The sequence below is a fragment of the Microvirga terrae genome (assembly GCF_013307435.2).
GTDB classification, from domain to species: Bacteria; Pseudomonadota; Alphaproteobacteria; order Rhizobiales; family Beijerinckiaceae; genus Microvirga; species Microvirga terrae.
Genome location: NZ_CP102845.1, coordinates 5,212,332 through 5,270,002, shown reverse-complemented (window position 1 = coordinate 5,270,002; position 57,671 = coordinate 5,212,332). Strand labels below are relative to the sequence as shown.

General features: G+C 66.3%; 48 protein-coding genes (2 of these 48 cut by a window edge). 31 read left to right on the top strand and 17 right to left on the bottom strand.

Annotated features, from left to right (window positions below; translation table 11 throughout):
* From HPT29_RS24630 to HPT29_RS24580, 11 genes are all read left to right on the top strand, one after another.
* Positions 1–1,079 carry the 3' portion of an SMP-30/gluconolactonase/LRE family protein gene (locus HPT29_RS24630; RefSeq protein ID WP_432807312.1) on the top strand. 73 nt of this gene lie to the left of the window's left edge, so the window shows 1,079 of its 1,152 coding nt (coding positions 74–1,152); the start codon falls outside the window, past its left edge; the stop codon is at positions 1,077–1,079.
* A 325-nt stretch (positions 1,080–1,404) separates the two neighbouring features.
* On the top strand, positions 1,405–3,105 hold the full coding sequence (rpsA, locus tag HPT29_RS24625) for a 30S ribosomal protein S1 (RefSeq protein WP_173945446.1): 1,701 nt from the start codon (positions 1,405–1,407) through the stop codon (positions 3,103–3,105).
* Positions 3,106–3,349: 244 nt separating this feature from the next.
* Positions 3,350–4,315, top strand: a complete 966-nt coding sequence (gene sppA / locus HPT29_RS24620; protein WP_173945445.1) for a signal peptide peptidase SppA — start codon at positions 3,350–3,352, stop codon at positions 4,313–4,315.
* 26 nt (positions 4,316–4,341) lie between these two features.
* A complete protein-coding gene (gene ihfB / locus HPT29_RS24615) occupies positions 4,342–4,656 on the top strand; it encodes an integration host factor subunit beta (protein WP_173945444.1) in 315 nt (104 codons plus the stop codon).
* A gap of 54 nt (positions 4,657–4,710) precedes the next feature.
* The gene (locus HPT29_RS24610; protein ID WP_173945443.1) at positions 4,711–5,064 is read left to right on the top strand and encodes a lipopolysaccharide assembly protein LapA domain-containing protein; all 354 of its coding nucleotides are present in this window, start codon (positions 4,711–4,713) and stop codon (positions 5,062–5,064) included.
* 9 nt (positions 5,065–5,073) lie between these two features.
* Entirely contained in the window at positions 5,074–6,024 is a 951-nt protein-coding gene (gene lhpI / locus HPT29_RS24605; RefSeq protein WP_173945442.1) for a bifunctional Delta(1)-pyrroline-2-carboxylate/Delta(1)-piperideine-2-carboxylate reductase, read from the top strand.
* 5 nt (positions 6,025–6,029) lie between these two features.
* Complete coding sequence (locus HPT29_RS24600) at positions 6,030–6,692, top strand: phosphoribosylanthranilate isomerase (RefSeq protein WP_173945441.1); 663 nt, start codon at positions 6,030–6,032, stop codon at positions 6,690–6,692.
* Between the two features lie 55 nt (positions 6,693–6,747).
* Positions 6,748–7,998, top strand: a complete 1,251-nt coding sequence (gene trpB / locus HPT29_RS24595; protein ID WP_173945440.1) for a tryptophan synthase subunit beta — start codon at positions 6,748–6,750, stop codon at positions 7,996–7,998.
* A gap of 148 nt (positions 7,999–8,146) precedes the next feature.
* Entirely contained in the window at positions 8,147–8,986 is an 840-nt protein-coding gene (gene trpA / locus HPT29_RS24590) for a tryptophan synthase subunit alpha (RefSeq protein WP_173945439.1), read from the top strand.
* Between the two features lie 158 nt (positions 8,987–9,144).
* A complete protein-coding gene (accD, locus tag HPT29_RS24585; protein WP_210808234.1) occupies positions 9,145–10,035 on the top strand; it encodes an acetyl-CoA carboxylase, carboxyltransferase subunit beta in 891 nt (296 codons plus the stop codon).
* Positions 10,036–10,049: 14 nt separating this feature from the next.
* A complete protein-coding gene (locus HPT29_RS24580) occupies positions 10,050–11,375 on the top strand; it encodes a bifunctional folylpolyglutamate synthase/dihydrofolate synthase (protein ID WP_173946796.1) in 1,326 nt (441 codons plus the stop codon).
* Between the two features lie 103 nt (positions 11,376–11,478).
* Here HPT29_RS24580 and trxA read toward each other — a convergent pair whose 3' ends face one another.
* From trxA to HPT29_RS24520, 12 genes are all read right to left on the bottom strand, one after another.
* On the bottom strand, positions 11,479–11,799 hold the full coding sequence (trxA, locus tag HPT29_RS24575) for a thioredoxin (protein WP_173946795.1): 321 nt from the start codon (positions 11,797–11,799) through the stop codon (positions 11,479–11,481).
* Positions 11,800–11,901: 102 nt separating this feature from the next.
* Positions 11,902–15,336 (bottom strand): double-strand break repair helicase AddA, encoded by a 3,435-nt coding sequence (addA, locus tag HPT29_RS24570; protein WP_173946794.1) that lies wholly within the window; start codon positions 15,334–15,336, stop codon positions 11,902–11,904.
* On the bottom strand, positions 15,333–18,509 hold the full coding sequence (gene addB / locus HPT29_RS24565) for a double-strand break repair protein AddB (RefSeq protein ID WP_173946793.1): 3,177 nt from the start codon (positions 18,507–18,509) through the stop codon (positions 15,333–15,335). Before addB ends, addA begins: the two co-directional genes overlap by 4 nt.
* A gap of 57 nt (positions 18,510–18,566) precedes the next feature.
* Complete coding sequence (locus HPT29_RS24560) at positions 18,567–19,304, bottom strand: nucleotidyltransferase family protein (protein WP_371823171.1); 738 nt, start codon at positions 19,302–19,304, stop codon at positions 18,567–18,569.
* Between the two features lie 3 nt (positions 19,305–19,307).
* Positions 19,308–20,894 carry a tRNA (adenosine(37)-N6)-threonylcarbamoyltransferase complex ATPase subunit type 1 TsaE gene (gene tsaE / locus HPT29_RS24555; protein ID WP_173946791.1) on the bottom strand — a complete coding sequence of 529 codons (1,587 nt, stop codon included), beginning with the start codon at positions 20,892–20,894 and terminating at the stop codon, positions 19,308–19,310.
* 8 nt (positions 20,895–20,902) lie between these two features.
* A complete protein-coding gene (locus HPT29_RS24550) occupies positions 20,903–23,473 on the bottom strand; it encodes a sensor histidine kinase (protein WP_173946790.1) in 2,571 nt (856 codons plus the stop codon).
* A 361-nt stretch (positions 23,474–23,834) separates the two neighbouring features.
* Positions 23,835–25,235, bottom strand: a complete 1,401-nt coding sequence (gene ahcY / locus HPT29_RS24545; RefSeq protein ID WP_173946789.1) for an adenosylhomocysteinase — start codon at positions 25,233–25,235, stop codon at positions 23,835–23,837.
* Between the two features lie 106 nt (positions 25,236–25,341).
* Positions 25,342–25,662: an HPr family phosphocarrier protein gene (locus HPT29_RS24540; protein WP_173946788.1), complete on the bottom strand. Its 321-nt coding sequence runs from the start codon at positions 25,660–25,662 to the stop codon at positions 25,342–25,344.
* 5 nt (positions 25,663–25,667) lie between these two features.
* A complete protein-coding gene (locus HPT29_RS24535; RefSeq protein ID WP_036360951.1) occupies positions 25,668–26,069 on the bottom strand; it encodes a PTS sugar transporter subunit IIA in 402 nt (133 codons plus the stop codon).
* A gap of 88 nt (positions 26,070–26,157) precedes the next feature.
* Positions 26,158–26,613: an HPr kinase/phosphorylase gene (locus tag HPT29_RS24530; RefSeq protein ID WP_173946787.1), complete on the bottom strand. Its 456-nt coding sequence runs from the start codon at positions 26,611–26,613 to the stop codon at positions 26,158–26,160.
* Positions 26,610–28,457 carry a stimulus-sensing domain-containing protein gene (locus HPT29_RS24525; protein WP_173946786.1) on the bottom strand — a complete coding sequence of 616 codons (1,848 nt, stop codon included), beginning with the start codon at positions 28,455–28,457 and terminating at the stop codon, positions 26,610–26,612. The genes HPT29_RS24530 and HPT29_RS24525 overlap by 4 nt, the downstream gene beginning before the upstream one ends.
* Before the next feature lie 79 nt (positions 28,458–28,536).
* Entirely contained in the window at positions 28,537–29,235 is a 699-nt protein-coding gene (locus tag HPT29_RS24520; RefSeq protein ID WP_099509738.1) for a response regulator transcription factor, read from the bottom strand.
* 514 nt (positions 29,236–29,749) lie between these two features.
* Between HPT29_RS24520 and HPT29_RS24515 the strand changes: the two genes are divergently transcribed.
* The 3 genes from HPT29_RS24515 to HPT29_RS24505 all read left to right on the top strand — a co-directional run bounded on the left by HPT29_RS24515 (position 29,750) and on the right by HPT29_RS24505 (position 33,362).
* Positions 29,750–31,360 (top strand): phosphoenolpyruvate carboxykinase, encoded by a 1,611-nt coding sequence (locus HPT29_RS24515; RefSeq protein WP_173946785.1) that lies wholly within the window; start codon positions 29,750–29,752, stop codon positions 31,358–31,360.
* Positions 31,361–31,639: 279 nt separating this feature from the next.
* On the top strand, positions 31,640–32,575 hold the full coding sequence (locus HPT29_RS24510; RefSeq protein ID WP_173946784.1) for a DMT family transporter: 936 nt from the start codon (positions 31,640–31,642) through the stop codon (positions 32,573–32,575).
* A complete protein-coding gene (locus HPT29_RS24505; protein WP_173946783.1) occupies positions 32,568–33,362 on the top strand; it encodes an SDR family NAD(P)-dependent oxidoreductase in 795 nt (264 codons plus the stop codon). Before HPT29_RS24510 ends, HPT29_RS24505 begins: the two co-directional genes overlap by 8 nt.
* A 6-nt stretch (positions 33,363–33,368) precedes the next feature.
* On the opposite strand, the gene HPT29_RS24500 is transcribed toward HPT29_RS24505, so the two are convergent.
* From HPT29_RS24500 to HPT29_RS24490, 3 genes are all read right to left on the bottom strand, one after another.
* Positions 33,369–34,412 (bottom strand): aldose epimerase family protein, encoded by a 1,044-nt coding sequence (locus HPT29_RS24500; protein ID WP_173946782.1) that lies wholly within the window; start codon positions 34,410–34,412, stop codon positions 33,369–33,371.
* A gap of 60 nt (positions 34,413–34,472) precedes the next feature.
* A complete protein-coding gene (gene araD / locus HPT29_RS24495; RefSeq protein WP_173946781.1) occupies positions 34,473–36,194 on the bottom strand; it encodes an L-arabinonate dehydratase in 1,722 nt (573 codons plus the stop codon).
* A 116-nt stretch (positions 36,195–36,310) separates the two neighbouring features.
* Positions 36,311–37,099: a FadR/GntR family transcriptional regulator gene (locus HPT29_RS24490; protein ID WP_173946780.1), complete on the bottom strand. Its 789-nt coding sequence runs from the start codon at positions 37,097–37,099 to the stop codon at positions 36,311–36,313.
* Positions 37,100–37,453: 354 nt separating this feature from the next.
* Between HPT29_RS24490 and HPT29_RS24485 the strand changes: the two genes are divergently transcribed.
* The 11 genes from HPT29_RS24485 (at position 37,454) to HPT29_RS24435 (ending at position 49,156) form a co-directional block, all read left to right on the top strand.
* Positions 37,454–38,422, top strand: coding sequence for a Bug family tripartite tricarboxylate transporter substrate binding protein (locus tag HPT29_RS24485; RefSeq protein WP_173946779.1), 969 nt, complete (start codon positions 37,454–37,456; stop codon positions 38,420–38,422).
* Between the two features lie 76 nt (positions 38,423–38,498).
* The gene (locus tag HPT29_RS24480) at positions 38,499–39,437 is read left to right on the top strand and encodes a dihydrodipicolinate synthase family protein (RefSeq protein WP_173946778.1); all 939 of its coding nucleotides are present in this window, start codon (positions 38,499–38,501) and stop codon (positions 39,435–39,437) included.
* A 62-nt stretch (positions 39,438–39,499) separates the two neighbouring features.
* Positions 39,500–40,957 carry an FAD-binding oxidoreductase gene (locus tag HPT29_RS24475; RefSeq protein ID WP_173946777.1) on the top strand — a complete coding sequence of 486 codons (1,458 nt, stop codon included), beginning with the start codon at positions 39,500–39,502 and terminating at the stop codon, positions 40,955–40,957.
* Positions 40,958–41,061: 104 nt separating this feature from the next.
* Positions 41,062–41,703: a TetR family transcriptional regulator gene (locus tag HPT29_RS24470; RefSeq protein WP_173946776.1), complete on the top strand. Its 642-nt coding sequence runs from the start codon at positions 41,062–41,064 to the stop codon at positions 41,701–41,703.
* A 121-nt stretch (positions 41,704–41,824) separates the two neighbouring features.
* Positions 41,825–42,631 carry an ABC transporter permease gene (locus tag HPT29_RS24465; protein WP_173946775.1) on the top strand — a complete coding sequence of 269 codons (807 nt, stop codon included), beginning with the start codon at positions 41,825–41,827 and terminating at the stop codon, positions 42,629–42,631.
* 34 nt (positions 42,632–42,665) lie between these two features.
* The gene (locus HPT29_RS24460; protein ID WP_173946774.1) at positions 42,666–43,673 is read left to right on the top strand and encodes an ABC transporter substrate-binding protein; all 1,008 of its coding nucleotides are present in this window, start codon (positions 42,666–42,668) and stop codon (positions 43,671–43,673) included.
* 17 nt (positions 43,674–43,690) lie between these two features.
* Positions 43,691–44,515, top strand: coding sequence for an ABC transporter ATP-binding protein (locus HPT29_RS24455; RefSeq protein WP_173946773.1), 825 nt, complete (start codon positions 43,691–43,693; stop codon positions 44,513–44,515).
* 5 nt (positions 44,516–44,520) lie between these two features.
* The gene (locus tag HPT29_RS24450) at positions 44,521–45,909 is read left to right on the top strand and encodes an enolase-like domain-containing protein (RefSeq protein ID WP_173946772.1); all 1,389 of its coding nucleotides are present in this window, start codon (positions 44,521–44,523) and stop codon (positions 45,907–45,909) included.
* Between the two features lie 12 nt (positions 45,910–45,921).
* The gene (locus HPT29_RS24445) at positions 45,922–47,109 is read left to right on the top strand and encodes a Gfo/Idh/MocA family protein (RefSeq protein ID WP_173946771.1); all 1,188 of its coding nucleotides are present in this window, start codon (positions 45,922–45,924) and stop codon (positions 47,107–47,109) included.
* Positions 47,096–48,286, top strand: coding sequence for a dihydrodipicolinate synthase family protein (locus HPT29_RS24440; RefSeq protein ID WP_173946770.1), 1,191 nt, complete (start codon positions 47,096–47,098; stop codon positions 48,284–48,286). Before HPT29_RS24445 ends, HPT29_RS24440 begins: the two co-directional genes overlap by 14 nt.
* A gap of 3 nt (positions 48,287–48,289) precedes the next feature.
* On the top strand, positions 48,290–49,156 hold the full coding sequence (locus HPT29_RS24435) for a sugar phosphate isomerase/epimerase family protein (RefSeq protein WP_173946769.1): 867 nt from the start codon (positions 48,290–48,292) through the stop codon (positions 49,154–49,156).
* Positions 49,157–49,229: 73 nt separating this feature from the next.
* Here HPT29_RS24435 and HPT29_RS24430 read toward each other — a convergent pair whose 3' ends face one another.
* Together HPT29_RS24430 and HPT29_RS24425 are read right to left on the bottom strand one after the other, a co-directional pair.
* Positions 49,230–50,342, bottom strand: coding sequence for an Ldh family oxidoreductase (locus HPT29_RS24430; protein ID WP_173946768.1), 1,113 nt, complete (start codon positions 50,340–50,342; stop codon positions 49,230–49,232).
* 84 nt (positions 50,343–50,426) lie between these two features.
* Positions 50,427–51,677: a Gfo/Idh/MocA family protein gene (locus HPT29_RS24425; RefSeq protein WP_173946767.1), complete on the bottom strand. Its 1,251-nt coding sequence runs from the start codon at positions 51,675–51,677 to the stop codon at positions 50,427–50,429.
* Between the two features lie 362 nt (positions 51,678–52,039).
* Here HPT29_RS24425 and HPT29_RS24420 point away from each other — a divergent pair, with 362 nt between their 5' ends.
* From HPT29_RS24420 to HPT29_RS24395, 6 genes are all read left to right on the top strand, one after another.
* The gene (locus tag HPT29_RS24420; RefSeq protein WP_173946766.1) at positions 52,040–53,320 is read left to right on the top strand and encodes an ABC transporter substrate-binding protein; all 1,281 of its coding nucleotides are present in this window, start codon (positions 52,040–52,042) and stop codon (positions 53,318–53,320) included.
* Positions 53,321–53,408: 88 nt separating this feature from the next.
* The gene (locus HPT29_RS24415) at positions 53,409–54,350 is read left to right on the top strand and encodes a carbohydrate ABC transporter permease (protein WP_247654314.1); all 942 of its coding nucleotides are present in this window, start codon (positions 53,409–53,411) and stop codon (positions 54,348–54,350) included.
* A complete protein-coding gene (locus HPT29_RS24410; RefSeq protein ID WP_173946765.1) occupies positions 54,343–55,209 on the top strand; it encodes a carbohydrate ABC transporter permease in 867 nt (288 codons plus the stop codon). Before HPT29_RS24415 ends, HPT29_RS24410 begins: the two co-directional genes overlap by 8 nt.
* A gap of 4 nt (positions 55,210–55,213) precedes the next feature.
* Positions 55,214–56,245, top strand: coding sequence for a Gfo/Idh/MocA family protein (locus tag HPT29_RS24405; protein WP_173946764.1), 1,032 nt, complete (start codon positions 55,214–55,216; stop codon positions 56,243–56,245).
* Positions 56,245–57,123 (top strand): SMP-30/gluconolactonase/LRE family protein, encoded by an 879-nt coding sequence (locus HPT29_RS24400; RefSeq protein WP_173946763.1) that lies wholly within the window; start codon positions 56,245–56,247, stop codon positions 57,121–57,123. The genes HPT29_RS24405 and HPT29_RS24400 overlap by 1 nt, the downstream gene beginning before the upstream one ends.
* A 111-nt stretch (positions 57,124–57,234) precedes the next feature.
* On the top strand, positions 57,235–57,671 hold the 5' portion of the coding sequence (locus tag HPT29_RS24395; protein ID WP_173946762.1) for an NAD-dependent epimerase/dehydratase family protein. 367 nt of this gene lie beyond the right edge of the window; 437 of the gene's 804 nt are visible here — the first part of the coding sequence; its start codon is at positions 57,235–57,237; its stop codon lies beyond the right edge, outside the window.

The following is a 57,671-nucleotide window of genomic DNA, read 5'->3' as shown; positions in this document are numbered from 1 at the left end:
TGACCAATCCCCCGCGCGATTTCAGCCCCAGGGGCGCGCCGACGACCTATTTCACCGACCCGGACGTGATCACGGTCGATCCGCTCTTCAACCAATATGCCCAGCCCAACAGCGCCATCACCCGCCTGTGGACGGGAACGCTCTGGGCCGAAGGGCCGGCCTGGAACGCCCAGGGGCGCTATCTCGTCTGGAGCGACATTCCCAACAACCGCCAGATGCGCTGGCTGGAGGACGACGGCCGCGTGAGCGTGTTCCGCATGCCGTCGAACAACTCCAACGGCAACAGCTTCGACTTCCAGGGCCGCCAGCTCTCCTGCGAGCATCTCACCCGGCGGGTCGTCCGCTACGAGCTCGACGGCTCCATCACGGTGCTGGCCGATTCCTTCGAGGGCAAGCGCCTCAACTCGCCCAACGACGTGGTGGCCCATCCCGACGGCAGCTACTGGTTCACGGACCCGCCCTATGGCGGACAGCTCTACGAGGGCGCACCCGACGTGCAGGGCGGGCCGAGCAATGCGGGCGGGCGGCTCAATCCCAAGCTCGGCCAGCCTGTCGGCATCGGCACGGTGCGGCGCGAGCTGCCGACGAACTGCTACCGGGTCGACCCGAGCGGCCGCGTCGACCTCGTGGTCACGGAGGACCAGGTGCCCGACCCGAACGGGCTGTGCTTCTCGCCCGACTACAAGAGGCTCTACGTGGCGAGCACCGGCAAGGGCCCGGGCGACACGGGGCCGGGCGGCAAGGGCGACATCCATGTCTTCGACGTGGGCACCGACAACCGGCTCTCCAACCGCCGGCTGTTCTCCGACTGCATGATCGACGGGGTGAAATGCGGGCCGGACGGCCTGCGCTGCGACGTGGACGGGAATCTCTGGGCCTCGAGCAATGCCGGCCGGGCGGTCGGCTACAACGGAGTCACCGTCTGGACGCCGGAGGGCAAGCTCATCGGTCGCATCCGCCTGCCCGAGGTCTGCGGCAACATCTGCTTCGGCGGGCCCAAGCGCAACCGGCTGTTCATGGCGGCGAGCCAGTCGCTCTACGCGGTCTACGTGAACACGCAGGGGGCCGGGCCGGGCTGAGGGCCGGGCCGCTGCCGCGGGGATTCTCGCAAATCCTTGAAAGCCTTGTGATCCGGGGCCACATGGGATAAAAGAACCCCCATCCGACAGGACATTGACGGTTTATCAAGCGTAGGGCGCGTGTTCCGCGCCCTTGTGGCGTCCCGAAAAGTCTTGCCGGACCAAGCGTTTCCATCCGTCGATGATACGCCGGCCCGCTCAGGAGAGCGGCATGCCCTGGACATGGCCCTAAAAGGGGCGTCCTCGGGCAGCGGCGGCTGGAAACGGCCCGTTAACACGAGCCGCCGGCGTTGCCCCTTTGAACGAGGGCCATTCAGGAGAACCTATGTCTGCAGCTTTGCAACAGCCGAGCCGTGAAGATTTCGCGGCCCTGCTCGAAGAATCCTTCCGCACCTCCGAGATCAGCGAAGGCTCGGTCGTGAAGGGCAAGGTGGTCGCGATCGAAAAGGACGTCGCGGTCATCGATATCGGGGCCAAGACCGAAGGTCGCGTCGCCCTGAAAGAATTTGCCGGCCCGAACCGCGACCAGACGGTCGTCGTCGGTGACGAGGTCGAGGTCTATGTCGAGCGCATCGAGAATGCGCTGGGCGAGGCCGTCATCTCCCGTGACAAGGCCCGCCGCGAAGAGTCGTGGGTGAAGCTCGAGAAGGCCTTCGAGGCCGGCGAGCGCGTCAACGGCACGATCTTCAACCAGGTGAAGGGCGGCTACACGGTCGACCTCGACGGCGCCGTGGCGTTCCTGCCCCGCTCGCAGGTCGACATCCGCCCGGTGCGCGACGTCACCCCGCTCATGGGCGTGGCCCAGCCGTTCCAGATCCTCAAGATGGATCGCCGCCGCGGCAACATCGTCGTGTCGCGCCGTACGGTTCTCGAGGAGAGCCGCGCCGAGCAGCGTTCCGAGCTCGTGGCTAACCTCGAAGAGGGTCAGGTCATCGACGGCGTGGTCAAGAACATCACCGAGTACGGTGCGTTCGTTGACCTCGGCGGCATCGACGGCCTGCTGCACGTCACCGACATGGCATGGCGCCGCGTCAATCATCCGTCCGAGGTCGTAACCATCGGCCAGACGGTGAAGGTGAAGATCATCAAGATCAACCACGAGACGCACCGCATCTCGCTGGGCATCAAGCAGCTGCTGGCCGATCCGTGGGAGGGCATCGCCGCCCGCTATCCGGTCGGCGCCAAGCTGAAGGGCCGCGTCACGAACATCACCGACTACGGTGCGTTCGTCGAGCTCGAGCCTGGCATCGAAGGCCTGATCCACGTGTCGGAGATGTCCTGGACGAAGAAGAACGTCCACCCGGGCAAGATCATCTCCACCTCCCAGGAGGTCGAGGTCGTGATCCTCGAGGTCGACCAGGTGAAGCGCCGCATCTCGCTGGGCCTGAAGCAGACGCTCCAGAACCCGTGGGAGGCCTTCGCCGAGAAGCACCCGGTCGGCACCGAAGTCGAAGGCGAGGTCAAGAACAAGACCGAGTTCGGTCTGTTCATCGGTCTCGAGAACGACGTCGACGGCATGGTCCACCTTTCGGATCTCGACTGGAACCGTCCGGGCGAGCAGGTCATCGACGACTTCAAGAAGGGCGACGTCGTGCGCGCTCAGGTTCTCGACGTGGACGTCGAGAAGGAGCGCATCTCGCTCGGCATCAAGCAGCTTGCGGGCGATCCCTTCGCCGAAGCCGGCGAGATCAAGAAGGGCCAGATCGTCACCTGCGAGGTTCTCGAGGTGAAGGACGGTGGCCTGGAGGTGAAGATCGTCGACACCGACCTCACCACCTTCATCAAGCGCAACGAGCTCGCTCGTGACCGCGCCGACCAGCGCCCCGAGCGCTTCGCCGCCGGCGAGAAGCTCGATGCCCGTGTCACGCAGTTCGACCGCAAGGCCCGCCGCGTCACCGTCTCCATCAAGGCCCTCGAGGTCGCCGAGGAGAAGGAGGCCATGGCCCAGTACGGCTCGACCGATTCGGGCGCGTCGCTCGGCGACATCCTGGGTGCCGCCCTCAAGGCCCGCACCGACAAGAAGTAATCGGGCTCCGCACGTCGGAGACTGATGGATCCCCGGGCTCCGGCCCGGGGATTTTCATTTCCGCAAGCCCGCGCGAGTCATCGCGCGGGTTTTTTGTTGGCCATCTCCCTTTCCGCCCTATCTGCTTGCGCGCGGGCGCATTTTCGGCTGCAGCGGATTCGGGCTAGCCACCTGGAAATTGCGTCCAAACCGCTCTAGGGTGCTGCCCTTCTCATCCGACTTGGAACCAGCAAGAGACCAATCGATGTCCATCGATGCCGAAGCCATCGCCGACCGCCGCCGTCTGCGCCGCAAGCTGTCCTTCTGGCGCGTCGCCGGCTTTTCCGGCCTGATCGCCGCCGTGGCCGCCCTCGGCTACGCTGCCGCCGACCGGGCGGGATACGGGGCGATCCAGAACCAGATCGCGCGGATCTCCGTCGACGGCGTGATCACCGGCAACCAGCGCCTGGCCGACCTCATGCAGCGCGTGGGCGATTCGAGCGCGGTCTCCGGCGTCGTGATCTCCATCAACAGCCCCGGCGGCACCACGACGGGCTCCGAGGAGCTCTACCGCAACATCCGCCGGCTCAGCGAGAAGAAGCCCGTCGTCACCTTCGTGGACGGCACGGCCGCGTCGGGCGGCTACATCACGGCGATCGCCACCGACTACATCGTCGCCCGCGAGACATCGCTCGTCGGCTCCATCGGGGTGCTGTTCCAGTATCCCGACCTGTCAGGCCTCATGGGCCAAGTCGGCGTGAAGCTCGAGGAGGTGAAATCCTCGCCGCTCAAGGCGGAGCCGAGCCCGTTCAAGCCGACCTCGCCCGAGGCCCGCGCGGCCATGCAGGCGGTGGTCAACGACACCTACGACTGGTTCAAGGCCTTGGTGCGCGAGCGCCGCCGGCTCAACGAGGGCGAGCTCGCTGCAGCCTCCACCGGCCAGGTCTTCAGCGGCCGTCAGGGCGTGCCCATGAAGCTCGTCGACAGGATCGGCGGCGAGCGCGATGCTGTCGTCTGGATGGAGCAGAACAAGGGCGTGGCCAAGGATCTGCCGATTCGCGACTGGAAGCCGAGCAGCGACCGGGATCTGTCCTTCTTCGCCATGAGCGCAACGGTAGCCGACCTCTTCGGATTCGAGCGCGTGGCCGATGCGCTCCGCCGGACATCGTCCCATGCCGAGATTGCGCAACTTGACGGCCTTCTGGCTGTCTGGCAACCTTCGGAAAAATAAAGCAACGTCAAAGATATAGCCACTCCATGATCAAATCCGAACTGGTGCTCAAGATCGCCGAGCAGAACCCGCATCTCTATCAGCGCGACGTCGAGAAGATCGTGAACGCCATCCTCGATACGATCGGCGACGCCCTCGCCAGGGGCGACCGGGTCGAGCTGCGCGGCTTCGGCGCGTTCTCGGTGAAGAAGCGCGATGCCCGCACGGGCCGCAACCCGCGCACGGGTGCAGCCGTTTCCATCTCCGAAAAGGTCGTTCCCGTCTTCAAGACGGGCAAGGAAATGCGGCAGCGGCTCAATGCTCCGGCCCCGAAGGTGCTCAAGGCCGCGGCCGCGCAGTGAGTTCTGCCCACGGTCCTTGCCCATGATTCTTGAAGTCATTCCTGAGAGGTGTTCGTGATTCGCTTCCTGAAGGCGCTCATTCTCCTGCCGGTGGCCATCCTGGTCGTTCTGCTCGCGGTCGCAAACCGCGCGCCGGTCACGCTGTCGCTCGATCCATTCTCGCAGGAGGCGCCTGAATTCGCCACGCAGCTGCCCCTGTTCGCCGTGATCTTCGCGGCCGTCATGCTGGGCGTGGTCATCGGCGGCACCGCGAGCTGGCTTGCCCAGGGCAAGAACCGTCGCAAGGGACGTCAGTCGCGCCGCGAAGCGCGCCAGCTGCGCTATGAGACCGAGCGGCTCAAGTCGCAGGGCGCTTCGGGCAACACGCTGCCGGCCACGGTGTCCTCGTCCCCCAGCCCCAGGTTCTAAGACAATTCCATGCGCGTCGTATCCTCCGCCGAGATCGATCGGGTCCTGTCCTTTCCTGCCCTGATCGAGGCCCTCGCCGAGGCCTTTCGCGGCGACATGGTCACGCCCGTGCGCCATCACCACGAGATCGAGCGTCCCGGCGCCCACGGTACGCTCCTGCTCATGCCGTCCTGGACCGGACCTGCCATGCAGGACGGGTTCGTTGGCGTGAAGATCGTATCGGTCTTTCCCGAGAACGGCGCCCGGGGCCTGCCCAGCGTGATGGGCTCCTATCTCCTGATGGACGGCGCCACCGGCGAGCCTGTCTCCGTGCTCGACGGAGCCCGCCTGACGGTCTGGCGCACCGCCGCCGCCTCGGCGCTGGCGGCCCGCCACCTGGCGCGCGAGGATGCCAGCCGCATGGTGATGGTCGGGGCAGGCGCCCTGGCGCCGTTCCTGATCCGCGCCCATATGAGCCAGCGCCCCATCCGCGAGGTGGCGCTCTGGAACCACAACGGCGCCAAGGCCAGGAGCCTTGCCGACGAGCTCGCCCGCGAGGGACTGCCCGTCACCGCCGTGACGGATCTGGAAGCCGCCGTGCGGCAGGCCGACCTCGTCTCCTGCGCGACGCTCTCGACCGCCCCTATCGTCAAGGGAGCCTGGCTGAAGGAGGGCGCGCATCTCGATCTCGTGGGCGCGTTCAATCTGAAGATGCGGGAGGCGGACGACGAGGCCCTGCGTCGCGCGCAGGTCTATATCGACACGCCGGCCGCCAAGGTCGAGGGCGGCGACGTGGCCGTGTCGCTTCAGGGCGGCACCATCCCTGACAGCCATATCCGCGGCACCCTGACGGATCTGTGCCGGAGCGCGCCTCCTCGCGACCGCGAGGCCGTCACGGCCTTCAAGTCGGTGGGTGCGGCGCTGGAGGATCTGGCTGCGGCGATGCTGGTGTGGCGCTCGCTGAAAAGCGTTGTAAAATAGCCCTTATGGATAACCTGATCAAAATCTGCGGGCTCTCGACGCCCGAAACCCTCGATGTCGCCCTCGGAGCAGGCGCCGACATGGTCGGCTTCGTGCGCTTCCCGAAGAGCCCCCGCCATGTCAGCCTGGACCTCGGTCACCGTCTCTCCCTTCAGGCCCGGGGCCGCGCCCAGCGCGTGGTGCTGCTGGTCGATCCGACCGACGAGGCCATCGCGCAGGCCATCGAGGCGATCAATCCCGACCTGATCCAGCTGCATGGCGGCGAGAGTCCGGAGCGCGTGGCCGAGATCCGCTCGATGGTCAAGCGGCCGGTCATGAAGGCGGTCGGGATCGCGGAGGCGTCGGATCTGCGGGCGCTTCATCCCTATGCCGGGGGCGTCGACCACATCCTTCTCGACGCCAAGCCGCCCCGCACGGCCGAGGCCTTGCCCGGCGGCAACGGGATCTCCTTCGACTGGCGGCTCCTGAACGGGCTTGACCCGAGACTTTCCTTCATGCTGTCAGGAGGGCTCAACCCCGACAACGTGGCGGAGGCGATCCGGCTCACGAAGCCGCAGGCCGTCGACGTGTCGTCTGGGGTGGAAAGCGGTCCGGGCCTCAAGGATCCGGCCAGGATCGAGGCCTTCATCAGGGCCGCCCGGACAGCCTTCGCCGCTGCCCACCCCTAATTCAGGCGGCACGTCCTTCCGGCGTGCCTTCAAGACCTTCAAGGCAGGACAGGCCGTGTCAGCTCAAGCCCAACCCAACTCCTTCCGCACCGGTCCCGACGAGCGCGGGCATTTCGGCCAGTTCGGCGGCCGCTTCGTGGCCGAGACCCTGATGCCGAACATTCTCGAACTGGAGAAGGCCTACGAGGAGGCCCGGAACGACCCGGCCTTCCACGCCGACATGGCGAGCTACTCGACCCATTATATCGGCCGCCCGAGCCCGCTCTATTTCGCCGAGCGCATGACCGAGCATCTTCGCGAGGTTTCTGCGGCCTCCGGCCGCTCGGGCGGGGCGAAGATCTACTTCAAGCGCGAGGAGCTCAACCACACCGGCGCCCACAAGGTGAACAACGTGCTGGGCCAGATCCTTCTCGCCCGCCGCATGGGCAAGAAGCGCATCATCGCCGAGACCGGCGCCGGCCAGCACGGGGTCGCCACCGCGACGCTGTGCGCGCGCTTCGGCCTCGACTGCGTGGTCTATATGGGCGCCGTCGACGTGGAGCGGCAGAAGCCCAACGTGTTCCGCATGAACATGCTCGGCGCCAAGGTGGTGCCCGTGCAGTCCGGCACCCGTACCCTCAAGGACGCCATGAACGAGGCGCTGCGCGACTGGGTCACCAATGTGTCCGACACCTTCTACTGCATCGGCACGGTGGCGGGTCCGCATCCCTATCCGGCCATGGTACGGGACTTCCAGTGCGTCATCGGCAACGAGACCCGCGAGCAGATGATGGAGGCGGAGGGGCGCCTGCCGGATTCGCTCGTGGCCTGCATCGGCGGCGGCTCCAACGCCATCGGGCTGTTCCACCCGTTCCTCGACGACAAGGACATCGAGATCTACGGCGTCGAGGCGGCGGGCCACGGCCTCGACAAGCTGCACGCGGCCTCGCTCTCCGGCGGCCGCCCGGGCGTTCTCCACGGCAACCGCACCTACCTGCTCATGGATCACGACGGACAGATCCAGGACGCCCATTCCATCTCGGCCGGCCTCGACTATCCCGGCATCGGCCCGGAGCACGCCTGGCTCCACGAAATGGGCCGGGTGAAATACATTTCCGCCACGGACGAGGAGGCCCTGGAGGCCTTCCAGCTCTGCTCGCGGCTCGAGGGCATCCTGCCCGCGCTCGAGCCCAGCCATGCGCTTGCCAAGGTCGCGGAGCTGGCGCCGCAGAAGCCCAAGGATCACCTGATGGTGGTCAACATCAGCGGCCGCGGCGACAAGGACCTGTTCCAGATCGCCGAGCATCTGGGCAACCAGATCGTCTGAGCGGAACCTCAGTGTCGCCCTTGTCGGCCCCAGGGCCCGGAAGGTGATCCATGACGGAGCGTTGGGTGGATTTCCTTTCCTCCATGACGCTTCGGCCGGGAATGACACGCGTGTTCATTCTCATCGCACCATGCTAAAGACCCCACCCATGACCCAACGCATCGAAGCCCGTTTCGAACAATGCCGCCAGGAGGGCCGCGCCGCCCTCGTCACCTATGTGATGGCCGGCGATCCGGATCCGGAAACCTCGCTTCAGATCCTGAAGAGCCTGCCCAAGGCCGGGGCCGACATCGTCGAGTTCGGGCTGCCCTTCACCGATCCGATGGCCGACGGCCCGGCCATCCAGGCGGCGGGCCTGCGGGCCCTGAAGGTGGGCCAGGACACGGTCAAGACCCTCGACCTGATCCGGCGCTTCCGGGCCGAAGATCAGGACACGCCGGTGATCCTCATGGGCTATTTCAACCCGATCTTCGTCTACGGTGTCGACCGCTTCCTGGCCGACGCCAGGGCAGCGGGCGTCGACGGCTTGATCGTCGTCGACCTGCCGCCGGAGGAGGACGACGAGCTGTGCCTGCCGGCGCTCGAGGCCGGGCTCGCCTTCATCCGTCTGGCCACCCCGACGACCGACGACAGGCGCCTGCCGGCGGTTCTCCAGAACACGGCGGGCTTCGTCTATTACGTGTCGATTACCGGCATCACCGGCGCGGCGACCCCGGATTTCGGCAAGGTCGCCACGGCCGTGGAGCGGATCAAGCGCCATACGCCCCTGCCGGTGGTGGTGGGCTTCGGGGTCAAGAGCGGCGCGCATGCGGCGGCGGTCGCCCAGGGGGCGGACGGCGTCGTGGTGGGCTCGGCCCTCATCGACGCGCTGAAGGGCACCCTGGATTCCGAGGGTCGCGCTACGGCAGGCAGCATCGACGCGGTCACGAAGCTGGTGAAGGAACTGAGCGACGGTGTGCGCTCGGTGGCAAAGCGCGCGGCGGCCTAATACATAGAGAGACGGCCCCGCCCCGAGGAGCAGCGCAGCTGCCTCCCGAAGCAGGGGCCGGAGAGCTCCGGAGATGCTCCGATCCTGCGAGACGGTCACCGTCGTGGCCTCATCGGGGTGAGGGCGTTCAGGAAGCTCCTGACAGAGAAGGATCAGCAATGAACTGGATTTCCGAAGTCGTCCGTCCGAAGATCAAGACGCTCTTCAAGCGCGAGACGCCGGACAATCTCTGGATCAAGTGCCCGGAGACCGGGCAGGTGGTGTTCCACAAGGACGTGGAGGCGAACCAGTGGGTGATCCCGGGCTCCAACCACCACATGCGCATCTCGGCCACCCAGCGCCTGCAGCTCATGTTCGACGGGGCCACCTGGCTCGACGTGGCCGTTCCGGAAGTGCCGGTCGATCCGCTCAAGTTCCGTGACGAGAAGCGCTACATCGACCGCCTGAAGGACGCCCGCACCAAGACCGGCCAGCAGGACGCGTTCAAGGTCGGCTTCGGCCGGGTCGAGGAACTGCCGATGACCATCGCGGTGCAGGATTTCGGCTTCATGGGTGGTTCGCTCGGCATGGCGGCCGGCGAGGCCTTCATCAAAGGTGCCGAGACGGCCCTCGACAAGAAGACCCCTTTCGTGCTCTTCGCCGGCTCCGGCGGCGCGCGCATGCAGGAGGGCATCCTGTCCCTCATGCAGATGCCCCGCACCACGGTGGCGATCCGCCGCCTGCGCGACGCGAAGCTGCCCTACATCGTCGTTCTCACCAACCCGACCACGGGCGGCGTGACGGCCTCCTACGCGATGCTCGGCGACGTGCACCTGGCCGAGCCGGGCGCCCTTATCGGCTTCGCCGGCCCGCGCGTGATCGAGCAGACCATCCGCGAGAAGCTGCCCGACGGCTTCCAGCGCTCCGAATACCTGAAGGAGCACGGCATGGTGGATGCGGTCGTGCACCGGCACGACCTGAAGGCGACGGTCGCACGCCTGTCGCGCCTCTTCACCAAGGCGCCGGCTTCCGCGCCCGAGACCGTGACCGTTGCGGCTGCCGCCGAATAAGTGAGACCAGGGCGATGGAATCCTCCGATGCGCTGATCGCGCGCTTTCTCGCCCTGCACCCGAAGACCATCGATCTCTCGCTCGGGCGCATCCAGCGGCTCCTGGCCCAGCTCGGCCATCCGGAGCGCCGCCTGCCGCCGGTGATCCATGTGGCGGGCACCAACGGCAAGGGCTCGACCATCGCGTTCATGCGGGCGATCCTGGAGAGCGCCGGGCTCGCCGTCCATGTCTACACCTCGCCCCATCTCGTGCGCTTCCACGAGCGCATCCGGCTCGGACGCTTTGGGGGCGGGCGCTATGTGAGCGAGGAGCGGCTCGTCGAAGCCTTCCGGCGCTGCGAGGCGGTGAATGCGGGCGAGCCGATCACGGTGTTCGAGATCACGACCGCGGCGGCCCTGCTGATCTTCTCCGAGGAGCCGGCCGACGTGCTCCTGCTGGAGGTCGGCCTGGGTGGCCGGTTCGATGCCACCAATGTCGTCGACCGGCCGGCGGCCGCCGTGGTCACGCCCATCGGGCACGACCATGCGGAATATCTCGGCACGACACTCCAGGCCATCGCCGGTGAGAAGGCCGGCATCTTCAAGCGCGGCTGCCCGGCCGTCATCGCCCCTCAGGATTATCTGGAAGCCGACCAGACCCTGCGCGACGCGGCCGAGCGCATCGGAGCTTCCCCGCTTCTCGTCGGCCAGCAGGATTTTTCCGTGCACGAGGAGGGTGGCCGGCTCGTCTACCAGGACGAGAAGGGCCTTCTGGACCTGCCGCGTCCGAAACTCATCGGACGCCACCAGTTCACCAATGCCGGCACGGCCGTTGCGGCTCTGCGGGCGGCCGGCTTCGAGCAGTTCGAAACGCAGGCCTTCGAGGCGGGGCTCACCCGGGCGGAATGGCCGGGCCGCCTGCAGCGCCTCAACCGGGGCCGCCTGCCGGCGATCGCCCCGGAAGGCTGCGAGCTCTGGCTCGACGGCGGGCACAACCCCGACGGCGGCCGGGTGCTCGCCGCCGCCATGGCGGACCGGAGCGAGCGCTCGGACGCGCCGCTCGTGCTGATCACCGGCATGCTCGGCACGAAGGATTCCCAGGCCTTCTTCAAGAATTTCTCCGGGCTCGCCCGCGAGGTGATCGCCGTGCCGATCGCCGGCCAGATCGCCGCGCGCCCGGCCGACGAGGTCGCGGCCATCGCGGGAAGCGTCGGGCTCACCACCTCGACGGCACCGAGCGTCGAATCGGCGCTCGCCTCGCTGCACAACTACGTCTGGGATCACCCGCCCCGGGTGCTGATCTGCGGCTCGCTGTATCTGGCCGGCGAGGTGCTGGCGGCGAACGGGACGCTGCCGGAATAGATCTCACGTCGACATCGGCCGCCGTGCGTCCTCCGGGGAGGACAGGTGCAACAAAGAAAAAGGGGCCTCTCGGCCCCTTCCATTCCTCAAAACCTCAATGGTCTTAGGCCGAAGCCTGGATCCAGCGGGAGAGCTCGCCCTTGGGGGCGGCGCCGACCTTCTGGGCGACGACCTTGCCGTCCTTGAACACCATCAGGGCCGGGATCGACCGGATGCCGAGCTGGGAGGAGATCTGCGGGTTCTCGTCCACGTTGAGCTTGGCGATCTTCACCTTGCCGGCCATCTCGTCGGAAATCTCCTCCAGGGCCGGACCGATCATGCGGCAGGGACCGCACCATTCCGCCCAGAAATCGACCACCACGGGCTCGGAGGATTGCAGGACATCCTGCGCGAAGCTTGAGTCGGTCACCTTTACGGTCGCCATACCATCACCTTTGACGTTGAACGCGACTCGGGATCCGAGCCGCTCGACTATAGGGCCAAGGTAGGAACCCGGCCTGAGGGAATCAAGCAAGGGCCACGGCCCTCACGCCGCTTTGATGAGGGTAAGTGCCGATTCCAGGTCGGGTTCCATGAGCTCATGGACGACCGGACCTGCGGTCCAGACCAGGAACGTGCGGATGCGCCGGCCCGGATAGATGGCGGCGAGCAGCGTCCGATAGAGGGCAAGCTGCGCCACGTAGGATCGCGGCGGCGGCTGGCCGGCCTTGGGCGGCCGCGCCGTGGTCTTGAAATCGGCCACCAGCACCTCCGTGTCGAGGACGGCCAGACGGTCGATCTGGCCCGACACCAGGATGTCGCCCCCGGGCGTCGCCACCCGCCCGGCAATCGGCGCCTCGGCGCGGGAGCCCTTGCCGAACAGGGGCTTGAGATCCGGATGGTCAAGCACCGCCAGGGCATTGGCCAGGATCGAGTCCCGCAGGTCGGACGAAAGGCGCGGGGCGCGCGCCTTCACGTAAGCCCGCGCCATGCTCTCCCGGTGCTCCAGCGCGAGGCCCGGCAGGCGTTCCAGCAGGGCATGCACCAGGGTGCCGCGCAGGCGTGCTTCGGGCGCATAGGGGCCGTCGCCCGGCCGCGTCATGCGGTCGGCGGCGCCGAGCGCGCTGGAGGGGCGGATCGGCGGCAGCGCCTCCGGCTCCGGCACGGCCCTGGTGGTCAGCCAGTCGGGCACGGCGATGGGGTCGAGCGGCGCGACGTCCGTCTCGGCCGCCAGGGTGCGGGCCAGCGGCGAGCCCTCCCGCCACACGGAGATCGGCCCGTAGGGCGCCTCGTCCAGCTCCAGGCCGCCGGCCTTTTCGACGAGCCCGTGGCGGATCATCTCGCACCAGGCTTCCTGGGGCGATTCTTTCTTGCCCGTCAGATACGGGGCGATCACCAGCCGGTCCTTGGCGCGGGTCATGGCCACGTAGAGCAGGCGGTTATGCTCCTCGCGACCTTTGGCGTGCAGCAATTCGCGCGCCTGCGCCATCGTGGTCGAATCGGAGTTCTTGCCCGGCGACCAGACCGGAATCCTGTCGCCCGACGGGGTCTGCAGCTGCAGCAGCGCCGGATCCCGACCCAGGACCTCGCAGCCGTCGATGAGCACCACGATGGGGGCTTCCAGCCCCTTCGCACCGTGCACGGTCATGACGCGCACTTCGTTGTTCACGGAATCCAGATCGCGCTTGATGGTGTGGGAGGCGGATTCGAACCGGTTGAGGAACACGGTGAGCGAGGGCGTTTCCGTCATCTCGGACTGATGCGCGAAGCACAGGAAGGCATCGATGGCGTCGCCCGCCTCGCTGCCCAGGCGCGCCACGAGGAGCGAGCGGCCGCCACGCGGACCGAGCAGGGTGGCGAAGAAGCCGAACGGGCCGTGGATGCGCGCGAGTTCACGCCATGCGGTGAGCGCCTCACAGCCTCGCCTTGCCCTCCCGTCGCCGGCCTCCGCGTGGCGTTCCAGGGCGGCGTGAAGCGACTCCTCGTCGGCGCGATCGGCCGCGATGCGAATGAGGTCGTCGTCGGTCAGACCGACGAGCGGTGATTTCAGCGCGGTGGCGAGCGTGAGGTCGTCGTCGGGCAGGAGCGCGGCGCGCCCCGCGGCCACGAGATCGAGCACGGCGATGTGCTCGCCGATGTTGAGCCGGTCCGCGCCCGCCACTGGCACGCCCGCTTCTTTCAGGGCGCGGATCACGGCCTCGAAGGCGGCGCCGCGCTTCCTCACCAGCACGAGAACGTCGCCGGCCGTCCAGACGCGGCCCATCTCGTCACCCTTGGTGGTCCAGCACTTCACCGCCTGTGCGATGCGGCGCGCCACCACCACGGGCGGGGATTGCTGCTCGGGTTCGTCGATGGGCAGCACCCAGGCCTCGGGTTCCTCCTCTTCGGCCGGCGTTTCGACCGGCCACAGCTCCACGAGACCCGGCGCATGCGGCCGCGCGCTCTCGTGCACGGTGCCGACGGCCCGGTCCTCGAAGGACAGGCCCTTGAAATGCCTCTCGACCGCGAAGGTGGCGTCGACCGCCGAGAGCACGGCCCTGGCCGAGCGGAACGACATGGTGAGCGACACGTCCTCGAAGTGGAGCTCGGCCTGCTTCACCTTCTGCGACCAGCTCCGGCGAGTGGTTTCGAATTCCTGCGGGGCGGCGCCCTGAAAACCGTAGATCGACTGCTTCGGATCACCCACGGCGAAGAGCGTGCGCACGCGGTGGCCCGCGGCGCCCGCGCCTGCGGTGAAATCCTCGGTGATCCGGCGCAGGATCTCCCATTGCTCCGGGTTCGTGTCCTGCGCCTCGTCGATCAGCACGTGGTCGATGCCGCGATCGAGCTTGTAGAGCACCCAGGCGGTGTCGCCGCGGGAAAGCAGTGCCAGCGTCTTGTCGATGAGATCCTGGAAGTCGAGGGCGCCGAGCCGCATCTTCGCCTGCTCGACGCGCGCGTGGATCTCGGCCGCGAGCGTGAACAGGGCGGCGGTCCGCTCGACCGCGCGTGCGGCCTTGCGCTTGTCGATCAGCGAGCACACCCGCTCCTGCTCGCGCAGCAGCGCGTCCTTCAAGCTCTCGCCGACGTCCTTGGTGAGGAAGGCCGAGCCCTTGCGCGGCGTTCCCTCGTTGGTGAGGAAGACCGACAGATACTTCTCGAGCTTTTCCGAGACATCCTTCGCCTCGGCGGCCGCAATGAGGGCGTCGGCCCGCTTCTGGTCGGTCGCCTTGCCGGCGCGCAGTTCCTGTGCGATGGCCGGCCAGTCCTCGGGCTTCAGGCCGCCTTCGAGCATCGTGCGCTCGATGGATGCGAGCGTCTCGTCCGGACTCACATCGAGCGCGTGGCGCAGCCGCATCGGTCCTGTCTGATCGTGCAGGAAGGTCTTGCACTTCAGGGCCGCGTTGATCGCCGAGGCGAGCGCGTCGCCGACCGCATCGACACTGATGATGTCGAGCGCTTCGGCGAGTTCCGGGAAATTGCCGCTCGCCGCGTCGGCCATCACGTTGGCGGTGGCCTGCGCCAGCATCTCGTCGGTCTGGCTCTCGTCGAGCACGGCGAAGCGCGCCGGCACGTTGGCCTCGAAGGGCACGAGATGCAGGAGCCGCTCGCAGAAGGCGTGGATGGTGTCGATCTTGAGGCCGCCCGGCGTTTCGACCGCGCGGGCGAAGAGCGTGCGCGCGAGCCTGATCTGCTGACGCGTCGGCTTCTCGCCCTCCAGTTCCGTCAGCTCCCGGACGAGGCTCTCCTCGTCGAGCGTCACCCAGCGCCCGAGGCGTTCGAACACGCGGATCGCCATGTTGGCGGCCGCCGCCTTGGTGAAGGTGAGGCACAGGATACGGCCCGGCAGGGAGCCGGCGAGCAGCAGGCGCACGACGCGATCGGTGAGCACCTTGGTCTTGCCCGCGCCCGCATTGGCCGACACCCAGGCCGAGGCGCGCGGGTTGGCGGCGCGGCGCTGCGCGTCCTTGGTGTAGTCCGGAATGACGAGATCGGTGCTCATTCGGATCCCTCTCCGCCGCCCGCGCTCGCCAGCGACCATTCCTTCACGCGTGCCAGATGGTCGTAGTCCGAGAAGCGGCGCGCATATTTCGGGAACGGCCGCGAGACGTAAGCCGCCTCGCCCTTGGCGTAGCGCACGATCATGCCCTCGAACCGGCGGCGATGCTCCTCGACGATCTCCGCAACCGGTCGCGTTTCCTTGCCCGAGGGGCCGATCTCACGCGGCTTGATCGGCTCGCGTCCGCCGGTGGTGTGGATGTAGACGAGATCGGGCGTTTCCTTGGCCATGGGCAGGCCCTTGAACGCCCCCTTCATCAGCATCATGGCCTCGAGCGTCAGCTGCGGCGAGAAGCCGGCATAGACCTCCTTCACGCCGGGCGGCTGGCCGGTCTTGAAGTCGACGATGGTGAAGCCGCCGTCACGGCGATGCTCGATGCGGTCGGCGCGGGCGCGCAGGCTGAAGATCGTGCCGTCCGGCAGCCCGATCGACAACCGGCCCGAGCGCTCCGCATAGACGTCGACGAGGCCCGGGCGGCGCGCCTGCTCCCACACCACGAACTCCGTGGCGAGCCGCGTGAAGCGCGGCCACCATTCCGCATAGAGCTCCGGGTAGGCCTCGGCGATGCCGGCGAACGCATCCGACCCGAGGGCGAGCAGATCCTCCAGCGCGTGCGCGGGAACGGCCTTCGGATATCTCTCGGCGAATTGACCGAGCACGTCGTGAATGATCGTGCCGCGCTCCGCCGCGCTCGGCGTGACGGCGATCGCCTCGAGGGCGTCGAGCTTGAGGATGTGGCGCGCGAAGATCGAATAGGGGTCGCGCACCAGGGTCTCGATCTCGGTGACGCTCAAGGCGCGCGGGAACAGGGCCGGGTCGGGCCTGGGCCGCGGGCGCGGCAGGGGCGGGGCGGGCTCCGGCGTATCGAGGGTCCGCGCGAGGCGGCGGTAGGACTCGCCTGCCTTGATCATGCGCTCCCACACGTCCTTGCCGCTGAACGCCTTGAGCCGTTGCAGGAAGCGCGAGGGCACCATGGGCGAGCCGTCGCGCTTGTGTGCGCGCGTGATCACAACGTCGCGCGTGCCGAGCGCCTGCACGAAATCGTGCGCGGTCTGGCCGATGCGCCGCTCCGGCGGCATCAGGCCGACGCGCGAGCGCATGGGACGGTTGAGAAACGCATCGGTCACCGTGCGCGGCGGCCAGGAGCCCTCGTCCAATCCGCCGAGCACCACGCGGTCGACGGAGAGAAGGCGCGCTTCGAGAAGGCCTAAAATCTTCAGGCGGCGATGGGTGGCGCGGGGCGAGGGGCTCAAGGAGCGCTGCTTGGCGAGCGCCGTGAAGAAGGTCGGATAATCCACGAAGCGCCCGCTCAGCGGATGGCCCTCCTCGGCGCGGATGTCGGAATGCTCCAGATCGTCGAAGAGCGCCGCGAGCGCCTCGTTCGAGGTTTCGTCGTCCTGCTCGTCGGGCGCATCGTCGGGGCCGGTCCAGAGCAGATCGACGGCCCGCCGGTGATGCTCCACCAGGGACATGAGGTCGAGCCGACCCTCGCCGTGCGCGGCGGGCGTGAAGGTGGCGAAGGCGACGCCGAGGCGCTGTAGCAGGTCGTCGGCGAGCTCCCAATCGGCATCCGTGAGGCGCTGGCGCGGACGTGGTGTGCGATGACCGCTCTCGGCGCGGCGGGTGGCGAGGGCTGCGCGCATGCCCTCGATGCCGAGCGCCGGGGCGGGCCCGCGCAGCACGCCAATCTCGAGCACGCTCGCGGCCCGCTCGACCGTCTCGCGCGCCAGACCGAGACGCACCATCGGATGGGCGAGCAGCGCCAGGAGGCGCACGGGCCGCAGGTCGTCGGAGGCCGCTTCCGCGGCCAGACGGGCGAGCCGTCCTGCCGGCGTGTCGGACAGCGGAATGCCGGCGGAATCCTCCACGCTCAGGCCCCAGCGGGCGAGCTCGGCGGTGACGCGCGCCGCGAGCGCGCGATCGGGCGTCACGAGGGCGGCGGTCCTGTGCGGATGGGCCATGGTCTCGCGCAGCGCGATGGCGATGGCGAGCGCTTCCTCGCGCTCGTCCATGGCCTCGATGATGGCGAGGCCCTCGCAGCCGCCCGCGCTCAGGGCGACACGGGCCTCGGGGGCGATCAGCGACCAGCGGTCGGTGGTGTCGGCCGGGCGCAGGGCCTCCGAGAGCAGATGGTTGCGGGCTCTCGCAGCCTCCGGCACATCGCCGAGGACCGTGACGTCGGCGCGCGGAACGCGCAGATGCCGGTCGAGGAGGCGGCGGAGCGACGCCTGCGGGTGTCCATGGACCGGATCGGTCTCGTCGTCGCCGGTGCCTCCGATGGTGGACCAGCTCTCCCCGTCGAGATCGGTGTCGAGGCCGGGCAGCACGATGGCTCCCCGGGGCAGGCGCGCGATCACGCCCATCAGATGCGCGGTCGCCGGCACCGATCCCGTCGATCCGGCCACGATGATGGGATGCGCCGGCCGCTCGCGGGTGAGGCGCCGCGCCTCGGCGTCGAGCAGCGCGTTGCGCCGCTGCGCCGGATCGCTTGCCTGGCGCTCGGCGAGGATCCTGGGCCAGTTCTCGCTGGCGATCTGCACGAAATGGCGGGTGATCTCGAAATACTTCGAATAGTCGGAATCCACCGCCAGTTCGAGAGCATGCCAGTCAATGCCCTCGGTGGTGAAGGCATCCATGAGGGTCTCGAGGTCGCCCGCGAGGTTCACCGCATCGGCCGGCGAGGCCGGCACCATGAAGGGCACCTCGGGGCCGAGCTGCAGCAGCGCGCGGTCCACCTCCGCCGACCAGCGCTGCACGAGGCGCGTGAGGATGAGCCGGCGCTCCAGGGGCGGGATCGGCGGCTTGAGGCTCGCGGCCTCCTGCAGGGGCGTGCCCTCGAGGCCCGTCAGCTCGAACTCGGCCTCATCCGTTTCGCCCAAGGGGACGATGTGCGGCAGAAGCTGCGCCGTGCCGTCGCCGCGCTCGGCGAGCAGCGCGATCAGCGCCCGGGTGGCGCGGCGGTTGGGAACGTAGATCGTGATGTCCGCAAGGGCGGCAGGATCGTCGGCGAGAGGCCCGACGAGGCGCCCGTCGACCAGTGCATCCACCAGGGTCGGCAGGAAGGCGCAACCCGGAGGGATGGAAAAGACGCGCGGCGAAGTCCTCGAATCATGCATACCCGGGTCGGAAAACCGGATCCCACTTTTCCGGGTCATACGCGACACTTCAGAACCTCATCGCTTGCTGGCGGCAAGGCACCTTTCGGCCTCGATAATCGCCTGAGGCTCCCCAACATGCAGCCATTGCCCCTCCATGCACAAGCCGTAGAGGCGGTCCTTGGCGATGGCGCGGTCGTAGAAGGCATTGGCCGAGAACGCCCCTTCGGGCGTTCCGTGGACGAGTTCGGGCTTCACGATGGCCACGCCCGCATAGGCGAAAGGCGCGCCCGGATCCGTCCCGCGGCGGCGCAGACGACCGTCCTCATCCATGTGGAAATCGCCCGGGCCGTCGAATCCAATGCTTGTGGATAACGGCGCCACGAGCATGAGGATGTCCATCCTGTCCGGATCCCAGGCCTTCACGAGGCGCTTCAGATTCGGCTCGTCCCCCTCGATCCAGAGCGAATCGGAATTGAACGTGATGAACGGCCCGTCGCCCAGAAGCGGCAGGGCCTTCTTCACGCCGCCGCCGGTTTCCAGCAGGGCCGCGCGCTCGTCCGAGATGAGGATGCGCGGCACCGTGCGGGTGCCGACATGCGCCTCGAGCATGTCGGCGAAATGGTGCACGTTCACCACCACCGTGTCCATTCCCGCCTCGTGCAGCCGGTCGAGGGCGAAGTCGATCAGGCTCTGTCCCGCCACCTTCACGAGGGGCTTGGGCAGGGTGGCGGTGATCGGCAGCATGCGCTTGCCCAGGCCTGCGGCGAGGACGATGGCTGTGTGCGGCGCGCGGACGGTCTGGGGCAAGGAAATGACTCAGGCTTCGGGAGGGACGTCATCCCCATAGGGGACGAGCCGCGGCAGATAGTTTTCATACCAGCCCTTGAGCTTCCCCAGGGCCGGATGGGCGAGGTTGCGGATGAGGTAGGCCTCGATCCGCGGCAGGTGCTTGAGGTAATGCGGCTTGCCGTCGCGCCGGTCGAGGCGGGCGAAGATGCCGAGGATCTTGGTCGCGCGCTGGCCCGCCATGATGGCATAGGCCCGGGCGAAGGCGGACACGTCGAAGGCCGGGTCGGCGGCCTTCCGGTCGCGGGCATAGAGGCCGATGAGCTTCAGCTCCAGTTCCGGCGGCACCGTCACGCGCGCATCCTGCAGGAGCGACGCCACATCGTAGGCGGGCGAGCCCAGGACCGCGTCCTGGAAGTCGATCAGCCCGACGCGCTGGAGGCCTGCGCGGTCGGGAAGCCAGATCAGGTTGGGCGAATGGTAGTCGCGCAGGGTCCAGGTGACCGGGGCGGAGAGAACCTCGCCCAGGGTCTCGGTCCAGAGATTGACGAACTCGGCCCGCGCCGAACCCGAGAGCTGCGTGCCGATGATGTGCGGCACGTACCAGTCGAGCAGCAGCTCCACTTCGATCAGGAGCGCTTCGAGATCGTAGGGCGGGATCGGGTGATCGATGCCGCCCGCCACAGGCAGCACCTGTGGCAGGGTCTGGCCATGGAGCTGCGCCAGAATCCGCGTCGCCTCCGCGTAGCGCTCCGGAATCGGCCCGCTCTCGTTCGTGACGGGCTCGGAGCCGAGATCCTCGATGAGGAGCAGGCCCGCCTCCAGATCCTCGCCGTAGATGTAAGGCGCGCTGAAGCCCAGGGCTCGCAGGCCCTTGTCGACGGCCACGAAGGCGTTCACGCTCTCGGCAAGCTTCGCGATGGTCGTGTAGGGCTTGCCGCGCCGCACGGCCGGTCCGACCGGGCGCGGGGGAGAGATCATCAGCAGCGCCGTCTCGCCGGAGGGCTTCACCAGGCGCTCGTAGGATCGGATCACCGAGGCGTCGCCCGTCATGGGATGGCGTGCGGCATCGCTCCAGCCGCAACGCTCCACCAGGTTGCGATAGGCCTTCATGCGCTGAAGCCGGGACGCGAAGGCGCCCGTTCCGGTCAGCATGGCGAGCCTGCCCCGGCCCTGGCCTCCCGGGGCGAAATCGAGACGGATGTCGAGATGCTCGGGCTTGAGCGCATCGTCGGCGCGCTCCGGCCATTCCACGAGCGCGATGGCGTTCTCCGTCATCTCGTCCCAGCCCAGCTCCGTCAATTCGTAGCCGCCGGAGAGACGGTAGAAATCCGCATGGACGATGGGGCAGCGCGGGCCGTCATAGACCTGCATCAGGGTGAAGGTGGGGCTCGGGACCTCGAGTTCCGGCTCGTCCGCGAGGGTCCGCACCAGGGCGCGCGCCAACGTGGTCTTGCCGGCGCCGAGCCCTCCCGAGAGGGTCACCAGATCGCCGGGCTTGAGCTCTTCGGCCAGGATCCGCGCGAAGCGCTCCGTCGACTCGTGGTCGGGGAGCGTCACCATCCAGGCGGCCTGCAAAACATCCTGTTCGGGCATCAGGGCCAGTCCATTCGCCATCGCTGTTCCTACTCGGCTGCGATCGGTGTTAGCGCAGATTGCGCGGAACGGCCATCGGACGGCGTCTCGTGCCGGTCGTTCGGGAAGATGCACGTGATGGTGGTGCCGACGCCCGGGGCGGACGATACCTCGATGCGCCCGCCATGCAGCTCCACGAAGGAGCGCACGATCGACAGGCCCAGGCCCACGCCGCGGTGGCGCGTTCCCAGCGTGTGGCTCTCGAACCGCTCAAAGATGCGCGCCTTGATCTCGGGCGGGATGCCGCGGCCCTGATCCTTCACGTCGAAGATCACCTCGCCGCCACGCTTGCGCGCCGAGACCCGGATGGTCTGACCGGGCGACGAGAAGCCGACTGCGTTGGACAGAAGGTTGAACAGGATCTGCCGCACGCGCTTGCCGTCGGCCACGAAGGTGCCGATGTCATCGGGCGTATCGACCATCACCGTGAGAGAGGATTCCGCGAGCCGGTCCTCCAGTCCGCGCATGGCGGCCTCGATGGTGGAGCGGATGTCGACGATCTCAGGGCTGAGCTCCAGGGAGCCCGTGTCGATGGACGCGAGATCGAGAATGTCGTTGAGGATTGCGAGCAGCGCCGCCGACGAGCGCATGATGTGGTCGGCATAATCGCGCTGACGCGGATTGAGCGCGCCCACCGTCTCGTCGCCGAGAAGCTGCGTGAAGCCGATGATGTTGGTGAGCGGCGAACGCAGCTCGTAGGACACGTGATGCACGAACTCGTCGCGCAGGCGCGAGGCGCGTTCGAGCGCGTCGTTGCGCTCGGTCAGCGCACGCTCCACGTTCACGCTCGCCGTCACGTCGGTGAAGCTGAGCAACGTCGCGCCGTCGGGCAGGGGCTGCGCGGTGCAGTCGAGAGCCGAGCCGTCATGGCGCTCGATGCGGCAGGTGAGGCCCATGCGCATGTCCGCGAGGCCCGCCACGGCGCCACGGATGTCGATCCACGGCTCGTCCTGCGAGGTCAGCATGCGGCAGGTCTTGATGATCGTATCGATATGCGGATTCTCGCCCGTCATCTCGGGCGGCAGGTTCCACATCTCGGCGAAGGCGCGGTTGTGCAGCTTGAGGCGCCCGTCGGAACCGAACACGGCGACGCCTTCCTTGAGCGTGTCGAGGGTTTCGGACTGGACGCGGGTCAGCGAATGCACCTGAGAGGCCAGCTCGAAGCGCTCGCTGACGTCGTCGAAGAGATAGGTCACGCCGCCCTGCGGATTGGGGTTGATGACCACGCGCAGGGTGCGCCTGTCGGGCAGGTGCCACCAGGTCTCCTGCTGCTCGACCGAGCGGTAGCCCTGCAGAAAATCGGCCTTCCAGGCGCGGAAATCCGCCTGCTCGGGCAGCTTGCGGCCGGCGCGCAGGCGGTCGAGAACCTCGCCGTCCGTCGGCCGCGACGCGAGAAAGGCCTGATCGAGGCCCCAGAGCTGCTGATAGGCCGCGTTGCTGAAGATCAGGGTCTGCGTTCCGTCGAAGATCGCGACGGCCGTCGGCAGCTGATCCAGGGTTCGCACATGGGCATCCATCTGGCGCTGCAGATCCGTGCGGACCGCTTCGAGTTCCGACACGTCCACGGCGATGCCCGCGCTGCCGCCGGACGTGGGGCGCTCGATCACGTCGAGAACGGCCCGGTGGCCTGCCACCACGGCGGTCACGCGGCCCGAGAAGGTGGTGCCCGACTGGCGCTGGCGCCGCGCCTCATCCCGGGTGATCGCTCCAAGAAGCTCGAGGGAGCGCGCGATGGCGTCGTCGAGGTCCTTGGCCTCCACCGACCGCAGATAGGCCTGGTTGGCCCAGAGGAGCTTGTCGTGCTGATCGCGGATCCAGAGCGGGTAGGCGACGTCGTCGAGAAGCATCGTCATGGCGCGCAGGTCGCTGCGTGCGGTCGCCAGTTGGTTCTGGGCCGTCATGAGTTCGGCCCGGTCGCCCGTCACGTCCCGCAGGCGCAGGATCGCCCGTCCGCCGATGGTGCGGCCTTCCACGTCGACGAAGCGGCGGCCCGCCGTGCACCGGCCGGTGAGGCGGAAGCCCTGGCCGCGCTGCTTGAGCTGCTCGAGGGCGATGTCCACGGCGGCCGCATCGGCAGGCGCGAGCCAGGTGCCGAACGCCAGGGCGCGCTGGGCCGGGGCATTGTCGCCCACGATGGAGGGATCGCCCTGGAAGCGCGGTTCGCCGTCGCGGCCGTGCCAGCTCACCAGGAGCTGACGTTCCGACCCCATGAGAAGGGCCGCGAGATCGTCCGCACCCCGGAGGGCGTCGAGCTCGTTGCGCAGACGGCGCTCCATCCGGGCGGAGCGCTTCTGCTCGCGCATGAGCAGGAGGGCGGTGGTGGTCGAGAAGGCGACAAGGCCCATGAAGAGGCCGAAATAGGCCGCGTTGTGAAGGTCGAAGCTGTGCAGGAAGCCCAGAAGGTCCGAGGCGCCTTCCGCGATGGGGAGCAGCAGGCCGTTGGCGAGGGCCGCCGGGGCGGTGCCTGCGAAGAGTATCAGGGACAGGGGAACGCGGGCGGCGCCGACGAGAGAGCCCCTCCCGTCCTTCACACCGTCGTGACGCTCCCTTTGGCCGGCCATGCCGCGCTGCCCTTTCTTCATTGGCGGCCCGACATTCAGGCCAAGTTGGATCGAGCCCCGGCTGCGCTTTTCTGCGCCGCAGAGGTCAACCGTCTACGCATGAACGGAACTGCCGGCGCAGGTTCGAAGCCACAGCACAGCCGGTCGATTCGCGTTCACTCTAGACTACCCCTGACTCCGCCAGGAAGGGGGTTAACACCGGCTTAAACTTCCTTTGGAGAACCTGTGCGCAATTCGTCGAACCATATTGCATTTGAGACACACACATGCCGGTGCGACACTCTGTCGATTCGTCAGCCGTCGACAAAAGAAAAAGCCCGGCCGAAGCCGGGCTTTCGATTGTGGGCCGGAAGACGGCCGATCAGTAGCGGTAGTGATCCGGCTTGAACGGGCCCTTCTCGGAGACGCCGATATAGGACGCCTGGTCGGGGCGAAGCTTGGTGAGCTTCACGCCGATCTTCTCCAGGTGCAGCGACGCGACCTTCTCGTCCAGGTGCTTCGGCAGGGTGTAGACCTTCTTCTCGTACTTGCCCTGCTGGCCGAAGAGCTCGATCTGGGCCAGCGTCTGGTTGGTGAAGGAGGCCGACATCACGAAGGACGGATGTCCCATAGCGTTGCCGAGGTTCACGAGGCGGCCTTCCGAGAGCAGGATGATGCGGTGTCCGTCGGGGAACGTGATCTCGTCGACCTGCGGCTTGATGTTGGTCCAGGTGAGGTTCTTCAGGCCGGCGACCTGGATCTCGTTGTCGAAGTGGCCGATGTTGCAGACGATCGCCCGGTCCTTCATCGCCCTCATGTGATCAAGGGTGATGACGTCCTTGTTGCCGGTGGCGGTGACGAAGATGTCGGCGCGCGGAGCCGCGTCCTCCATGGTCGTGACCTCGTAGCCCTCCATGGCGGCCTGGAGAGCGCAGATCGGGTCGACTTCCGACACGAGCACGCGGCAGCCGGCCTGGCGCAGGGAGGCGGCGGAGCCCTTGCCCACGTCGCCGAAGCCCGCCACCATGGCGACCTTGCCGGCCATCATCACGTCCGTGCCGCGGCGGATGCCGTCGACCAGCGACTCGCGGCAGCCGTAAAGGTTGTCGAACTTGGACTTGGTCACCGAGTCGTTGACGTTGATCGCCGGGAAGAGGAGCTTGCCCTCCTTCTCCATGATGTAGAGGCGGTGAACGCCCGTGGTGGTCTCCTCCGACACGCCCTTGATCGCATTGGCGATCTCGGCGAACCAGCCCTTCGGCTTCTCGGCGAGGAGACGCCGGATGAGCGCGAAGAACACCTCTTCCTCTTCCGAGCCCGGCTTGTCCAGGAAGGTGGTGTCGCCCTGCTCGGCGCGCAGGCCGAGATGGACCAGCATGGTGGCATCGCCGCCGTCGTCGAGGATCATGTTCGGGACGCCGCCGCCGTGCCAGTCGAACAGCTTGGCGGTGTAGTCCCAGTACTCCTTCAGGCTCTCGCCCTTGTAGGCGAAGACCGGGATGCCGGCGGCCGCGATGGCGGCGGCGGCGTGGTCCTGGGTCGAATAGATGTTGCAGGACACCCAGCGGATATCCGCGCCGAGAGCCTTCAGGGTCTCGATCAGCACGGCGGTCTGAATGGTCATGTGGAGCGAACCGGCGATGCGCGCGCCCTTCAGGGGCTGCTTCGGGCCGTATTCCTCGCGAATGGCCATCAGGCCCGGCATCTCGGTCTCGGCGATCGAGATCTCCTTGCGGCCGAAATCGGCAAGGCTGATGTCTTTGACGATGTAATCCTGTGCCATGATGGCCTTTCTCTTGCGCCTGTTCGGTTGAATTGGCGCAGTCTCTAGCAGAGCTCGCGGGGAGAGGCAATCAAGATATAAAGATGTCTTTATATGTCTGCTTCGATCACTCGTCTTCGCCGAACCGGTTGGCGAGCAGGTCGTCGATGGCCTGGAGGCAGAGGGCGGCGTCCTCGCCCTTGGCCGTGACGGTGATCGAGGTGCCCTGGGCGGCCGCCAGGGTCAGCAGTCCCATGATCGAGCGCCCGCCCACGGTCTCGCCGCAGCGGGTCACGGTGACGTCGGAATTGAAGCGCTCGACGGTCTGAACGAACTTGGCAGAGGCGCGGGCGTGCAGGCCCCGGCGGTTGATGATGGGAAGCTCCCGGACCTCGGCTCCATCCGGCACGGCGGCAGGCGGGCAGTCCTGATCGAAGGGCCGGTCCATGAAGCTTACTTTCCGGAGAGGACGCGCGAGGCGATGTTGATGTACTTGCGCCCCGCCTCCTGGGCATGGGAGACCGCGTCGGACAGGGGCTCCTCATCCCGGACGGAAGCCAGCTTGATCAGCATGGGCAGATTGATGCCCGCGACCACCTCGACGGAGCCCCCGTTCATGCAGGAGAGGGCCAGGTTCGACGGCGTGCCGCCGAACATGTCCGTCAGAACCACGACTCCCTGTCCCGAGTTGACCCGGCACACGGCGGCCATGATGTCCTTGCGCCGTGTCTCCATGTCGTCGTCGGGGCCGATCGTGATCGTTTCGAGCTGCTCTTGGGGCCCCACGACATGCTCAAGCGCCGCTTTGAATTCCGTCGCGAGCTGCCCGTGGGTGACGAGCACCATTCCAATCATAATGTTACAAGTCCGAACGCTCCGAGAGCGGAGCCGCTATTTTGTGCACCGCGAAGCCAAGCGCAAGAGCATTGAGAGGAAAAGTTCATCACAGTGTCACGACCGTGTCGCGCAGACCACTCAGGCAGCCCATGGCGACGTCTGCGGAGATTGCCCCGGCCTGCATCCGGATGCGAGGGACCATGACGCCGCACAGGACGACATGCCCGTCCTCCACGTCGGGATAGCGGGCCGGATCCTCTGAGAGATCGACCACCAGGCGAATGACGGCCGCGGGCTCGAAGGCCTGCCGGACGATGCCCAGACCGAAGACCTCGATGCTGCCGCCGAGTGGATCCACGGGCCGCGCCAGCAGGCGGCCATGGAGTGCCTCAAGGCGCGTACGGTCGTCGCTGACCAGCCGGCCGAACCGGCCGGCCCTGAGGGCGAGCGACACCACCTCGCGGGCGAGCGTCGACTTGCCCGATCCCGACGGGCCCCGGATCAGGAGCCCGGCCTCGCCGACCAGCACGCAGCCGGCGTGGATCGTCTGCGCCTCGCTCACGGGGCTTTCTTCCCGGGATCGCGCCTGGCCCTGTCCTTCCTCTCCTGCTCCTTCTTGGCCTTCACGCCTTCGACCGGAAGACGGATCACGAAGCGGGCGCCCAGGCGCTCGGGCTCGCCGTCCTCGTCGGGAGGACCGAGCCGGTTCTCGGCCCGGATCGTTCCGCGATGGGCCTCGATGATCTGGCGCGAGATGGACAGGCCGAGGCCGGAATTCTGGCCGAAGCCCTGCTCGGGGCGGTCCGTGTAGAAGCGCTCGAAGATCCGGTCGAGAGCATCGGGCTCGATGCCGGGGCCGCTGTCCTCCACCAGGATTTCCACCTGGTTTCTGCGGCGGCGCATGGAGACCTTCACGGGCTCGTCGGGCGGCGAGAAGGAGCGGGCGTTGTCGATCAGGTTGTTGAAGACCTGACCCAGGCGGCTGTCGTGGCCGAGGACGAGGAACGCGTCGCGGCCCTGTGCCTGCCGGTCGATGCTCAGGGTGATGAGCGGGTCGTGCCCCTGGCGCCGCTCGTTGGCGACCGACACCACCGCGTCCAGAAGGCGGACCATATCCACGGGCTCCGCGTCGGCGCGGGCGAGCTCCGCATCAAGGCGCGAGGCATCCGAGATGTCGCTGATCAGCCGGTCGAGGCGCTTCACGTCGTGCTGGATGATCGACAGGAGACGCTGACGCGACTCGTCGTTGCGGGCGAGCGGCAGGGTCTCGACGGCGCTGCGCAGGGAGGTCAGCGGGTTCTTCAGCTCGTGGGCCACGTCCGCCGCGAAGCTCTCGATGGCGTCGATGCGGTTGTAGAGCGCCTTGGTCATGTCCCGCAGGGCGCCCGAGAGGTGGCCGATTTCGTCCGCGCGGCCGGTGAAGTCGGGGATCTCCTGGCGGGACTTCGTGCCCCAGCGCACCCGCTCGGCGGCTTCCGCCAGCCGCCGGACCGGACCGGCGATCGCGCCGGCGAGGAAGAGCGACAGGACGATCATCACCACGGCCGCCACCAGGAACACCTGGAGCAGCGCGAAGCGCTCGGACGCGATGATGGCGTCGATGTCGCCTTCCTGGGTCGACAGTAGGAGCGCGCCCTGGATCGTGCGGAAGCGCTGGATCGGCACGGCCACCGACACGATGGTCTCGCCGCGGTTGTTGACGCGCACCACGCTCGATTGCTGGCCGGCGAAGGCCTGCTGGACTTCCGGAAGGGACTTGCCGTTGGCGGGGCCGACTTCCTCCAGAACGGGCCGCACGGTGCGCCGGAACATCTTGCGGAGGCTGTTCCACGTCCGCTCGATGAAGCTTGTCGTGTTCTCCACATTGGCGACCGGCGGCAGATCCATGCGCAGGATGTCGCCGCGGGAATAGAACGACCTGGAATCGAGCAGGAGCGCGCCTTCGCGGTCGAAGATGCGGGCGCGGGTCTTGGTCGGCGTCACCAGCCGGCGCAGCAGGGGGGCGACGCGCTCCGGATTGATGGAGAATTCCAGGGCCGAGAAGGATTCGTCGGTGAAGCGTTCGGTCTCGCCGGCCTGCATCTGCAGGAGTTGATCCGGATCGATGGTGATGGTGTTGGTCTCCACCGTCGCGGAGCTTGCGATCGCCCCGGCGATGATCTCGCCCTGGGTGAGAAGGCTCTGGACCCGGGCTTCGATCAGGCCCTCGCGGAACTGGTTGAGATACAGGAAGCCGATCAGCAGGGCCACGAGCCCGGCCAGATTGAGCACGACGATCCGGCGCGTCAGGCTCGACGAGCCGCGCTGCACGATCATGCGGCCGAAATGCTTCAGCCGGGCCAGGGCCCCCTGGGGAGCGGGCGGATCGTCGAACGCCGCCTCGGCGTGGATGGGGTCAGCCTTCATGCCACTCGTTCAAGGCACGGTCCGGGTTTGCGTCCACCGGACCATGGCCGTCTTTCCAGGTTGCTTGCGCGTCAAGGCGTCAGGCTTCCTTGAAGCGGTAGCCCACGCCGTAGAGGGTCTCGATCATTTCGAAACTCTGGTCAACCGACTTGAACTTCTTGCGCAGGCGCTTGATGTGGCTGTCGATGGTGCGGTCGTCCACATAGACCTGATCGTCATAGGCCGCATCCATCAGGGCGTTGCGGCTTTTCACCACTCCGGGGCGCGTGGCGAGCGCCTGCAGGATCAGGAATTCCGTCACCGTGAGGGTGACCGGCTCGCCCTTCCAGGTGCAGGCGTGGCGCTCGGGATCCATCTTGAGCTGGCCCCGCTCGAGAGCCTTCGGATCGGCCTCCTTGGGGGCAGTCTGGTCCTTGGGCGCGAAACGCCGCAGAACGGCCTTCACGCGCTCGACGAGAAGGCGCTGGGAGAAAGGCTTCCGGATGAAGTCGTCGGCGCCCATCTTGAGGCCGAACAGCTCGTCGATTTCCTCGTCCTTGGAGGTCAGGAAGATCACCGGCAGGTCCGATTTCTGCCGCAGGCGGCGCAGGAGCTCCATTCCGTCCATGCGCGGCATCTTGATGTCGAAGATCGCCAGGTCCGGCGGCGCATGCTTGAGCCCGTCGAGGGCCGAGGCCCCATCCGTATAGGTCTGAATGCGATAGCCCTCCGCTTCGAGGGCGATGGAAACAGAGGTCAGGATGTTGCGATCGTCATCGACAAGGGCGATCGTTGGCATGAACTCTTCCTTAGCTTGGCACGGACGATTGTCAGCGTTCTGACTCGTCTGACAACGCAGAGGGTCCTAAAACGTCCCAACTGCGCCTTTCTCGTGGCATAAATATGGTTTCGCCCCGTCTGTGACCAGGGGCGGTCCAGATAGTGGTGCTTAAGGGCGGTGGGTTCAACCGTCGATGAATGGGCGGTTACGATTTGGACAGGTTGGCCAAGCGGCCACCGTGCCGTAGCGGCAAGGGCCTGGAGCCCGGCGGGAAATCTCCCTCATCATACGAAAGAATTCCAAAAGTGCTTTGAAATTCGAGGGATTACGACGGATGGAGGTCTGGTTCCTGGGAAAATAGAATGCGATGAAACAACCTGAGTTGACGGCACCGTCAGCTGACCTAAAGAAGGTTCCATGTTCAAGCGAGACGGCAAAGTTTTGCCTGGATTGTTTGGCCCACCCCATGTGACGGTCATCGGACGGCGGCTGTTCCGGCTGCGCGGCGACCGCCAACCAGGAGAAGTCTTCCGTGGAAAATATCGGCGTGTTCAACAGCGCACAGGGGGCTGAGGTCTCCGGCCTCCGCAACCTCAAACGGGTCTACTGGAACCTCGAGGCGCCCGCGCTCTACGAGCAGTCCCTGACCCGCGGCGAGACCCGGCTCGTGCAGGGCGGGGCGCTCTTGGCGGACACCGGCGTGCATACGGGCCGCTCGCCCAAGGACAAGTTCGTGGTGCGCGACGAGACCACGGAAAGCACCGTCTGGTGGGACAACAACGGCGCCATCACGCCGGGCCATTTCGACACCCTGCTGGCCGACTTCCTGGCCCATGCGGAAGGCAAGGAGCTGTTCGCCCAGGATCTCTACGGCGGCGCCGATCCGGCCTATCGGGTCAAGGCCCGCGTGTTCACGGAATTCGCCTGGCACTCGCTCTTCATCCGCAACCTGCTGATCCGTCCGGATCGCGGCGAGCTCGCCGACTACGTGCCCGGGCTGACCATCATCGACCTGCCGTCCTTCAAGGCGGACCCCGCCCGTCACGGCTGCCGCACCGAAACGGTCATCGCCTGCGACTTCAAGCGCAAGATCGTGCTCATCGGCGGCACGTCCTATGCGGGCGAGATGAAGAAGTCGGTCTTCACCTATCTCAACTACGTGCTGCCCGCCCAGAAGATCATGCCCATGCACTGCTCGGCCAATGTGGGCGACCGGGGCGACGTGGCCGTGTTCTTCGGCCTCTCCGGCACGGGCAAGACAACGCTCTCCAACGATCCCGACCGCGTCCTGCTCGGCGACGACGAGCATGGCTGGACCCCGAACGGCGTGTTCAACTTCGAGGGCGGCTGCTACGCCAAGACCATTCGCCTGTCGCGCGAGGCCGAGCCGGAGATCTTCTCGACCACCGAGCGCTTCGGCACGGTGCTGGAGAACGTGACCATCGACCCGATCACCCGCATTCCCGATTTCGACGACGCGTCGAAGACGGAGAATACGCGCTGCGCCTATCCGCTCGACTTCATTCCCAATGCGAGCGCCACGGGCCGCGCGGGCATCCCGAAGAACATCGTGATGCTCACCTGCGATGCCTTCGGCGTGCTGCCCCCCATCGCGAAGCTGACCCCGGCCGAGGCGATGTACCACTTCCTGTCCGGCTACACGGCCAAGGTGGCCGGCACGGAGAAGGGCGTGAAGGACCCGGAGGCGACCTTCTCGACCTGCTTCGGCGCGCCCTTCATGCCGCGGCACCCGTCCGAATACGGCAACCTGCTGCGCGATCTCATCGCCAAGCACCACGTGGATTGCTGGCTCGTCAACACCGGCTGGACCGGCGGCAAGTACGGCGTCGGCCGGCGCATGCCGATCCGCGTCACCCGCCGCCTCCTCACGGCGGCGCTCGACGGCTCGCTCTCCCGGGCCGATTTCCGCCGCGATCCCTATTTCGGCTTCGCGGTCCCGACCTCGGTGCCGGGCGTCGAGCCGCACATCCTCTATCCGGTGAAGACCTGGCAGAACAAGGCGGAGTTCGCCGAGACCGCCAAGCGCCTGATCGACATGTTCAACGAGAACTTCAAGCGCTTCGAGAGCCACGTGGACTCGGACGTTCGCTCCGCCGGACCGCAGACCTCGATCGCGGCCTGACGGGTTTCGATCCCATCCCTCCAGAAGGCGGCCCCCGGGCCGCCTTTTTCATGGGCCGCCGACGGACACCGAACTGGCATGTGGCTGACGCTTCGCCGTGCCAAGATGCTCCGGCACCGAACGATGCTCCGTGCCAGGATCATCCAACACCCACCGATGCGCCGGCAGCGCTTCCCACCCATGCGTCCGGCGAATTCCAGCGCATCCGAAAACATGTATGATGACATGCAAATAACGTGAGCCTGCTGTCGGCGGGCCTGAACCCGGTGGGATACGCCCTTGCTCCGTCTGACAGGTGTGCTCTTCGCGATCGCCGCAAATGGTCTGTTTGCGACCAGCGACACCCTGGTGAAGCTTCTCTCCCTGCGTTACCCCATCTTCCAGATCATCGCCATGCAGGCAGGCGTCGCCTGCATCGTGGTGGGCATCGTCATCTGGCGCGACAAAGCCTGCCGGCTCTCGGCCGTTCGGAACCCCAAGATGCTGATCGGCCGAGGATTCCTGGCCGGAATCGGCACGGTCTCCGGCTTCTATGCCTTCTCGCTCCTGCCGCTCGCCGACGTCTACGCCATCACCTTCGGCTCGCCCCTCGTCGTCACGGTGGCGGCCGCGTGGCTTCTCGGCGAGCGCACGGGGCCGGCGCGATGGGGCGCGATCCTCGTGGGCTTTTCCGGCATCCTGATCATGGTGCAGCCGGGCTATACGGCCCTGTCCCTCGGGCATCTGGCGGCGTTCCTCAATGTCTTCGTCGGTGCCGGCGTCATTCTGATCATGCGCACGATCGGCTCGCAGGAAAACCGCGCCATCATGGTGGCCGCCGTGATGGCCGGACAGCTGACTGCGAGCCTGCCCGGCATGTACCTGAGCCATGCGCCCGCATGGAGCGATCTGGGATTGGTGACTTTGTCCGGATTCGTGATGGTGTCGGCGCAGTTCCTCATGCTGGAGGCCCTGCGCCGGGCGCCTGCGTCCAGCGTCGCTCCCATGCAGTACACCAAGCTCGTCTGGGCCCTGCCGATCGGCCTGTTCGTGTTCGGCGACGAGCCGAAGCCGCATGTGCTCGCCGGCGCCTTCGTGGTGATCGGATCGGTCTTGTACCTGCTCGCTCACGGGCGGCGGGCCGAGAACAGGATGGCGCAACTGCGCAGGAGCGGGGCCGAACGAGTGGAGCCTTCCGTGCAGCCGCAATGTCTCGAGGGGAAGAAGCTTGGTTGAGCATCAAAACACCGTGCTGCCGACAGGATCGACGCTATCGTTGCAAGGCAAGACGGCCGTCATCGTCGGAGGGTCGAGCGGGATCGGCAACGCCATCGCGCATGGCTTCCAGGCCGGCGGTGCCAGGGTGGCGATTGCAGCGCGAACGTCGGCAAAACTGGAGGAGGCGACACAGCGCCTGCAGGAAACTGATCCGGCAGCGCGCGGCTACGTGGTCGACGCGGCGCACCCGGAGGAGATCGACGGCCTCGTCGCGTCCGTCCTGACCGATTTCGGGTCTGTGGACATTCTGGTCGCGTGCCAGGGCACGACCATCCTCAAGCCTGCCGAGGAGGTCACGCCGGACGAGTATGACGGGATCATGCAGACGAACCTGCGCAGCGTGTTCTTCACCTGTACGCGCTTCGGCCGGCACATGCTGGAGCGCAGGTCGGGCTCGATCATCACCATCGCGTCGCTTGCCGCCCATCGCGGCTGGCCGCTCGCCTCGGTCTACGCCGCGAGCAAGCACGGCGTCGTCGGGGTGACGAAGACTCTGGCCGCCGAATGGGCCGACCGGGGCGTGCGCGTCAACGCGATCTCGCCGGGATTTTTCATGACCGAGCTGAACCAGGCCAAGATGAGTCAAAAGCGCAAGGGCAATGCGCTCCTGAGAACGCCCGCGGGCCGCTTCGGGCAGCTCGACGAACTCGTGGGCGCGGCGATCTATCTGGCCTCTCCGTCCGCGGGATTCGTCACCGGAACCGTGCTCAACGTCGACGGAGGCTATCTCGCGTCCGGGATCTGATCAGACTCACGCGACGAAGAACGGAATGCGCATCACGTGGCGATAGGTCTCGCCGGGGCGCAGCACCGCCGAGGGGAAATGCGGGATGTTCGGAGCGTTCGGGAAGTTCTGCGTCTCGAGCGCGAAGCCCGCATGCTTCTCGTAAACGGCGCCGCCTTTGCCGACGGCCGGCACCTTGCCGAAATGGTTGGCCGTGTAGAACTGAACACCGGGCTGATTGGTCCAGATCTCCAAGCCCCGGCGTGAGACGGGATCCACTGCACGGGCCGCGCGGCGCAGGGGCTCCCCCCGGTCGTCGAGACAGAAATTGTGGTCGTAGCCGGCCTCGGGGAGCTGGGTCGTGTCGTCGATCATCGCGCCGATGGGACGTAACGATCTGAAATCGAATGCCGTTCCGGCCACGGGCGCGAACGCGCCGGTGGGAATCTTGCCGGGCCCGACCGGTGTATAGCGGTCGGCGTCGATCAGCAGGTGCTGGTCGCGGACATGGCCGGAACCGTGGCCGGCGAGGTTCCAATAGCCGTGATAGGCCAGGTTCACCACCGTCGGGCGGTCCGTCGTCGCCTCCATGACGATCTCGAGTGCCGGGTCACCGGTCAGACGATAGGTCACTGACGTGGTCACGGCGCCGGGATAGCCCTCGTCGCCGTCGGGCCGGTGCAACGTCAGCCGGACGGCGTTGTCGGCCGTATCGGGCTCACCTGTCCAGATCCGCTTGCTGAAGCCGCCGAAGCCGCCATGGATGTGGTTCGGCGGCTCGTTCGGCGACAGGGTATAGGTCTCGCCATCGAGCGTGAAGCGCGCATCCGCGATGCGGTTGGCGAAACGGCCGCAGATCGCGCCCGCCGAGCCGCGGTTTTGCACGTAGGAAGCCGGATCGTCATAGCCCAGAACGATATCGGCGGCTTGTCCCTCGCCGTCCGGAACGAACAGGCGGCTCAAGGCGGCCGCATAGGTGATGATCGTCGCACGGACAGGGCCGGTTTCGATCTCGAAGGCCTCGACCGGCTGACCGTCGATGGCCCCGAAGGCGGTTTTTTGAATGCTCATGAGCGGACACGAAAAAGCCGGCGGCGCCACCGGGAGGCAGGGCCGTCGGCAGGGGGAGGATCAGTGGATCTCGGGCTCCGGCACGCCGCCGGATCCTTCGAGGAAGTCGAAGTCGCAGCCCTCGTCCGCCTGGCGGATGTGCTGCGCGAAGAGCTTGTTGTAGCCGCGCGGGTAGTCGCGCGGCGGCGGCGACCAGGTGCGCAGGCGGTCCTTGATCTGCTCGTCGCTCACATGAAGATGGATCGAACGGTTCGGCACGTCGACGGTAATGAGGTCGCCCGTGCGCACGGCCGCGAGCGGGCCGCCGATATGGGCCTCCGGCGAGACGTGCAGGATGCAGGCGCCGTAGCTCGTGCCGCTCATGCGGGCATCGGAGATGCGCAGCATGTCGCGCACGCCCTGCTTGAGGAGCTTCTTCGGGATCGGCAGCATGCCCCATTCCGGCATGCCCGGACCGCCGATGGGACCCGCATTGCGCAGCACCATGATGTGATCGGGCGTGACGTCGAGGTCGAGGTCGTTCACGGCCTTCGTCATCTCGTCATAGGTGTCGAAGACGATCGCCGGACCCGTGTGCTGCAGCAGCCGCGCTTCTGCGGCGGGCGGCTTGATCACGCAGCCCTTCGGGGCCAGGTTGCCGCGCAGGATGGCCGTGCCCCCGGAGGCGGCGATCGGCTTGTCGAGCGGACGGATCACGTCATCGTTGTAGACGGCCGCACCTTCGAGCGCGTCCCGCAGGGTCCCGGCCACGGTGCGCTCGTCGAGATGGAGCATCGGGGCGAGGCGCGAGAGAAGGCCGCGAATGCCGCCGGCGATGTGGAAGTCTTCCATCAGCCACTCGCCCGACGGTCGGAGATTGGCGATCACCGGAACCTTCTGGGCGAAGTCGTCGAAATCCTGCAGGTTCACCTCGACGCCCGCGCGTCCTGCCATCGCCACGAGATGGATCATCGCGTTCGTCGAGCCGGCAAGGGCATTGTGGACCATCAGGGCATTTTCGAACGAGCGGCGGGTGAGAATGTCGCTCGGCTTGAGATCGTCCCAGACCATCTCGACGATCTTCCGGCCGGTGAGGCTCGCCATGCGCGGATGCGCGGCGTCGACGGCCGGGATGGAGGCGGCGCCGGGCAGGCTAAGCCCGAGCGTCTCGACGATGGACGTCATGGTGGAGGCCGTGCCCATGGTCATGCAGGTGCCCGGCGAGCGCGCGATGCCCGCCTCCATGTCGTTCCATTGCTGGTTCGTGATGGTGCCGGCTTCCTTCTCGGCCCAGTACTTCCAGATGTCGGAGCCCGAGCCAAGGATCGTGCCGCCATGGTGGCCACGGATCATGGGGCCGGCCGGCATGAAGATCATCGGCAGGTTCATGCTGATCGCCCCCATGACGGTCGCGGGTGTCGTCTTGTCGCAGCCGCCCATGAGCACCGCGCCGTCGATGGGATGCGAGCGCAGGAGTTCCTCCACCTCCAAGGCGAGGAGGTTGCGGTAGAGCATCGTGGTCGGCTTGACGAAGTTCTCCGACAGCGACAGGGCGGGGAGCTCAATGGGGAAGCCGCCCGCCTGCCACACGCCGCGCTTCACGTCCTCGACGCGCACGCGGAAATGGGCGTGGCAGGGATTGATGTCGCTCCAGGTGTTGATGATCGCGATCACCGGCTTGCCCATGAAGTCCTCACGCGCATAGCCCATCTGAAGCGTTCGGGATCGATGCCCGAAGGACCGCAGATCAGTGACGCCGAACCAACGGTGGCTCCTCAATTGCTCGGGCGATCGCTTGGCCATTCTCGTTTCTCTCCCTGCGCCTCGCGGCGCAAAAGCCATATATCATACAAATTTAGAAATTGGTCGCCGTTTTGGCCCCTGCTGTCAAGGGCAGAGGGCCGTTTTGCCTGCGGCGTCTAGGCTTTCGCAGCCGACCGGACTTTGATCGGTTTGGACGCGGGCTTGGCCGAGACCTGCAGCATCCGGGCCGAATACCGGTTGCGGCTGTTGGCGAGATGCGCGCGCATCATGGCGGCCGCGAGGTTCGAGTCGCCCATGGCGATCGCATCCCGGATCGCCCGGTGCTCCCGCTCGATCACGCCGAGATAGTCGCGCTGGCGCTGATCCTCCCCGACCGGGGTAACCTGGCCCAGGCGGCGGGGTACGGCGAACTCCCCGAGGAAATCCAGGAAGCGCGCGAAATACGGGTTCTTGGTCGCGCCCGCAAGGATCCGGTGGAATTCCAGATCCGCCGCGATGCCGTAGTCTTCGCCCTTGGTGATGTTCTCCAGGGCGCGGTCGAGCGCGGCCAACTCCTCGTCGGTCCGGCGCACGGCCGCCAGCGAGGCCGCTTCCACTTCCACGGCCAGGCGCAGCTCCAGCATGGCCAGGATGTCATCGACCTCGCCGTTGCTGAGAGACGCGAAGAAATCCGATTTCGGCGGGGGCGGGAGCACGAAGGCGCCGGCGCCCTGGCGGGTCTGGACAAGCTTCGCCGCCTTGAGGGCCGCCACGGCCTCGCGCACCACCGTCCGGCTGACGCCGGCGGCCGATGCCAGTTCGGCTTCGGTGGGCAGACGATCACCTGCCTGCAGCCGTCCCTCGGCGATCTCGCGTGAGATCGCCTCCGCCAGATCGCTCACGAGATTGCGCTTGCGGGCGACGGTGTTGAGGGACAGGCCGGATAGGAAAGAGCGTTCGTTCATGGGGCCGTTGAGTGCCTGTTTCGAGGCGCTGAATGCTGAAGGGGTCCAGGGTCGCTGCCGGTTGTTCGGAAACGATCCGCCAAGACTGCGCCGAGTTCCGGTGCAGCGGCCGGCCTGTCAGGTGATTTGCCTGGTTCGGAAGGCCAACTTGTCGTATGTCTCACTACTTGCTGGGCTCTCCCAAGTCAAAAGAAATCGTTATTACAGGCACATATCCTGGTGGAAAGGTGCCCCTGCGCGGAACGATTATGATCTCATTCATGTCCGCTTGTCAAAATTTGTATGTTGCCATACAAGATGGGCTGCAATTCCGATGCCGAAGTTCAATGAAAACGGGAATCAGGGAGAGAACACATGAGGAAGTTGCTCGCGGCGATCGGCCTCTCGCTGCTCGGTCTTGGCGCCGCGCAGGCGCAAAGCCCCGCTTGGCCGCAGAAGCAGGTCACGATCGTCGTGCCGTTCGGCGCCGGGGGCACGACCGACCTGTTCGCCCGCATCGTGGCCGAGCAGCTTCAGGCCAAATACGGCAAGCCCTTCGTCATCGAGAATCGTCCGGGAGCGGGCGGCAATATCGGGACGACGGCTGTCGCCAAGGCTGCGCCTGACGGTCATACGCTCCTCGTCGGCACGGTGAGCACCCATGCCATCAACCCGTTCCTCTACAAGAACCTCCCTCACGACGCCGAGAAGGACTTCATCCCGATCACCGGCCTGGCCAAGCTCCCCAACCTTCTTGTGGTGACACCCAAGGTTCCGGCGAAGACCTTTGCGGAATTCGTGGAATACGCCAAGCAGAACCCGGGCAAGCTGAACTACGGCTCGTCCGGAGCCGGAACGTCGCAGCATCTGGCGGCCGAGCTGTTCCAGCTCAAGACCGGCGCGAAGATGACCCACGTGCCGTTCCGCAGCTCCCAGGACATCGTCAACGGCCTGCTCGGCGGACATATCGACCTGGCTTTCGACAACATGACCATCGCATGGCCTCAGGCGCAGGCCGGCACCGTCCGAGCGCTCGCCGTCACGAGCCCCGAGCGCAGCCCGCAGGCGCCGGATATCCCGACGGTCGCCGAGACCTTGACCGGGTTCGATGCCACCTCCTGGAACGGGCTCTGGGCGCCGGTCGGCACGCCGCCGGCCATCGTCGACACCATCGCGGCCGACGTGAAGACCATTCTCGAGAAGCCCGAGGTCCAGAAGAAGGCCGCCGAGCTGGCCTCGACGCCGGCACCGATGACCCCGCAGCAGTTCGCCGAGTACATCCAGGCCGAGCGGCAGAAATGGTCCGAGGTGGTCAAGGCCGTCGGCATCCAGCTCGGCCAGTGAGAGCCGATTCTTGAGAATGAAACCGGGCGATGCCCATCCGATCCCAAACCGCCCCTGAAACAGCGAGACCGCATCCATGCTGACGAAGATCGAAACCTCCGAACTTGCCCGCTCCGTTCTGGCGGTTCCGCCCTTTGCCCTGACGCCTGATCTCGAGGTCAACCCGGACGCCAATGCGAAGCTGATCCGCCATCTCGAGGCCGGCGGCGTGTCGACGCTGCTCTATGGCGGCAACGCCAACGTGCACAACTGGCCGGTCTCGCGCTTTGCCGACTGGCTCGACAGCCTGGAGGATTCGGTCGCCGACAGCACCTGGCTGATCCCCTCGGTCGGCCCGGATTGGGGCAAGCTCGTCGACGAGGCGGCGATCCTCAAGAGCCGCCGCTATCCGGTCGCGATGGCGCTGCCGATGATCGCCCCGCAGACGCCGGACGGCGTGGTGCGCGGGCTCGAGGATTTCGTGAGCCGGTCCGGCGTTCCGCTTATCGTCTACATCAAGACCGATCAGTATGTGCCCGCCAAGGCGATGGGCCGGCTGGTCGAGCAGGGCGCCGTCTTCGGCATCAAATACGCGGTGCCGCGCACCGACCTGACGCAGGATTCCTACCTGCAGGAGCTGATCGACGCGGTCGGAGCGGAGCGGATCGTGAGCGGCTTCGGCGAGCCTCCGGCCTTCCCGCATCTGACGCATTTCAAGCTGGCCGGCTTCACGGCAGGCTGCGTGTGCATCGCGCCGCACCTGTCGATGGCCTACCTTCATGCGCTGAAGCGCGGCGACGAGGCCGAGGCCAAGCGCCTCCTCGAAGTCTTCCTGCCTCTCGAGGCGATCCGCGAGCGCCACAACGCGATCCGAGTTCTCCACACGGCCGTGTCCCTGTCGGGCGTCGCCGACATGGGCCCGATCCTGCCGCTCCTCACCGAGGCCGATCCGGCGATCCACGGAGAGATCAAGGAAGCCGCGCAGGCTCTCCTGGCGGCCGAAATGACCGCTCGACAGCAGGCCGCTGCCGCGTAATGTGACCGGCATCGTCGGTCGGCCGGCTTGAGCCGGCAGCATGCAGGGCGCTCGTGATATCCATGCCTGAAACCCATTCCGATCTCCTGGGCGTGCTCGCCGCACGCCTGGGAGCCAAGCACGTCATCGTCGATCCCGCCGCGATGGAAGGCTACCTCGTCGAGGAGCGAAAGCTCTATCGCGGCGCCGCTCTCGCCGTGGTCCGTCCCGGCACCACGGAGGAGGTCGCCTTCGTGGTGCGGGAATGCGCGAAGGCGCAGGTCGCGATCGTGCCCCAGGGCGGCAATACCGGGCTCGTCGGCGGCGGGGTGCCGCACACCGGCATTGTCCTGTCGCTCGCCCGGCTCGACCGCGTCCGCGAGGTGAATGCCTTCAACGCCGCCATCACGGTCGAGGCGGGCTGCATCCTGAAGACCGTTCAGGATGCCGCAAGCGAGGTGGATTGCATCTTCCCGCTTTCCCTTGCCTCCGAGGGCTCGTGCCGGATCGGCGGCAATATCGCGACCAATGCGGGCGGCGTGAACGTCCTGCGCTACGGCAATACCCGCGATCTCGTGCTCGGGCTCGAGGTCGTTCTCGCCGACGGGCGGATCTGGAATGGCCTGAAAGGTCTGCGCAAGGATAACACCGGCTACGACCTCAAGAACCTCTTTGTCGGCTCTGAAGGAACGCTGGGCATCATCACGGCCGCGGTGCTGAAGCTGTTCCCGCGGCCCAAGGCCCAGGTCGTGGCCTTCGTGGGATGCGCCTCGCCTCATGCGGCGCTCGGCCTGTTCGAGAGCCTGCGCCGGACCATGGGCGACGAGCTGACGGCCTTCGAGTACCTGCCACGCTTTGCCTTGGAGATCGTGCTGAGACATGCGTCCGGGGCCGTCCGACCGCTCGCGGGCGATCACCTCGCCTACGCGCTGATCGAAGTGTCGTCGCCCGATCCCGATCTCGACCTGCGCGAACAGTTGGAAAGATCCTTGGGAGCCGCATTCGAGAGCGGCACCATCGAGGACGCGACCATCGCGACCAGCGAGGCCCAGAATGCGGCGCTCTGGCACCTGCGGGAAAGCCTCTCCGACGTGCAGGGGCTCGAGGGAGGGTCGATCAAGCACGACGTCTCGGTGCCCGTCTCGGACGTTGCCGATTTCATCGTCGCGGCGAGCAAGGCCTGCGAGGAAGCCCTGCCGGGCGTGCGGGTCTGCGCCTTCGGGCATTTCGGCGACGGCAACATCCATTTCAACCTGACCCAGCCTGTCGACATGGAGAGGTCGCTCTTCCTGGCGCAGTGGGAGCGCTTCAACCGCATCGTCCACGACATCGTTCATGCGATGAACGGCTCGATTTCCGCCGAGCACGGGGTCGGCCTCATCAAGCGCGACGAGCTGGCGCGCTACAAGGATCCGGTCGCCCTGGACCTGATGAGGACGTTGAAGCAGGCTCTCGACCCACAGAACATCCTCAACCCCGGAAAGGTCGTCGCCGTGACGGGAGATCTGCCGCCCGCCCTGCCTGTGGCCCGCAAGGCCTGATGCGGGCGCCGTCCTGGCGGCTTCGGTTTGCCGTCCGGTGATGGTACAAGGCTGAACCCGCACGCCGGCCTTGCCACGGCAAAGCTGCAGCAATCTGGATTGTCATGAACGCTCCTGCCGTCAGCAAACAGGTCATCCGAGACGCCGAAGCGACGAAGCGGCGGATCCTGGAGGCTGCCACGGCGGAGTTCGCCGGCCACGGCTATGGCGGCGCGCGCGTCGATCAGATTGCGGAGGCCGCCCGCACCAACAAGCGCATGCTCTACTACTATTACGGGAGCAAGGAGGCGCTATTCCTGGCGACCCTCGAGGCGGCCTATGATCATATCCGGGCGGCCGAGCGGGAGCTTCATCTCGAGGAGCTGACACCGCTGCAGGCCCTCGAGGAGCTCGTACGCTTCACCTGGAATTACTTCGTCCGGCATCCCGAATTCATGATGCTGCTCAACACCGAGAACCAGCATCGGGCCAAGCACCTCAAGAAGTCGCAGCAGGTGCACACCATGAACTCCCCGGTGATCGAGACGATCGGCGTCATCCTGAAGCGCGGTGAAACGTCCAGGGACATTCGGCCCGGGATCGATCCGGTTCAGCTCTACGTGTCCATTGCGGGGCTCTGCTACTTCTACTTGTCGAACGTCTATACCCTGTCCGTAGCCTTCGGGCGCGAGCTTCTGTCGGCTCCTGCCATGAAGGAGCGGATCGACCACGTGGTCGATTTCGTCCTGGCCGGCGTGCGCGCCTGAATTTTCCAATCGGCGCTTGACATGTCTGACAACCGGGCGTCTAATTAACCAGTTGGTTACATAGAGCGGCAGAAGCCGCCTCCGACATACGCTTTGGAAACGCCCTTGAGGAAGACGCTTCATGACGTCGAAGCTCGCGCGCGCCGGTCAGACCCTGCTGAACTCCGCCTGGATCAAGCCGTTCGGGCTTCTCATCCTGACCGTCGTACTCTGGGACCTGACGGTTCGCATCTTCGCCATTCCGGCCTACCTGGTCCCGCCCCCGAAGGATGTGGCGGTGGCGTTCTGGAATGAGGGCGACAAGCTGCTCATCGAGGCCGTTCCGACCACCATGGCGACGCTCGGCGGGTTCTTCCTCTCCGCTGCGTTCGGGATCCCGATCGCCATGCTGATCGCCGGGTCGCGCACCGTCGAATCCTACGTCTACCCGCTGCTCGTCTTCTCGCAGTCGATCCCCAAGGTCGCAGTGGCGCCCCTCTTCGTGGTGTGGTTCGGCTTCGGCATGGCCCCGAAGGTGATCTCGGCCTTCCTGCTCGGCTTCTTCCCCGTGGTGGTCGCCGGCGTGCAGGGCTTCAAGTCGCTCGACCCCGAGATGCGCGATCTGGTCCGCTCCATGAAGGCGTCCCGCCTCCAGGCCTTCACCATGGTGAGCCTGCCGCATGCCATGCCGGCCATCTTCGCGGGCCTGAAGGTCTCCGTGACGCTGGCCGTGGTCGGCGCGGTGGTCGGAGAGTTCGTGGGCGCCAATTCGGGCATCGGGTTCGTCCTGCAGCGGTCCATCGGCAATTTCGAGCTGCCGACCATGTTCGCGGCGCTCGTGATCCTGGCGCTGATCAGCGTCATCCTGTTCTGGATCATCGACCTCATCGAACGTTTCACCGTGCCGTGGCACGCCAGCCAGCGGCACGACTTTGCAGCAACCGCCTGAACCATAAGGGCGGGGCACCAACCGGAGGAAACTGATGAAGAAGCGTACGTTCCTGAAAGCCACCCTCTTTGCCGCGACGGCTCTCATGCCCTTCGTGTCGCTGCCGGCTCAGGCCGCCGACAAGGTCGTGCTGATGCTCAACTGGTACGTCTATGGCGAGCATGCGCCGTTCTTCTACGGCAAGGAGAAGGGCCTCTACGCCGCCGAGGGCATCGATCTCGAGATTCAGGAAGGGCGCGGCTCGGCCGTGACCGTGCAGGCCGTGGCGGCCAAGACCGTCGACTTCGCCTATGCGGACGTCCCGACCATGATCCGCGCCGCCGTGAAGGGCGCTCCCGTCATGTCTCCGGGGGTGCTGCTGCAGAAGAATCCCATGTCGGCGATGGGCTTTTCCGAGAAGAACATCCGCAAGGCCGAGGATCTGCGCGGCAAGACGGTCGCGACGACGCCCGGCGATTCCATGTCGCAGATCTGGCCGCTCTTCCTCAAGAAAGCAGGTCTCAAGGAAAGCGAGATGCGCATCGTGTCCGGTGACGCGCAGACGAAGCTCAATGCGGTCATCAACGGTCAGGCCGACGTGCTCCTGGGCTACGTCATGGACCAGAGCATGAAGATCAAGGACGCGACGGGGAAGAACGTCACGCCGGTCATGTTCGCGGATTACGGCGTCAACCTCGTCTCCTCGGGCATCATCGCGCACAAGGACACCCTGAAGGACAAGACCGATCTCGTGCGCCGCTTCATGAGCGCGACCACCAAGGCCATCGAGGGTGCGGAAAAGGCTCCGGCCGAGGCCACGCAGGCGGTCCTGAAGGCGCTGCCGAAGGCCGGCAAGCCCGACACCCTGCAGGAGGGCTTCGAGCTGACGATCCCGCTCTACCGCACGGAGGACACGAAGAACCAGCGTCCGTTCAACGTCACCGATGCCAACATGGCCGAGACGGTGAATCTCCTCATCGAGTACGGCGGTCTCGACCCGTCGGCGAAGGAGAATCCCAAAGCCTTCTACACCCGCGACTTCCTGCCGAAGGCCACCCAGTGAGCAGGCAGGCGCATGCCATGGCACATCTTCGTGTCGTTCCGGGCAGCGAACCCAGAAGCGAGGCGTCCGCGCCTCGCAATATGATCGAGATCCGCAATCTCGCGAAGACCTATCGCACCCGGGGCGGCGACGTGCCGTCCCTGCGGCCGATCAATCTCGACATCACGGAAGGCGAGTTCGTCGCCGTGGTCGGGCCTTCGGGATGCGGCAAGTCCACGCTCCTGAAGCTCGTGGCCGGCCTCATCCCGCCGACGGAGGGCCAGGTCCAGATCGGCGGTGTCGCCGTGAAGGATCCGCCGGACGACGTGGGCATCGTGTTCCAGAGCCCGGTGCTCCTGCCCTGGCGTTCGGTGCTGCGCAACGTGATGCTCCCGGTCGAGGTGCGCAAGCTCGACCGGGCGACCCATCTCGCCCGCGCGCGCAAGCTCCTGTCCATGGCGGGGCTCGAGGACTTTCAGAACAAGTATCCCTGGCAGCTCTCCGGCGGCATGCAGCAGCGCACCGCCATCTGTCGCGCGCTGGTGCACGATCCGAAGATCGTCCTCATGGACGAGCCCTTCGGCGCCCTCGACGCCATGACGCGCGAGCGCATGAACCTCGAGCTGCAGCGGATCCACCACGAGACGGGCAAGACGATCCTTCTGATCACCCACTCGATTCCCGAAGCGGTGTTCCTCGCGGACCGCGTGGTCGTCATGTCGGAACGGCCCGGGACGATTGCGGCGATCTACGACGTTACGCTGCCGCGACCGCGTGATCTGGACGTCATGGGGCATCCGACCTTCGTCGATCTCACGCAGAAGATCCGCGCGCATTTCTACGCCCGCGGCCACCTGGATTGAAAACCATGTCCGGCGTCCGGCTCCGTATCCTCGAGATCCAGACCTTCGAGCGTCCCATGCGCTTCGCGCGGCCGTTCCGGTTTGGCCTCGTGACCGTCGACGAGGCGCCGCAGGCCTTCGTTCGGGTCGTCGCCGAGGTGGAGGGCAATGGTACGGCAGCCGGCGTCACTGCCGAAATGATGATGCCGAAATGGTTCGACAAGAACCCGGCCAAGTCGCCGCAAGACACCATCGCTGATCTGAAGGCGAGCCTCGGCGAGGCGGCGCGCAACTACGCGGAAGCTCAGGACTGGGACACGGCCTTCGGTCATCATGTGCGAGGCTTCGCGGCCCAGAAGACCTGGGCGGCCGACCGGGAATTGCCCGGCCTCGTCGCCTCGTTCGGCCCCGCTCTCCTCGACAAGGCCGTTGCCGATGCCGTTCTCAAGGCGCTGAAGCTCGGCTTCCCGGAGGGCGTGCGGCGCAACGTCTTCGGCATCGACGCGCGCCAGACGCCGGATCTCGACGCGGAGCGAATCCAGTCCTTCTTAGGCGGCGTGCAGCCGGTCGGCGACGTCCTGCTGCGGCACACAGTCGGGCTGCTCGATTCCCTGGAGGGCGCCGGCGGGCTCGAGGATGAAATCCGGCTCGCGCGCTTGAGGCTCTTCAAGATCAAGATCGGCGGCGACGTCGATGCGGACATCGCCCGGCTGCAGGCGATCCACGATCTCCTGTCGCGGCATGTTCCGGATTATCGCGCAACCCTCGACGCCAACGAGCAGTACGATCCGCAACGTCTGGGGGTTCTCCTGCGGGAGATGAACGGCGGCAGGCTGCGGGCCTTCCGCAATCACCTAATGTACATCGAGCAGCCGTTCGACCGGGCCGGGACCTTCGCGGCGCCCCTGGGCGATCTCGCCGACGGGATCCCGCTCATCATCGACGAGGCGGATGGCGATGACGATGCCTTCCCGCAGGCGGTCGAACTCGGCTATCGCGGCGTGTCCTCGAAAGCCTGCAAAGGGTTCTACAAGTCCATCCTGAATGCCGTTCGCGTCTCGGCCCTGAACGAGATCCGACCGGGCGGGTACTTCGTTTCCGCAGAGGATCTCACGTGCCAGGCAGGGCTTGGGATCCAGCAGGATACCGCGCTCGTCGCGACCCTCGGCCTACCCCACGCCGAACGCAACGGCCACCATTACGTCGAGGGCTTCGGCCTCGCGTCGGACGCGGAAGCGGCGCGCTTTGCGGCCGCGCATCCCGATCTCTACCGGGAGCAGGGCGGCCGCCTGGGCCTTGCTGTCGAACGCGGGTCGCTCCCGACCACGTCCCTGTTGTCTATTCCAGGGTTCGCCAGCGGCGCCGAGCCCGACTGGAGCAGTCTCGTTCCGCTCGCACACCATCATCGTCGATAGGAGACTTTTGCTATGACTCAGCGCAGATTGGGCATCGTGATGCATGGCATCACCGGCCGCATGGGAATGAACCAGCATCTCATCCGCTCCGTCGCGGCCATCCGGGCCCAGGGCGGCGTGACGCTGTCGGACGGATCGAGGGTTCAGCTCGACCCGATCCTGGTCGGACGCAACGCGGACAAGATCCAGGAACTCGCCAAGACCTATGGCATCGACCGCTGGACGACCGACCTCGACGCGGCCATCGCCGATCCGAAGGACGAGATCTTCTTCGACGCGGCCACGACGCAGATGCGCCCGACCCTGCTCGAGCAGGCCATCAATGCCGGCAAGCACATATATTGCGAGAAGCCGATCTCCACGAACCTGCCGGAGGCCCTGAAGATCGTCCGTCTCGCCCGCGAGAAGGGCGTGAAGAACGGAACCGTGCAGGACAAGCTGTTCCTGCCCGGCCTGCAGAAGCTGAAGATGCTGCGCGATTCCGGCTTCTTCGGCCGTATGCTCTCCGTACGCGGCGAGTTCGGCTACTGGGTGTTCGAGGGCGATTGGGGCCAGCCGGCCCAGCGCCCGTCCTGGAACTACCGCTCCGAGGACGGCGGCGGCATGATCCTCGACATGGTCTGCCACTGGCGCTACGTGCTCGACAATCTCTTCGGCGAGGTGCGCTCGGTGTCCTGCATCGGTTCGACGCACATCCCCGAGCGCGTCGACGAGAAGGGCAAAGCCTATCAGGCGACGGCCGATGATTCCGCCTACGCCACCTTCATGCTCGACGGCGGCGTGATCGCCCATATCAACATGTCCTGGTGCACCCGCGTGTATCGCGACGACCTCGTCACCTTCCACGTGGACGGAACGCACGGCTCGGCGGTCGCCGGCCTGACCGATTGCGTGATCCAGCCGCGCCAGGCCACGCCGCGGCCGGTCTGGAACCCGGACCAGAAGCAGACCATCGACTTCTACGACACCTGGCAGCCGGTCCCCGACAATACGGTCTATGACAACGGCTTCAAGACCCAGTGGGAGATGTTCGTCCGCCACGTGGTCGAGGATGCGCCGTACAAGTACACCCTCGTGGAAGGCGCCAAGGGCGTGCAGCTCGTCGAATGCGCTCTCGAGAGCTGGCGCGAGCGTCGCTGGGTCGACGTGCCGCCGCTGAATGTCGGCGCCTCGAAGGAGAAGCAGCATGAACCGGCCTGAGACCATCAGCGCCCTGTCGATCCGCCTGCCCCAGGCGGATCGCAGCCTGGAGACCTATAAGCTCTCCGCGCCGAAATCCTTCCCCGACAAGGTGAGCGGGCCGATGAACCGCATCGCGTTCTCGGCCGCCCACGTGGTGGCCGACCCGCTTGCCGATGCGGATCCGTGGCTGCAGGCCGCCATCGACTGGGACAAGACCATCGCGTACCGCGAGCGTCTCTGGGATCTCGGTCTCGGCGTCGCCGAGGCCATGGACACGGCGCAGCGCGGGATGGGCCTCGACTGGCCCACTTCGCTCGAGCTGATCCGCCGCTCGGTCGGCGCCGCCAAGGCGCGGGGGAACGCTCTCGTGTTCTCCGGCGCCGGCACGGATCACCTCGCGCCCGAGGCGGCGCGCAGCATCGACGACGTGATCCGCGCCTACGAGGAGCAGTTCGCCGCCATCGAGGCGGTCGGCGGGCGCATCATCCTCATGGCGTCGCGGGCGCTCGCCCGCGTGGCCAAGTCGGCCGATGACTACGTCAAGGTCTACGACCGTATCCTCGGCCAGGCGAAGGAGCCGGTGATCATCCACTGGCTCGGCGACATGTTCGATCCGGCGCTCGCCGGCTACTGGGGCACGGCCGATCTCGACGCCGCCATGGATACCTGCGTGGCGATCATCAACGCCCATGCGTCCAAGGTCGACGGCGTCAAGATCTCGCTTCTCGACAAGGACAAGGAGATCGCCATGCGGCGCCGCCTCGACAAGGGCGTGCGCATGTATACGGGCGACGACTTCAACTATGCCGAGCTGATCGCCGGCGACGACCAGGGCTATTCGCACGCGCTGCTCGGCATCTTCGACGCCATCGCGCCGGCGGCCTCCTCGGCTCTCGTGAGCCTCGCGGCGGGCAACCTCGGCGCGTTCCACGAGGCGCTCGCGCCGACGGTTCCGCTGTCGCGGCACATCTTCCGGGCTCCGACGCGGTTCTACAAGACCGGCGTGGTGTTCATGGCCTATCTCAACGGCCATCAGGACCACTTCACCATGGTGGGCGGACAGGAGAGCGCACGCTCGACCCTGCATCTCGCCGAGCTCTTCCGCCTGGCGGACAGGGCCGGCCTGCTGCGCGATCCGGATCTCGCCGTAGAGCGCATGCGCTGCGTCATGGCCACGCACGGGGTGGAGGCGTAAGGGATGCGTGACTTTTCCGGCGATCACCGGGCCCTGTCGATCAACACGGCCACGGTGAGGAAGCAGGGCGATCTCGTGGCCATCACGGAAGCCTGCGCCAGAGCCGAGATCAAGGCGATCTCGCCCTGGCGCGACCAGGTGGCAGCGGTCGGTCTCAACCGGGCCGTGGCGGCCGTGAAGGATGCGGGACTGGAGCTCTCCGGCTATTGCCGGGGCGGCATGTTCCCGTCCGACGCGGCGCGGCTGCAGGAGGCGACCGACGACAACCGCCGCGCCGTGGACGAGGCGGTTGCGCTCGGCGCGCCCTGTCTCGTTCTCGTGGTCGGCGGCCTGCCGCAATACTCGCGGCCCGGCTCGCAGCCTTCGAAGGACATCGACGCGGCGCGCACCCTCGTCGAGGACGGCATTGCGACCCTGCTCGAGTATTCCCGCCAGGCCGGGCTCCCTCTCGCCATCGAGCCGCTCCATCCCATGTACGCGGCCGACCGTGCCTGCGTGAACACGATGCGCCAGGCGCTCGACATCTGCGACCGGGTCGATCCGGAGCGCACGGGCATGCTCGGTCTTGCGGTCGACGTCTACCACGTCTGGTGGGACCCGGAGCTGAAGGAGCAGATCCGCCGCACGGGACACGACAGGCTGCTCGCCTATCACGTCTGCGACTGGCTCGTGCCCACCACGGACCTGCTGCTCGACCGCGGCATGATGGGTGACGGCGTCATCGACCTGCGCGGAATCCGTGAGGCCGTCGAGGCGGTCGGTTATGCCGGCTACTCGGAGGTCGAGATCTTCTCGGAGAACAACTGGTGGACCAAGCCGATGGAGGAGGTGCTCGCCACCTGCATCGAACGGCACCGCACGGTCGTCTGACGAAACGCGACCGCGATCTTTGACATCGTGTCTTGAAACATGGCTCTCGCCTACGGGCGGGAGCCGCACATGCTCACGCGGCCATGGCCGATTGCAGCAGGTAAGGAGCGCCGGCCGCCTCGGCGATCTCCCGCACCTTCAGCTTCAACGTCTCGGGAATCGGGATGCCCTTGACGAGCCGCTCCTCGCGGGCGGCCCATTCCGGCTCGCCCGGTACGAGGACGGGCTCGTCCTCGCGGATCGGCTTGACGGCGTGCAGGGTGTCGATGACGGTCTCCACGTCCGACTGGAACACGTCGAACGGCCGGAAGGCCACCGGATTCAACGCCATGAAGAAATGGCCGATATTGTCGGGGTCGGACGGCTTCTGGGTTCGGTTCCTGACCGGCGAGAACGAGCCGCCCGACAGGGTCCCGGACAGGATCTGGGCGATCAGCCCGAGGCCATAACCCTTATGACCGCCCATCTCGCTGCCATCGCCGCCGATCGGCGTGAGGCCGCCCACCTGGCTCTCGAAAATCTGACGGAAGGCCTGGCCGGAATCGGTCACGGGCTGTCCGTCGCCGTCGATCACCCAGCCGGCCGGAAGCTCCTTGTCCTGCAGGGCATAAACCTTGACTTTGTTGGCCGCGACGACGCTGGTGGAGATGTCGACGCAGATGCTCGGACGCCGCCCGCCCGGCACGGCGACCGCGATGGGGTTCGTGCCGAGCACGCGCTCGACCCCGTTCGTGGGCACCACTGAGATCACCCGGGTCGTCGACGATACGACGCCGATCAGCCCGCGCTCCGCCGCCATGGTGGCGTAGTAGCCGGCGGCGCCGAAATGGTGGGAGTTGAACACCGACACGACCCCGACGTCGTGCGCCAGCGCCTTCTCGATCGCGAGGTTCATGCCCGTGAAGGCGGCGGGATGGCCCAAGCCGGCGCCGCCATCGATCAGGGCCGTGCTGGCGCTCTGCCGGACGATGCAAGGTTCGGCCTGAAGCGCGAGCTGACCGGCCTTCTGCATCTGCGCATATTGCGTCAACATCGAAATGCCGTGGGAGTCGATCCCGCGCAGGTCGGTCTCGACCATCACCTCGGCCGTCAGGCGCAGCTTCTCCTCGCTCATGCCCCAGGCGCGCAGGATCGCCTCGATCTGGGCGCGAATCACATCGGCCGAGAAGTTCTCGCTCGCGATCATGGGCTGTTCTCTCACGTGTTCCGTTCGGCTGCTCCGGATTGCGGAGCAGGTGAGGAGGTGGCTGTCGCCACCTCCCGTCGATCGTCAGGCCGCGATGGCCTGGGCCGGATCGAGCAGCTTCGAGACGCTAACCATCTGTCCGGTCTTGGAGCTCTGAAGCGCAGCGATGCCGCACAGCACCGACATGGCGCCGGCGCGCGAGCCGGCGCGCTGGTTCAGTGGATCCGGTGTATCCGGCTTGAAGAGCATGTCCTGAAGCTTCGGGTCGCCGCCGAAATGCCCGCCCGGCTCATGCGGGACCTTGATGGTCTCGGCGCCGCCGAAATTCCGCACGAGCAGGATCTCGTCATGCTCCGGCGTCTCCCAGGGCTGACGCTCGAACTGGCGCATCTGGATGCGGCCCTTCGTCCCGTCGAAGGCGATGAAATGGCCCTCGATCGGCATGTAGGTGTTCACCGAATAGGTGACCTGCACGCCCTTCCGGTACCGAATCATGGCCGACATGGTGTCGGGGATATTGATCTCCTCGCGGAACACGCAGGCGTCGCGGACATAGCCGTCCTCGCGCGAGGGATCCTCGTAGAGAGCCTCGAGCCAGGGATCCTGGCTGATGTCCATGTAGTAGTCGCAGTAGCTGGCGTGCGGGCAGGTCTTGCAGCGCTCGCCGCGGAACGGATTGACCTTGCCGTATTTGCGAAGGCTCGCGAACGCGAAAACGTCCTCCGGGTCGTCGTCCAGGTACCAGTTCATCAGGTCGAAATGGTGCGTGCTCTTGTGGACGAAGAGGCTGCCGGAGTTCTCCTCGATGGCGTGCCAGCGGCGGAAGTAGTCGGCGCCGTGCTTGTTGTCGAGGAACCAGTGGAAGTCGATGGAGGTGACGTCGCCGATCACGCCCGAGTTCAGGAGTTCCTTGATCTTCCGGACGGTCGGAGCGTAGCGGTAGTTGAAGGTCACGTCGACACGCTTGCCTGTCCGCTTCTCGGCGTCGAGGATGCGGCGCACCTTTTCGGCCGTGGTCGTCATGGGCTTTTCGGTGATGACGTTCACGCCGGCTTCGAGCGCCCGCACGATCATTTCGTCGTGATTCGAATCCCGGGTGCAGATGATCACCGTGTCCGGCTTGACGGCCGCGATCATCTCCTGGGCGTCGGCATAGATGGGAGCGTCGATGCCCAGAAAGCCCCTGGCGCGCTCGGCCCGAAGCCCGTTGAGGTCGCACAGAGCCACGATCTCGACGAAGTCGCCATAGCCTTTGACGACGTTGATTCCCCACATGCTCGTGCCGCGGTGGCCCGTGCCAATGAGGGCAATGCGTTTCCTGTTCGCGCGATCCATTCTCTTGGGTTCTCCTGCTGCTTCGCCCGGCGTGAGGCTTAAGCGTTGAATTTGTATGACAAATATGAGCTTCGGCGGTGGGTAAACCAGGGTTTGGATGTTTTCTTGATCCAGCTGTCCCTTAGGAAGCTTCGATCCGGGAGCTTAGATCGTCAAATTACATCATACAACTGGTTGACATACAACCATTCTAAATTTTAGCTTCATGTCGGATGGCGACAAAAGCGGAGCGCTCCCGTAACGTCCGAGGTGAAGGGACCGGAACCTCGGCGGAACAGGTGCCAAAAAACAAGAGCCGTCGCCGAAAGAGGCCATACATCTGGGCAGCCGTTGAGCCGGCGCCCGAGAGGGAGATACGCCACATGACTCATGATCTTAACCGTAGGACCTTGCTGAAGGCGGCTCTTGGATCCGCCGGTCTCGGCGCATTGGGGAGCCTTCCGGCCTTCGCGCAGGACGCGCGCGTCCGCCTCTACTGGTGGGGCTCGAAGGAGCGCGCCGACCGCACCCTCAAGGCGGTCTCGCTCTACCAGGAGCGGAACCCGGGCGTGAAGATCGACGGCGAGACCCTGGCCTGGGGCGATTACTGGCCGCGGCTCGCCACGCAGGCGGCCGGCCGCAATGCGCCGGACCTGATCCAGATGGACTACCGCTACGTCGCGGAATATGCCCGCCGCGGCGCCCTGCTGCCCCTCGACGAATTCGTGGGCAAATCCCTCGACATCGGCGATTTCGACAAAGCGTCTCTCGACAGCTGCAAGGTCGACGGCAAGCTCTACGGCATCAATATCGGCAACAACTCGAACGCGCTGATCTACAACAAGGCGGCGTTCCAGAAGGCCGGCGTTCCCGAGCCGATCGACGTGACCTGGGACAAGTTCTTCGAACTCGCCGCCGCGGTCACCAAGGCCCATAACGGTGAGTATTTCGGCACCTCCGACGCCAGCGCCGAGGAGGTCGCGTTCGAGAACTGGCTGCGCCAGCGCGGCAAGGCCCTCTATACCGAGGACGGCAAGCTCGGCCTCGACGAGAAGGATGCGTCGGACTGGTTCGCCATGTGGGCCAAGGCTCGCGAGGCGAAGGCCTGCCCGCCGGCCGACCTGCAGGCCCTCGACAAGAACAACATCGAGACCAACCTGCTGACGCAGGGCCGCGCGGCCTGCGCGTTCAACCACTCGAACCAGTATGTCGGCTACCAAGTTCTCAACAAGAACCCGCTCGGCATCACCATGTATCCGCAGGGCGCCGGTCCCAACCCGGGCCATTATCTCAAGCCGTCGATGATGTGGAGCATCTACGCCCGCAGCAAGGTGGCCGAGCCGGCGGTGAAGTTCGCCAATTTCACCGTGAAGGACGTGGACGGCGCCAAGCTCCTTGGCGTGGAGCGCGGCGTTCCGGCCTCGCCGAAGGTTCGCGAGGCCGTGTCGGCGGAGCTCGACGCCCAGGGCAAGCTCGTCGTGGACTTCATCTCCCACGTCACGCCGAAGGTCGGGCCGATTCCTCCGGCTCCGCCGAAGGGCGCCGGCGAGATTCAGACCATGCTGCGCCGGATTTCCGAGCAGGTCGGCTTCGGCCGCCTGTCCACGGCCGATGGCGGCAAGCAGTACGTCAGCGAAGCCCAGGCCATCTTAAGCCGCGCGTAACCGCGAGCGCCCCCTGACTCACCAGGTCGACCCAGCCGAACCGGGTCGGCCTGTCCGTCTATCATGACATTGCTGTGAGCCATTCCGCATGACAACAACTGCTCAAATTCCTTTGACGATCACCGAGCCGGAGAAGCGCAGCAAGCGTCGGGGCGGATTGTCCCGCACCCTCGTCTCCTATTCCTTCCTGCTGCCCTGGCTCATCGGCTTTCTCGGCCTGACCCTCGGCCCGACGCTCGCATCCCTTTATCTGTCCTTCACCAATTTCGACCTGCTGCAGGATCCGCAGTTCATCGGAACGGCCAACTACCAGCGCATCATCACCAATGACGTGAAGTTCTGGCATTCCATGCAGGTGACGTTCACCTACGTCATCCTGGCCGTTCCACTGAAGCTCGCCTTCGCGCTCGGCCTCGCCATGGTGCTCAACCGCGGCATTGCCGGCCTGCCCCTTTACCGCGCGCTGTTCTATCTGCCCTCGCTGCTCGGCGCGAGCGTCGCCATCGCGGTGCTGTGGCGCCAGCTCTTCGCCAAGGACGGCCTCGCCAACGTGGCGCTGGGGCTCTTCGGCATCCAGGGACCGAGCTGGATCTCGGATCCGAACTACTCGCTCTACACGCTGGTGCTGCTCAGCGTCTGGCAGTTCGGCTCCCCGATGATCATCTTCCTCGCCGGCCTGCGGCAGATCCCGCCGGACGTGTACGAGGCCGCGAACATCGACGGCGCCAACAAGGTGCAGCAGTTCCTCAAGATCACCCTGCCGCTTCTCACGCCCGTGGTGTTCTTCAACGGCATCGTGCAGACCATCGATGCGTTCAAGGCCTTCACGCCGGCCTTCATCATCAGCGAGGGCACGGGCGGGCCGATCGACTCGACCCTGTTCTACACCCTGTATCTCTACCAGGAAGGCTTCGCCTATTTCCGCATGGGCTATGCGTCGGCTCTGGCATGGATCCTTCTGATCATCATCGCCTGCTTCACCGCCTTCTCGTTCCTCACCTCTCGCTACTGGGTCCATTACAATGACTGACGCCACAACAGTCGCCACGACGCAGAATGTGGGCGGAGCCCGTTCTCTCCTCTACCACGTGATCCTGTGCGCCGTTTCGCTGGTCATGCTCTATCCGCTCCTGTGGATGCTCGCGAGCAGCTTCAAGCCTGACGACGAGATCTTCGGCAACGCCTCGCTCTGGCCCGATGCCTTCACCCTCGACGCGTATGTCCGCGGCTGGTCGGGCCTGACGGTGAGCTTCGGGACCTTCTTCTGGAACTCGCTGGTGATCTCGGTCCTCAGCGTGATCGGCAACGTGTTTTCCTGCTCGCTGGCCGCCTACGCGTTCGCACGCCTGAAGTTCCCCCTCAAGAACTTCTGGTTCGCGCTCATGCTCGGCACGCTGATGCTGCCGTACCACGTGACCCTCATCCCGCAATACGTGCTGTTCCTGAACCTCGACTGGGTCAACACCTTCCTGCCCCTGGTGGTGCCCAAGTTCCTGGCCGCGGACGCCTTCTTCATCTTCCTGCTCTACCAGTTCTTCCGCGGCATTCCGCGCGAGCTCGACGAGGCGGCGATCATCGACGGAGCCGGCCCCTGGCGCATCTTCTGGAGCGTCATGCTGCCCCTGTCGGTGCCGGCGCTCGCCACGGCGGCGATCTTCACCTTCATCTGGACCTGGGACGACTTCTTCGGCCCGCTCATCTATCTGAACGACGCGAGCCAGTACACGGTCCAGCTCGGCTTGCGCACCTTCGTGGACTCGACGGGCAAGTCCGACTGGAGCGCGCTCTTCGCCATGTCGGTGGTCGCCCTGATCCCGGTCCTCTTGTTCTTCGCGGTCTTCCAGCGCCTGCTGATCGAAGGCATCGCGACCACCGGTCTGAAGGGTTGAGCGAATGTCAGCATCCGGAATTCGCTTCGCCGTCATCGGCATCAACCACAACCATATCTTCGGTCAGGTTGATGCCCTCCTCGGCGCCGGGGCGACGTTCGTGTCCTTCTTCGCCCCGGAGGACGACCTCGCAGTGTCCTTCGCCGAGCGCTATCCGCAGGCGGAACGCGTCCACGACGCCCGGCGCATCCTGGAGGACGACAGCGTCGCCATCGTGCTGAGCGCCGCGATCCCCAGGGACCGCGCGCGGATCGGCATCGAGGTCATGCGCCACGGCAAGGACTACATGGTCGACAAGCCGGGCATGGTCACCCTCGAGGAGCTGGCCGAGGTGCGCCGGGTCCAGCAGGAGACGGGTCGCATCTACTCGATCTTCTACTCCGAGCATTTCAGCAGCCGCGTCACCGACAAGGCCGGCGAGCTGATCCGCTCGGGGGCCATCGGCAAGGTGGTGAACACCCTGGGGCTCGGCCCGCACCGGCTCAATGCGCCGATCCGCCCGTCCTGGTTCTTCGAACGGGAGGCCTATGGCGGGATCCTGACCGACATCGCGTCGCACCAATGCGAGCAGTTCCTGTTCTACACGGGCGCGAAGGATGCGGAGGTCACCTATGCGATGGTGGCCAACCGCAACAACCCGCAGACGCCGGGGCTGCAGGATTTCGGCGAGATGACGCTCAAGACCGCCGATGCCACGGGCTACATCCGGGTCGACTGGTTCACGCCGGACGGTCTGCCGACCTGGGGCGACGGGCGCGTCATGGTCGTAGGAACCGAAGGCACCATCGAGATGCGCAAGTACATCGACATCGCCGGACGTGAGGGCAAGGATCATCTGTTCCTGGTCGACAAGACCGGCATGCGCCATCTCGACTGCTCCAACGAGGAGCTGCCTTACGGACGCAATCTCGTCGACGACATCCGCAACCGGACCGAGACGGCCATGGGCCAGGAGCATTGCTTCAAGGCCATGGAGCTGACCCTGAAGGCGCAGGCGCTCGCGGAAGCGGGGCCGGCCGGGCCGGGGGCCCGGTGATGCTCGACTTCCGGTTGCTCAAGGATACCCGATGCGGGATCGGCGAAAGTCCCGTCTGGGACGACCGCCGCAAGGTCCTGTTCTTCGTCGACATCAAGGCGCCGGCCATCCATTCCATTCGCCTCGACGGCTCGGAGCATCGCACCTGGACGATGCCGCGGGTCGTCGGATCGATCGGGCTCGGAGCTAGTGGCCGATTGGTCGTGGCGCTCGAACGCACGATCGCGGTGTTCGATCCGGAGGATGAGAGCCTGGACATCCTCGCGGAGGTTCCAAGCGAACCCTCCTGGCACCGGCTGAACGACGGCAAGGTCGGGCCCGACGGCGCGTTCTGGGTCGGCTCGATGGATGACCGGCCCCAGAAGGAGCCGCGCGGCTCCCTCTACCGGGTCGATGGACGCGGCCGGGTGACCCGCGTTCTGGAGCATGTCTGCCTCGTGTCGAACGGGCTCGCCTGGTCGGCCGATGGCCGCACCATGTTCCACTCGGATTCCCGCGGCCCCTGGATCGACCGCTACGATTTCGAGCCGTCCTCCGGGCGCCTTGCGAATCGGGCGCGCATCGCCACGCTCGACGAGGCTCGGGGCCGGCCCGATGGCGGCGCCTGCGACGAGGAGGGGTTCTACTGGAGTTCCGGCGTCTCCGCCGGGCGCCTGAACCGGATCTCCCGGGACGGGGAGATCGTGGAAACCCATCCCGTGCCCGTTCCGGCGCCCACCATGCCGTGTTTCTGCGGCGACGGCCTGAAGACCCTGGTGATCACGTCCCTGAAGCCGGACAATCCCGACGGGCTCGCCTCCGCTCCGCAATCCGGCAGCCTCTTCATCGCGTCGTCCCCCGTGGCTGGCGCGCGGGTCGAACGGTGGATGGACGTCTGACGGGCTGATTCTGGCGATTCCGAGAGATGTCGGTCCACGGCGACCCCTGATCCTCTAAACTCATCATATATATGACAAATACTTCTCTCACGATCGAATGGTGAAACAGCCGTGAACCCGCGACGCATTCTGCTCACCGGAGCCGCAGGCCGCCTTGGAAGCCTCCTGCGCCACTCCTTCGCCGGACGGTACCAGCTGCTGCGGCTGTCCGACATCGTCACCCTGGGAGACGCAGGCAAGGGCGAGGAAATCGTCCCCTGCGACCTCGCCGATGCGGCGGCTGTCCGGGCCCTGTGCGAGGGAGTGGATGCGATCATCCATCTGGGCGGCATTCCCTACGAGACCGGCTGGCCGGAGATGCTTCAGTCCAACATCGTCGGGACGATCAACCTTTACGAGGGCGCAAGGCGTGCCGGCGTCGACAGGGTGATCTTCGCAAGCAGCAATCACGCCACCGGCATGTATCCGAACGACCGGACCTTGTCCGGCGAAAGCCCGCCCAGACCCGATTCGCGTTACGGGCTGACGAAGGCCATCGGCGAGGACGT

Coding starts and splice junctions, on each gene's coding strand:
- rpsA (WP_173945446.1), top strand. CDS start 1,405: ATGTCTGCAGCTTTGCAACAGCCGAGCCGTGAAGATTTCGCGGCCCTG.
- sppA (WP_173945445.1), top strand. CDS start 3,350: ATGTCCATCGATGCCGAAGCCATCGCCGACCGCCGCCGTCTGCGCCGC.
- ihfB (WP_173945444.1), top strand. CDS start 4,342: ATGATCAAATCCGAACTGGTGCTCAAGATCGCCGAGCAGAACCCGCAT.
- lhpI (WP_173945442.1), top strand. CDS start 5,074: ATGCGCGTCGTATCCTCCGCCGAGATCGATCGGGTCCTGTCCTTTCCT.
- HPT29_RS24600 (WP_173945441.1), top strand. CDS start 6,030: ATGGATAACCTGATCAAAATCTGCGGGCTCTCGACGCCCGAAACCCTC.
- trpA (WP_173945439.1), top strand. CDS start 8,147: ATGACCCAACGCATCGAAGCCCGTTTCGAACAATGCCGCCAGGAGGGC.
- accD (WP_210808234.1), top strand. CDS start 9,145: ATGAACTGGATTTCCGAAGTCGTCCGTCCGAAGATCAAGACGCTCTTC.
- HPT29_RS24580 (WP_173946796.1), top strand. CDS start 10,050: ATGGAATCCTCCGATGCGCTGATCGCGCGCTTTCTCGCCCTGCACCCG.
- trxA (WP_173946795.1), bottom strand. CDS start 11,799: ATGGCGACCGTAAAGGTGACCGACTCAAGCTTCGCGCAGGATGTCCTG.
- addA (WP_173946794.1), bottom strand. CDS start 15,336: ATGAGCACCGATCTCGTCATTCCGGACTACACCAAGGACGCGCAGCGC.
- addB (WP_173946793.1), bottom strand. CDS start 18,509: ATGCATGATTCGAGGACTTCGCCGCGCGTCTTTTCCATCCCTCCGGGT.
- tsaE (WP_173946791.1), bottom strand. CDS start 20,894: ATGGCGAATGGACTGGCCCTGATGCCCGAACAGGATGTTTTGCAGGCC.
- HPT29_RS24550 (WP_173946790.1), bottom strand. CDS start 23,473: ATGGCCGGCCAAAGGGAGCGTCACGACGGTGTGAAGGACGGGAGGGGC.
- ahcY (WP_173946789.1), bottom strand. CDS start 25,235: ATGGCACAGGATTACATCGTCAAAGACATCAGCCTTGCCGATTTCGGC.
- HPT29_RS24540 (WP_173946788.1), bottom strand. CDS start 25,662: ATGGACCGGCCCTTCGATCAGGACTGCCCGCCTGCCGCCGTGCCGGAT.
- HPT29_RS24535 (WP_036360951.1), bottom strand. CDS start 26,069: ATGATTGGAATGGTGCTCGTCACCCACGGGCAGCTCGCGACGGAATTC.
- HPT29_RS24525 (WP_173946786.1), bottom strand. CDS start 28,457: ATGAAGGCTGACCCCATCCACGCCGAGGCGGCGTTCGACGATCCGCCC.
- HPT29_RS24520 (WP_099509738.1), bottom strand. CDS start 29,235: ATGCCAACGATCGCCCTTGTCGATGACGATCGCAACATCCTGACCTCT.
- HPT29_RS24500 (WP_173946782.1), bottom strand. CDS start 34,412: ATGAGCATTCAAAAAACCGCCTTCGGGGCCATCGACGGTCAGCCGGTC.
- araD (WP_173946781.1), bottom strand. CDS start 36,194: ATGGCCAAGCGATCGCCCGAGCAATTGAGGAGCCACCGTTGGTTCGGC.
- HPT29_RS24490 (WP_173946780.1), bottom strand. CDS start 37,099: ATGAACGAACGCTCTTTCCTATCCGGCCTGTCCCTCAACACCGTCGCC.
- HPT29_RS24485 (WP_173946779.1), top strand. CDS start 37,454: ATGAGGAAGTTGCTCGCGGCGATCGGCCTCTCGCTGCTCGGTCTTGGC.
- HPT29_RS24480 (WP_173946778.1), top strand. CDS start 38,499: ATGCTGACGAAGATCGAAACCTCCGAACTTGCCCGCTCCGTTCTGGCG.
- HPT29_RS24475 (WP_173946777.1), top strand. CDS start 39,500: ATGCCTGAAACCCATTCCGATCTCCTGGGCGTGCTCGCCGCACGCCTG.
- HPT29_RS24470 (WP_173946776.1), top strand. CDS start 41,062: ATGAACGCTCCTGCCGTCAGCAAACAGGTCATCCGAGACGCCGAAGCG.
- HPT29_RS24465 (WP_173946775.1), top strand. CDS start 41,825: ATGACGTCGAAGCTCGCGCGCGCCGGTCAGACCCTGCTGAACTCCGCC.
- HPT29_RS24460 (WP_173946774.1), top strand. CDS start 42,666: ATGAAGAAGCGTACGTTCCTGAAAGCCACCCTCTTTGCCGCGACGGCT.
- HPT29_RS24455 (WP_173946773.1), top strand. CDS start 43,691: ATGGCACATCTTCGTGTCGTTCCGGGCAGCGAACCCAGAAGCGAGGCG.
- HPT29_RS24450 (WP_173946772.1), top strand. CDS start 44,521: ATGTCCGGCGTCCGGCTCCGTATCCTCGAGATCCAGACCTTCGAGCGT.
- HPT29_RS24445 (WP_173946771.1), top strand. CDS start 45,922: ATGACTCAGCGCAGATTGGGCATCGTGATGCATGGCATCACCGGCCGC.
- HPT29_RS24440 (WP_173946770.1), top strand. CDS start 47,096: ATGAACCGGCCTGAGACCATCAGCGCCCTGTCGATCCGCCTGCCCCAG.
- HPT29_RS24435 (WP_173946769.1), top strand. CDS start 48,290: ATGCGTGACTTTTCCGGCGATCACCGGGCCCTGTCGATCAACACGGCC.
- HPT29_RS24430 (WP_173946768.1), bottom strand. CDS start 50,342: ATGATCGCGAGCGAGAACTTCTCGGCCGATGTGATTCGCGCCCAGATC.
- HPT29_RS24425 (WP_173946767.1), bottom strand. CDS start 51,677: ATGGATCGCGCGAACAGGAAACGCATTGCCCTCATTGGCACGGGCCAC.
- HPT29_RS24420 (WP_173946766.1), top strand. CDS start 52,040: ATGACTCATGATCTTAACCGTAGGACCTTGCTGAAGGCGGCTCTTGGA.
- HPT29_RS24415 (WP_247654314.1), top strand. CDS start 53,409: ATGACAACAACTGCTCAAATTCCTTTGACGATCACCGAGCCGGAGAAG.
- HPT29_RS24410 (WP_173946765.1), top strand. CDS start 54,343: ATGACTGACGCCACAACAGTCGCCACGACGCAGAATGTGGGCGGAGCC.
- HPT29_RS24405 (WP_173946764.1), top strand. CDS start 55,214: ATGTCAGCATCCGGAATTCGCTTCGCCGTCATCGGCATCAACCACAAC.
- HPT29_RS24400 (WP_173946763.1), top strand. CDS start 56,245: ATGCTCGACTTCCGGTTGCTCAAGGATACCCGATGCGGGATCGGCGAA.